General features: G+C 72.3%; 46 protein-coding genes (2 of these 46 cut by a window edge). 23 read left to right on the forward strand and 23 right to left on the reverse strand.

Annotated features, from left to right (window positions below; genetic code table 11):
- The 3 genes from ABZ249_RS17560 to ABZ249_RS17570 all read right to left on the reverse strand — a co-directional run.
- A protein-coding gene (locus ABZ249_RS17560; RefSeq protein WP_355263666.1) for a hypothetical protein crosses the window boundary here: on the reverse strand, positions 1-130 show its 5' portion. The gene continues 44 nt to the left of window position 1, outside the view; the window shows 130 of its 174 coding nt (coding positions 1-130); it begins with the start codon at positions 128-130; the stop codon falls past the left edge of the window.
- A gap of 198 nt (positions 131-328) precedes the next feature.
- Complete coding sequence (locus tag ABZ249_RS17565) at positions 329-2,125, reverse strand: phosphoenolpyruvate carboxykinase (GTP) (RefSeq protein WP_355264095.1); 1,797 nt, start codon at positions 2,123-2,125, stop codon at positions 329-331.
- Between the two features lie 724 nt (positions 2,126-2,849).
- Positions 2,850-3,755 (reverse strand): universal stress protein, encoded by a 906-nt coding sequence (locus ABZ249_RS17570; RefSeq protein ID WP_355263668.1) that lies wholly within the window; start codon positions 3,753-3,755, stop codon positions 2,850-2,852.
- Positions 3,756-4,009: 254 nt separating this feature from the next.
- Here ABZ249_RS17570 and ABZ249_RS17575 point away from each other — a divergent pair, with 254 nt between their 5' ends.
- Positions 4,010-4,720 carry a DUF998 domain-containing protein gene (locus ABZ249_RS17575; protein WP_355263671.1) on the forward strand — a complete coding sequence of 237 codons (711 nt, stop codon included), beginning with the start codon at positions 4,010-4,012 and terminating at the stop codon, positions 4,718-4,720.
- On the opposite strand, the gene ABZ249_RS17580 is transcribed toward ABZ249_RS17575, so the two are convergent.
- Together ABZ249_RS17580 and coaA are read right to left on the reverse strand one after the other, a co-directional pair.
- Positions 4,710-6,857, reverse strand: a complete 2,148-nt coding sequence (locus ABZ249_RS17580) for an ATP-binding domain-containing protein (protein ID WP_355263674.1) — start codon at positions 6,855-6,857, stop codon at positions 4,710-4,712. The genes ABZ249_RS17575 and ABZ249_RS17580 overlap by 11 nt on opposite strands.
- Positions 6,858-7,040: 183 nt before the next feature.
- The gene (gene coaA / locus ABZ249_RS17585; protein WP_220565510.1) at positions 7,041-7,946 is read right to left on the reverse strand and encodes a type I pantothenate kinase; all 906 of its coding nucleotides are present in this window, start codon (positions 7,944-7,946) and stop codon (positions 7,041-7,043) included.
- A 384-nt stretch (positions 7,947-8,330) separates the two neighbouring features.
- Here coaA and glmS point away from each other — a divergent pair, with 384 nt between their 5' ends.
- Complete coding sequence (gene glmS / locus ABZ249_RS17590) at positions 8,331-10,184, forward strand: glutamine--fructose-6-phosphate transaminase (isomerizing) (RefSeq protein ID WP_355263677.1); 1,854 nt, start codon at positions 8,331-8,333, stop codon at positions 10,182-10,184.
- Between the two features lie 98 nt (positions 10,185-10,282).
- Here the strand turns inward: glmS and ABZ249_RS17595 are convergent, their stop codons facing one another.
- Entirely contained in the window at positions 10,283-10,648 is a 366-nt protein-coding gene (locus tag ABZ249_RS17595) for an STAS domain-containing protein (RefSeq protein ID WP_355263680.1), read from the reverse strand.
- Positions 10,649-10,811: 163 nt separating this feature from the next.
- A complete protein-coding gene (locus ABZ249_RS17600; protein ID WP_355263683.1) occupies positions 10,812-11,357 on the reverse strand; it encodes an ATP-binding protein in 546 nt (181 codons plus the stop codon).
- Positions 11,358-11,642: 285 nt separating this feature from the next.
- Between ABZ249_RS17600 and ABZ249_RS17605 the strand changes: the two genes are divergently transcribed.
- Complete coding sequence (locus ABZ249_RS17605) at positions 11,643-12,554, forward strand: helix-turn-helix transcriptional regulator (protein WP_355263686.1); 912 nt, start codon at positions 11,643-11,645, stop codon at positions 12,552-12,554.
- Positions 12,555-13,047: 493 nt separating this feature from the next.
- Positions 13,048-13,302 (forward strand): DUF397 domain-containing protein, encoded by a 255-nt coding sequence (locus ABZ249_RS17610; protein ID WP_220564755.1) that lies wholly within the window; start codon positions 13,048-13,050, stop codon positions 13,300-13,302.
- A gap of 283 nt (positions 13,303-13,585) precedes the next feature.
- Here the strand turns inward: ABZ249_RS17610 and ABZ249_RS17615 are convergent, their stop codons facing one another.
- Positions 13,586-14,947 (reverse strand): lysine 2,3-aminomutase, encoded by a 1,362-nt coding sequence (locus tag ABZ249_RS17615; protein WP_355263689.1) that lies wholly within the window; start codon positions 14,945-14,947, stop codon positions 13,586-13,588.
- 402 nt (positions 14,948-15,349) lie between these two features.
- On the opposite strand from ABZ249_RS17615, the gene plsX reads away from it, so the two are divergent.
- From plsX to ABZ249_RS17635, 4 genes are all read left to right on the forward strand, one after another.
- Positions 15,350-16,456, forward strand: coding sequence for a phosphate acyltransferase PlsX (plsX, locus tag ABZ249_RS17620; protein WP_355263692.1), 1,107 nt, complete (start codon positions 15,350-15,352; stop codon positions 16,454-16,456).
- Positions 16,457-16,518: 62 nt separating this feature from the next.
- Positions 16,519-18,264: an arginine--tRNA ligase gene (gene argS / locus ABZ249_RS17625; protein WP_355263695.1), complete on the forward strand. Its 1,746-nt coding sequence runs from the start codon at positions 16,519-16,521 to the stop codon at positions 18,262-18,264.
- Between the two features lie 298 nt (positions 18,265-18,562).
- On the forward strand, positions 18,563-19,165 hold the full coding sequence (locus tag ABZ249_RS17630; protein ID WP_220564752.1) for a YceI family protein: 603 nt from the start codon (positions 18,563-18,565) through the stop codon (positions 19,163-19,165).
- Positions 19,166-19,247: 82 nt separating this feature from the next.
- Entirely contained in the window at positions 19,248-20,294 is a 1,047-nt protein-coding gene (locus tag ABZ249_RS17635) for a hypothetical protein (RefSeq protein ID WP_355263699.1), read from the forward strand.
- Between the two features lie 52 nt (positions 20,295-20,346).
- Here ABZ249_RS17635 and rbsK read toward each other — a convergent pair whose 3' ends face one another.
- Both rbsK and ABZ249_RS17645 read right to left on the reverse strand, forming a co-directional pair.
- Positions 20,347-21,246: a ribokinase gene (gene rbsK / locus ABZ249_RS17640; RefSeq protein WP_355263702.1), complete on the reverse strand. Its 900-nt coding sequence runs from the start codon at positions 21,244-21,246 to the stop codon at positions 20,347-20,349.
- The gene (locus ABZ249_RS17645) at positions 21,243-22,076 is read right to left on the reverse strand and encodes an exodeoxyribonuclease III (protein WP_220564749.1); all 834 of its coding nucleotides are present in this window, start codon (positions 22,074-22,076) and stop codon (positions 21,243-21,245) included. Before ABZ249_RS17645 ends, rbsK begins: the two co-directional genes overlap by 4 nt.
- A 536-nt stretch (positions 22,077-22,612) precedes the next feature.
- On the opposite strand from ABZ249_RS17645, the gene ABZ249_RS17650 reads away from it, so the two are divergent.
- Both ABZ249_RS17650 and ABZ249_RS17655 read left to right on the forward strand, forming a co-directional pair.
- Complete coding sequence (locus tag ABZ249_RS17650; protein WP_355263705.1) at positions 22,613-24,571, forward strand: acyl-CoA dehydrogenase family protein; 1,959 nt, start codon at positions 22,613-22,615, stop codon at positions 24,569-24,571.
- Positions 24,572-24,609: 38 nt separating this feature from the next.
- Positions 24,610-25,836: a crosslink repair DNA glycosylase YcaQ family protein gene (locus ABZ249_RS17655; protein WP_355263708.1), complete on the forward strand. Its 1,227-nt coding sequence runs from the start codon at positions 24,610-24,612 to the stop codon at positions 25,834-25,836.
- 51 nt (positions 25,837-25,887) lie between these two features.
- Here ABZ249_RS17655 and ABZ249_RS17660 read toward each other — a convergent pair whose 3' ends face one another.
- Positions 25,888-27,030: an acetyl-CoA C-acetyltransferase gene (locus ABZ249_RS17660; protein ID WP_355263711.1), complete on the reverse strand. Its 1,143-nt coding sequence runs from the start codon at positions 27,028-27,030 to the stop codon at positions 25,888-25,890.
- A gap of 149 nt (positions 27,031-27,179) precedes the next feature.
- Between ABZ249_RS17660 and ABZ249_RS17665 the strand changes: the two genes are divergently transcribed.
- Positions 27,180-27,473, forward strand: a complete 294-nt coding sequence (locus tag ABZ249_RS17665) for a hypothetical protein (RefSeq protein ID WP_355263714.1) — start codon at positions 27,180-27,182, stop codon at positions 27,471-27,473.
- A 181-nt stretch (positions 27,474-27,654) separates the two neighbouring features.
- Here ABZ249_RS17665 and ABZ249_RS17670 read toward each other — a convergent pair whose 3' ends face one another.
- Positions 27,655-29,682: an MDR family MFS transporter gene (locus ABZ249_RS17670; RefSeq protein WP_355263717.1), complete on the reverse strand. Its 2,028-nt coding sequence runs from the start codon at positions 29,680-29,682 to the stop codon at positions 27,655-27,657.
- A 178-nt stretch (positions 29,683-29,860) separates the two neighbouring features.
- Between ABZ249_RS17670 and ABZ249_RS17675 the strand changes: the two genes are divergently transcribed.
- Both ABZ249_RS17675 and ABZ249_RS17680 read left to right on the forward strand, forming a co-directional pair.
- Positions 29,861-31,003, forward strand: a complete 1,143-nt coding sequence (locus ABZ249_RS17675) for an acyl-CoA dehydrogenase family protein (protein ID WP_355263720.1) — start codon at positions 29,861-29,863, stop codon at positions 31,001-31,003.
- A 35-nt stretch (positions 31,004-31,038) separates the two neighbouring features.
- Positions 31,039-31,206 (forward strand): hypothetical protein, encoded by a 168-nt coding sequence (locus ABZ249_RS17680; protein WP_220564742.1) that lies wholly within the window; start codon positions 31,039-31,041, stop codon positions 31,204-31,206.
- Positions 31,207-31,258: 52 nt separating this feature from the next.
- Here the strand turns inward: ABZ249_RS17680 and ABZ249_RS17685 are convergent, their stop codons facing one another.
- The 10 genes from ABZ249_RS17685 to ABZ249_RS17730 form a co-directional block, all read right to left on the reverse strand.
- On the reverse strand, positions 31,259-32,500 hold the full coding sequence (locus tag ABZ249_RS17685; protein WP_355263724.1) for a cation:proton antiporter: 1,242 nt from the start codon (positions 32,498-32,500) through the stop codon (positions 31,259-31,261).
- An 82-nt stretch (positions 32,501-32,582) separates the two neighbouring features.
- Positions 32,583-33,347: an NPP1 family protein gene (locus ABZ249_RS17690; protein ID WP_355263727.1), complete on the reverse strand. Its 765-nt coding sequence runs from the start codon at positions 33,345-33,347 to the stop codon at positions 32,583-32,585.
- 222 nt (positions 33,348-33,569) lie between these two features.
- Positions 33,570-34,352 (reverse strand): amino acid ABC transporter ATP-binding protein, encoded by a 783-nt coding sequence (locus ABZ249_RS17695; protein ID WP_355263730.1) that lies wholly within the window; start codon positions 34,350-34,352, stop codon positions 33,570-33,572.
- The gene (locus tag ABZ249_RS17700) at positions 34,349-35,191 is read right to left on the reverse strand and encodes an amino acid ABC transporter permease (protein WP_355263733.1); all 843 of its coding nucleotides are present in this window, start codon (positions 35,189-35,191) and stop codon (positions 34,349-34,351) included. Before ABZ249_RS17700 ends, ABZ249_RS17695 begins: the two co-directional genes overlap by 4 nt.
- Positions 35,192-35,210: 19 nt before the next feature.
- Complete coding sequence (locus ABZ249_RS17705; protein WP_355263736.1) at positions 35,211-36,080, reverse strand: ABC transporter substrate-binding protein; 870 nt, start codon at positions 36,078-36,080, stop codon at positions 35,211-35,213.
- Positions 36,081-36,201: 121 nt separating this feature from the next.
- A complete protein-coding gene (locus tag ABZ249_RS17710) occupies positions 36,202-38,478 on the reverse strand; it encodes a SpoIIE family protein phosphatase (RefSeq protein WP_355263739.1) in 2,277 nt (758 codons plus the stop codon).
- Between the two features lie 143 nt (positions 38,479-38,621).
- The gene (locus ABZ249_RS17715) at positions 38,622-39,323 is read right to left on the reverse strand and encodes a metal-dependent transcriptional regulator (RefSeq protein WP_355263742.1); all 702 of its coding nucleotides are present in this window, start codon (positions 39,321-39,323) and stop codon (positions 38,622-38,624) included.
- Positions 39,324-39,536: 213 nt separating this feature from the next.
- Positions 39,537-40,355, reverse strand: coding sequence for an arylamine N-acetyltransferase (locus tag ABZ249_RS17720; protein ID WP_355263745.1), 819 nt, complete (start codon positions 40,353-40,355; stop codon positions 39,537-39,539).
- 82 nt (positions 40,356-40,437) lie between these two features.
- Positions 40,438-41,091, reverse strand: a complete 654-nt coding sequence (pdxH, locus tag ABZ249_RS17725) for a pyridoxamine 5'-phosphate oxidase (RefSeq protein WP_355263748.1) — start codon at positions 41,089-41,091, stop codon at positions 40,438-40,440.
- 59 nt (positions 41,092-41,150) lie between these two features.
- Positions 41,151-44,606, reverse strand: a complete 3,456-nt coding sequence (locus ABZ249_RS17730; protein ID WP_355263751.1) for a hypothetical protein — start codon at positions 44,604-44,606, stop codon at positions 41,151-41,153.
- A gap of 241 nt (positions 44,607-44,847) precedes the next feature.
- Here ABZ249_RS17730 and serC point away from each other — a divergent pair, with 241 nt between their 5' ends.
- Both serC and ABZ249_RS17740 read left to right on the forward strand, forming a co-directional pair.
- The gene (gene serC / locus ABZ249_RS17735) at positions 44,848-45,969 is read left to right on the forward strand and encodes a phosphoserine transaminase (RefSeq protein WP_355263754.1); all 1,122 of its coding nucleotides are present in this window, start codon (positions 44,848-44,850) and stop codon (positions 45,967-45,969) included.
- Between the two features lie 129 nt (positions 45,970-46,098).
- Positions 46,099-47,136: a glycerophosphodiester phosphodiesterase family protein gene (locus ABZ249_RS17740; RefSeq protein WP_355263757.1), complete on the forward strand. Its 1,038-nt coding sequence runs from the start codon at positions 46,099-46,101 to the stop codon at positions 47,134-47,136.
- 726 nt (positions 47,137-47,862) lie between these two features.
- Here the strand turns inward: ABZ249_RS17740 and ABZ249_RS17745 are convergent.
- Positions 47,863-48,951 carry a lytic transglycosylase domain-containing protein gene (locus ABZ249_RS17745; protein WP_355263760.1) on the reverse strand — a complete coding sequence of 363 codons (1,089 nt, stop codon included), beginning with the start codon at positions 48,949-48,951 and terminating at the stop codon, positions 47,863-47,865.
- 360 nt (positions 48,952-49,311) lie between these two features.
- Between ABZ249_RS17745 and ABZ249_RS17750 the strand changes: the two genes are divergently transcribed.
- The 8 genes in view from ABZ249_RS17750 to ABZ249_RS17785 are tightly spaced (at most 40 nt apart) and all read left to right on the forward strand, a layout consistent with a single transcriptional unit that may run on beyond the window.
- On the forward strand, positions 49,312-49,737 hold the full coding sequence (locus ABZ249_RS17750; protein ID WP_355263763.1) for a DUF6668 family protein: 426 nt from the start codon (positions 49,312-49,314) through the stop codon (positions 49,735-49,737).
- A gap of 19 nt (positions 49,738-49,756) precedes the next feature.
- Positions 49,757-50,062, forward strand: a complete 306-nt coding sequence (locus tag ABZ249_RS17755) for a hypothetical protein (RefSeq protein WP_220564730.1) — start codon at positions 49,757-49,759, stop codon at positions 50,060-50,062.
- A 19-nt stretch (positions 50,063-50,081) separates the two neighbouring features.
- On the forward strand, positions 50,082-50,831 hold the full coding sequence (locus ABZ249_RS17760; protein ID WP_355263767.1) for a hypothetical protein: 750 nt from the start codon (positions 50,082-50,084) through the stop codon (positions 50,829-50,831).
- Positions 50,832-50,871: 40 nt separating this feature from the next.
- The gene (locus ABZ249_RS17765) at positions 50,872-52,302 is read left to right on the forward strand and encodes a hypothetical protein (protein ID WP_355263770.1); all 1,431 of its coding nucleotides are present in this window, start codon (positions 50,872-50,874) and stop codon (positions 52,300-52,302) included.
- Between the two features lie 4 nt (positions 52,303-52,306).
- On the forward strand, positions 52,307-53,794 hold the full coding sequence (locus tag ABZ249_RS17770) for an SCO6880 family protein (RefSeq protein ID WP_355263773.1): 1,488 nt from the start codon (positions 52,307-52,309) through the stop codon (positions 53,792-53,794).
- Positions 53,791-55,380 (forward strand): ATP/GTP-binding protein, encoded by a 1,590-nt coding sequence (locus ABZ249_RS17775; RefSeq protein WP_355263776.1) that lies wholly within the window; start codon positions 53,791-53,793, stop codon positions 55,378-55,380. Before ABZ249_RS17770 ends, ABZ249_RS17775 begins: the two co-directional genes overlap by 4 nt.
- Entirely contained in the window at positions 55,377-57,059 is a 1,683-nt protein-coding gene (locus tag ABZ249_RS17780) for a TraM recognition domain-containing protein (RefSeq protein WP_355263779.1), read from the forward strand. The genes ABZ249_RS17775 and ABZ249_RS17780 overlap by 4 nt, the downstream gene beginning before the upstream one ends.
- A gap of 39 nt (positions 57,060-57,098) precedes the next feature.
- A protein-coding gene (locus ABZ249_RS17785; RefSeq protein ID WP_355263782.1) for a hypothetical protein crosses the window boundary here: on the forward strand, positions 57,099-57,671 show its 5' portion. The gene runs 768 nt beyond the window's last position; 573 of the gene's 1,341 nt are visible here — the first part of the coding sequence; it begins with the start codon at positions 57,099-57,101; its stop codon lies beyond the right edge, outside the window.

The raw sequence follows: 57,671 nt of genomic DNA on the forward strand, positions 1-57,671 counted from the left end.
CGCGCACCGTGGTGTGCGCGATGGTCAGGTACCGCAGCAGTTCCTCGACGGCCCGGAGCCGCCGACGAGCTGCGGCCCCTGCTCGTACCCGGGGCCGCCGGAGCGGCGGAGATCCCGGAGTCCCCGACACCCCCGGAACCCTCGAAGCCCCAGGGCCCCTCAGAGTCCTCGGAGACCTCGAAGTCCGCAGACCCGGCCGAAAGGACGGACCCGGCGAACCCCTGACCCTCCCCCCCGGAAAGCGCCGGGGCGCGGGCACCGTGCGGTGCCCGCGCCCCGTGCCGACACCGGCCCCGCGCGCGGAAGAAGCGGGGCCGGCGGGATGCCGCTACCGGCCGAGCCGGTCCAGCAGGGCGTGGTACTCGTCCCAGAGCTCGCCCGGGAGGTGGTCGCCGAAGGTCTTGAAGAACTCGGGGACCAGGGCGGCCTCCTGCTTCCAGATCTCGGGGTCGACGGAGAGCAGGAACTCCAGGTCCTCGGCGGACAGGTCCAGGCCCTCGGTGTCGATGCCGCCCTTGGCGGGCAGCAGGCCGATCGGGGTCTCGACGGCGTCGGCGGTGCCCTCCAGGCGCTCCACGATCCACTTGATGACGCGGCTGTTCTCACCGAAGCCGGGCCACACGAAGCGGCCCTCGGCGTCCTTGCGGAACCAGTTCACGTAGAAGATCTTGGGCAGCTTCGCCTGGTCGGCGCCGGCGCCCACCTTGATCCAGTGGGCGAAGTAGTCGCCCATGTTGTAGCCGCAGAAGGGCAGCATCGCGAACGGGTCGCGGCGCAGCTCGCCCACGGTGCCCTCGGCGGCGGCGGTCTTCTCGGAGGAGACGTTGGCGCCCAGGTAGACGCCGTGCTGCCAGCTGAGGGACTCGGTGACCAGCGGGACCGCGGTGGCGCGGCGGCCGCCGAAGAGGATGGCGGAGATCGGCACGCCGGCCGGGTCCTCCCACTCGTCGGCGATGGTCGGGGCCTGCCCGGCCGGGGTGGTGAAGCGGGAGTTGGGGTGCGCCGCGGGCTCGGCGGACGCCGGGGTCCAGGGGCGGCCCTTCCAGTCCGTCAGGTTCGCCGGGGGCTCCTCGGTGAGGCCCTCCCACCACACGTCGCCGTCCTCGGTGAGGGCGACGTTGGTGAAGATGCTGTTGCCCCACAGGGTGTCGATGGCGTTGGCGTTGGTCTTCTCGCCGGTGCCGGGGGCGACGCCGAAGAACCCGGCCTCGGGGTTGATGGCGCGCAGACGGCCCTGGGCGTCGAAGCGCATCCAGGCGATGTCGTCGCCGACGGTCTCGACCTTCCAGCCCGGGATGGTCGGCTGGAGCATGGCGAGGTTGGTCTTGCCGCAGGCGCTCGGGAAGGCGGCCGCGATGTAGTGGGTCTTGCCCTCCGGCGAGGTGACCTTGAGGATCAGCATGTGCTCGGCGAGCCAGCCCTCGTCGCGGGCCATCACCGAGGCGATGCGCAGCGCGTAGCACTTCTTGCCCAGCAGGGCGTTGCCGCCGTAGCCGGAGCCGTAGGACCAGATCTCACGGGTCTCGGGGAAGTGCGAGATGTACTTGGTGGGGTTGCAGGGCCAGGGCACGTCCTCCTGGCCGGGCTCCAGCGGGGCGCCGACGGAGTGGACGGCCTTGACGAAGTCGCCGCGCTCCTCGATCAGGCGCAGGGCGGCGTCGCCCATGCGGGCCATGATGCGCATGGAGACGACGACGTAGGGGGAGTCGGTGATCTCGACGCCGAGCTGGGAGATCTCGCCGCCCAGCGGGCCCATGCAGAAGGGCACGACGTACATGGTGCGGCCGCGCATGGAGCCCTGGAAGACCTCGCCGAAGGTGGCGCGCATCTCGTCGGGGGCGATCCAGTTGTTGGTGGGGCCGGCGTCCTCTTCGCGCTCGGAGCAGATGTAGGTGCGGTCCTCGACGCGGGCCACGTCCGTGGGGTCGGAGGTGCAGTAGAAGCTGTTGGGGCGCTTCTCCGGGTTGAGGCGTTTGAAGGTGCCCTGCTCGACGAGCAGGTCGGTGAGACGGGTCCACTCCTCCTCGGAGCCGTCGCACCAGACGACGTTGTCGGGCCGGGTCAGCTCCGCGACCTCGTGAACCCAGGACACCAGTTCTTCGTGGGAGGTCGGGGCCACGCCCAGATCAATACCGACAGTCACAGCGGCTCCTTCGTGAATCGAGATCCCTCGCATCATGAACGACGCCCCCCTGCGGTGACCAATTGGTATAGGCCAATGGTCTAAAGCTATACGGCTCGAAAGCCGGGAATCCCTGTGCTGCAAGGCTTTCCGGAACGGCACTCATGCGCCGGAAGAGGCCGTGGTGGCGGGTGTTCCATTCCCGGTGGAACCCGATTCCCCCGCAGGCAAGGGGGAGGCACGCCCCTGCGACGACACGCCGTGTCGTTCGTCACACAGGTCCGCGGCCCTGCGCCGGTCCAGCCGTGGGACGCCGGGTGGACCGGTCTCCGGGGGTCCCAGCTCCGGCCTGCGGAGATCCCGGAACGCCCGCGCACGGCCGCATCGGCGCCGTCCGTGCCGGTGCCGCCGTCGAAGCGCTCGACCGCCCCGGCCGCCGGGCGTCTCGCGTACGCGGCACGGCCCGGGGCCGTCCCGTCAGGACGCCTCCCCCTGCGGCGGGGATCGCGTCACCGACCGCCGACGGCGCCGCGACGGCCCGCGCCGTCCGCGTGCGCTCCTTGAGGGCGTGTTGATCGTTCCGGGTCGAGGCCGCGAGGCCGCCTCTCGCCGCGCCGCCTGCGCTCGGACAACCGCCCCCGGACCGGCCTGCGAGAGATCACCGCGCGGCCGCTCCCGGCATTCGGCGCGAGCGCCGGAACGCTCGGAGTCATCCGCCGAACCCGCCCTAGCGGAGTATGGCGACCGGGCCGCGGGCGCCGTGCAGGACCGAGTGGCTGACCGAGCCCAGCAGCAGGCCCCGGAAGCCTCCGCGGCCGCGCGAGCCCACCACGATGAGATCGGCGGGGGTGGCCTCCTCCAGCAGGGCGACCACGGGGTGGGCCCGCACCACCCGGGTGCTCACCGGGACCTGCGGGTGGCGCAGCCGCGCCTGGGCCAGCTCCTCGTCCAGCGACTGGCGGGCGGCCTCGGCGGCGGTGGTGTCGTCGAACAGCTCCGGCGGGATCGGCCCGGTGGCGGCGGCGAACGCCACCAGCGGCTGCCAGGCGCTCACCGCGACCAGCTCGGTGTCGGCGAACTCGGCCTGGGTGAAAGCGAAGTCGACGGCCCGGCGGCTGGGCTCGGACCCGTCGATGCCGACGATGACCCGGCCGCGGACGCCGTGCGCGGCGGCGTGCTCGTGCGGGAGCACCACCACCGGCACCGGGGAGCGGGCGGCCAGCTCGATGCCGACGGAGCCCACGAAGGCGGCCACGATCCCCCGCAGCCCGCGCGAGCCCACCACCACTGCGACGGCCCCCTCGGCGGCGGCCTCGGCCAGCAGCGCGTCCACGGGGCGGGCGTAGGACAGGCGGGTCTGCACCCGGAGTTCGGGGAAGAGCCGCGATATCCAGTCGGCGGCGTAGGACAGCAGGCGCTCGGCGTCGCCGGTGTCGGCCTCGTCCGGGGGGACGTCGAGCCGGGTGTGCGCCCCGAACACCCCGACGGAGGTCAGGGCGCCGGCCGCGGCCACGATCCGCACGCCGAGCCCGCGCAGCACCGCCTGCTGCGCCGCCCACTCCAGGGCGTGGCGGCTGGAGTCGGTGCCGTCGACCCCCACGATCACCCACCGTGTCGTGGTCGGATCGTCCATCGTGCGCACTCCCTCTCCGGCCGGGTCCGTCCGTACGTGCCCGTCTGCTCCGTTCTCTGCATGATGCCGCGCCCAGGCGCACCCGTGGATAACGGTGACGCCGCGAGTTGGCCGAGGCGGGGTCACCCGAGGGGTGACGGAGCGGTCCCCGGGGCATAAGTCCCCCTGACCGACCGGTGTGACCGGGAGCACCCGGGGGTCCTCCGTCCGAGAGACGTGGAGAGGGCTTCGGGTGAGAACGGAGGGCACGCGCGATGTCTTACTCGGGACATTGGCACTGGGACTACCGGGACGGCCGGGTCGCGGCCGTGGCCGCCGCCATCGTGTACAGCCTGTGGGCGCTGGAGGTCATGCTGCCCGGCGGGAGTCTCGTCCAGGGCGCGTCGGCCGACCCGGAGTCGGGGTTCGGCAGATTCCTGGACAGCGCCCACCGCGCGGGGTCGATCCTGGTGGTGCTCGCCGCCGCGCTCGGCCTGACGCTGGGCGCCCGCCGGACCGGCTTCTGGTTGACCGCGTCCTGGTGGTCGATGGCCGTGTTCGGCGCGGCCTCCTTCGTCGCCTCGCTGCTGCCGGGCCGCTGTGTGGTCTCCACGGACGTGGCCTGCGCGTCGGAGGCGCTGGCCGAGGGGGTGGGCGGGGCCACCGCCGCGCAGCCCGTCCTGGCGACCGTCGCGATCGTGGCAGCGCTGGCCGGCGCGGTGACCCTCGCCGTGGACCGGCGCCGGGCCGCCGACCCGGCCTGGATCTGGGCCGCGGCGGTGGCCGCGCTCCAGGCGCTGGCCGCGGTCGCCGTCCTGGTCCTGGCCGTCCGGGTCTCCGGCGGCGACGGCGACCCGGGTGTCGCCCTGGGCCTCCTGGAGCGGGCCCACCTGGTCACGGTCGCCCTGTGGCTGCTGACCGCCGGGATCCTCTCCGGCCCCTGGAAGCGCTCCGGTGTCCGCCGCCCCACCCCCGTCAGCCGCTGACCGGGGCCTCGGCGAGGGGGCCGGGGAGCGGGCGGGAGTGGACGACGTGGAGGGTGCTGACGGCGCGGGTGAGGACGACGTAGAGGCGGTTGAGGCCGCGCTCCTCGGCCTCGGCGATGGCGGCCGGCTCGGCGACGACGACCGCGTCGAACTCCAGGCCCTTGGCCAGGCCCGCCGGGACGGCGACCAGGCGGGCGGCGTCCAGGCCGGTGTCGTCGTCCAGGACCGGGACGTCCAGGCCCTCCGCGGCCAGCTCCTCCAGCAGGGCGGGCAGGTGGGCGTCGGCGGCGATGAGGCCCACCGACCCCTCCCCCTCCAGGGCGGCGCGGCAGGCCCGGGCCACCTGGGCGGCCAGGCCGTCGGCGGCCGGGGTGACCCGCAGTGATCCCGGGGCGCGGCGGACCGCGACCGGGGCGCCCAGCCCCTTGGCGATGGTCGGCAGCAGCCGGGCGGCGAAGTCGATGATCTGCGCGGGCACCCGGTAGCCCCGGTCCAGGACGCTCAGGTGCCCGGTGGGCTTGCCCAGGTGCTCCAGCAGCGTGGACCAGGTGCGGACCGCCGACGGGCTGGTCCCCTGGGCGATGTCGCCCAGGACGGTGAGCGACCCCGACTCGCAGCGGCGCCCGATGGCCCGGCACTGCATGGGGCTGAGGTCCTGGGCCTCGTCCACGACGATGTGGCCCAGTCCCACGGGCCGGTCGATGAGCGCGGCGGCCTCGTCGATGAGCGCCAGGTCCTCCGCCGACCAGCGGGCCGACTTGGGTCCGCGCGGCCTCCCCGGCAGCAGGACGGCGGCCTGCTCCCGCTCGTCGAGGATCCCGTCGGCGGCCCGGGCCAGCCGCTCGGGGTCGGTGAGCAGCCCCAGCACCTGGGCCGTCGGCTCCACCTTGGGCCACAGGGCGGTCACCGCGGAGCGCACCGCCGGGTCGCGGCGGACCTGCTCGTGGGTGCGGTCGTCGCAGACCTCCCCCTCGGACTCCATGAGGGTGAGCACGGTGTGCGCGATGCGGTGGGACAGCAGCTCGCGGCCCGAGCCGTAGGCGACGCCGCGGCCCGCCAACTCGTCCAGCAGGGGCCGCAGGTCCTCCGGGTAGAGCCGCCAGCGGCGCGAGCCGCGGCGCACCATCAGCGCCTCCTCGGGTTCGCGCAGGTGCGACCAGAGGTCGCGGCGGATCACCTCGGCCATGCGGGCGTCGCCCTTGACCCGGGCGGCGAAGGGCTCCTCCGTCCGGCGCACCCACCCGGCGGCGGGCCGGAACCGTTCGGGCAGGCCGCGGGTGAGCAGGTCCCCGACGGTGGTCTGGGTGACGTCGACCTCGCCCAGGGCGGGCAGCACGTCGCGGATGTAGGACAGGAACGACCGGTTGGGCCCGATGATCGCCACACCCGCCCGGGACAGGCGTTCGCGCTCGGTGTAGAGCAGGAACGCGATGCGGTGCAGGCCCACCGCGGTCTTGCCGGTGCCCGGTGCCCCCTGCACGCACAGGGTGGTGCCCAGCGGTGCGCGGACCAGGTCGTCCTGCTCGGGCTGGATGGTGGCGACGATGTCGCGCATCGGCCCGGTGCGGGGCCGCTCGATCTCGGCGGCCAGCAGCTCCCCGGGCCGCTCGTCGGGTGCGGGGGCGCCGGTCAGGTGCTCGTCCTCGAACGCGGTGAGCACCACCTCGGGGTCCCGGCGCGGCCCGTGGTCGAGGGTGGTGAACCCGTACCGCCGGCGCACCAGGACGCGCATCCGGTCGGTGGGCGAGGCGCGGTAGTAGGCGACGCTGATCGGCGCGCGCCAGTCCAGGACCATGGGGCGGCCCTGCGGGTCGTGGACGTGCCGGCGTCCGATGTGGACCCGGTCGGGCCCCCGGCCGGCGTCCTCGTCGAGGAACACGGTGCCGGGGTCGAAGTCGAGGCGGCCGAAGAACAGCGGCGCCCCGGGCAGGTCGGCGAGGGCGGCCAGGCGGCGCTGCCGTCCGCGCTGGAGCGCCGCGTTGGTGACCTTGTCGTTGACGACGTCGCCGAGCATCAGTTCGGTGCCCTCGACCTCCTCGCGCATCGCCCGCAGGGCGGCGCGGGCGGCGGCGAGGGAGTCTCGTTCGGCGACCAGTTCGGGGTCGGCGGGCGTGGTCGTGGGATCGGTCGTGGTCATGCGGACCTCGGGAGGGATCGACGGGACACGGCACGGCCTCGCGCGTGCGCGGGTCCCGCCCCGGTCGCCCTCAGGGCCCGGTTCGTTCCGATCCTCGTGAAGCGCACGGCGTCCCATCCGGGGTGGGCCGTGGAGAGAAAGAAGGACCAGCCTACCCCCGCCCGGGCGTGTCCCGGACCGCTCTCAGGTCTTGCGCAGGCGGACCCGGCTGACCCGGTGGTCGTCCCCCTTGAACAGGACGAGGGTGGCCCGCCCCCGGGTGGTGCGGATGTTCTCGACGAGGTTGACCTCGTTGATGGTGCGCCAGGTGTTGGCCGCGAACTCCAGGGCCTCCTCCTCGCGCAGGGTGGTGGCCATGTGGTGGAAGTAGGACCGCGGATCGGAGAAGGCCGTGCGGCGCAGCTCCCGGAACCGGTCCAGGTACCAGTTGCGGATGTTGTCGACCCGGGCGTCGACGTAGATCGAGAAGTCGAAGAAGTCGGACACGGCCAGCCGTCCGGCCGTGGCGGGCTGGAGCACGTTGATGCCCTCGACGATGAGGATGTCGGGGCGGTGCACGGTCTGCCGCTCGCCGGGGACGATGTCGTAGTGCAGGTGCGAGTAGACGGGGATGTCGATGCGGTCGGCCCCCGCCTTCATCTCCGAGACGAACCGGACCAGCGCCCGCCGGTCGTAGCTCTCGGGGAAGCCCTTGCGGCGCATGAGGCCGCGCGCTTCGAGCACCGCGTTGGGGTACAGGAAGTTGTCGGTGCTGACCAGTTCCACGTCGGGGTGGTTGGGCCACTGGGCCAGCAGGGACCGCAGCAGGCGCGCGGTGGTGGACTTGCCGACCGCGACGCTCCCGGCCACACCGATGATGAACGGGGAGGGCCGGTCGGCCTCCCCGAGGAAGCCCCGGACGGCGGCGTGCCGCTGCTGGGTGGCGCCGACGTACAGGTTGAGCAGCCGGGACAGGGGCAGGTAGACGTCCCGCACGTCCTCCAGGGACGTCGGGTCGGTGGTACCGCGCAGCCGTGCGAGCTCGGCCTCGGTCAGGGAGAGCGGAGTGGCGGCCCGCAGAGCCGCCCAGGCCTCCCGGTCCAGCTCCACGTACGGCGTGGAGACGCCGTTCTTCGTCGGGTGGGACACGAGTGACCACCCTAGACGAGGGCCTCGACCGGTCCGGGCGCCCGGGTCCCGGGTAAGCCCGAAGCAGGGACGTAACGTGGTCGAAACCACACGCCCGCCCGTCGCCCTCCGCCACCCTCAACGGACGGCCTGCGGCCGCAGACCCTCCCAGGCAGGTCCACCAAGGTTTTTTTGGCCGGGTACGGCCTGGTGGAACCGGTTCCACTCGGACGCCCCGCACGGCCCCCACCTGCGCGGTCTACCCGTGGTACACCAAATGGTCTATACCGTTACCTGGGAAAACGACCATTGGTATCAACGGGTGGTTGGTCGATTCGGCGTCCTTTTTGGCCTACGCTGGCGGCCATGTGCGGAATCGTTGGCTACGTCGGGCCGCAATCGGCGCTCCAGGTCGTCGTGGACGGCCTCGCGAGGTTGGAGTACCGCGGATATGACTCCGCGGGTGTCGCTGTGCTGGGCGGGGGCGCCCTGCACACGGAGAAGCGGGCCGGCAAGCTCGCGAACCTGCGCGGTGCCCTGGAGGAGCACCCGATCACCGGAGAGGGCGCGGGCATCGGCCACACCCGCTGGGCCACCCACGGCGCCCCCAATGACGTCAACGCCCACCCCCACGTCGACAACGACAACCGGGTGGCGGTCGTCCACAACGGCATCATCGAGAACTTCGCCGCCCTGCGGCTGGAGCTCGAGGACGCGGGCTGCAAGTTCACCTCCGAGACCGACACCGAGGTGGCCGCCCACCTGCTCAGCACCGAGCTGGCGGCGCGCGGCGACGGGGACCTGGCCGCCGCCATGCGCGCGGTGTGCAAGCGCCTGGAGGGCGCCTTCACCCTGGTCGCCGTCTCCGTGGACGACCCCGACCTCGTGGTCGCCGCCCGCCGCAACTCGCCGCTGGTCGTCGGCCGCGGCCAGGGGGAGAACTTCCTGGCCAGCGACGTGGCGGCGTTCATCGCCCACACCCGCGACGCGGTCGAGCTGGGCCAGGACCAGGTCGTGGAGCTGCGCCCGGACTCGGTGCGCGTCACCGACTACGACGGCGCCCCCGTCGAGGTCAACGAGTACCACGTGGACTGGGACGCCTCCGCCGCCGAGAAGGGCGGCTACGACTACTTCATGCTCAAGGAGATCGTCGAGCAGCCGCGTGCGATCGCCGACACCCTCCTGGGCCGCCTGTCCGTGGGCGGCGAGCTGACCCTGGACGAGATGCGGCTGTCCCCGCAGGACCTGCGCTCGGTCGAGAAGATCGTCATCATCGCCTGCGGCACCTCCTACCACGCGGGCCTGATCGCCAAGTACGCCATCGAGCACTGGTGCCGCATCCCGTGCGAGGTCGAGGTGGCCAGCGAGTTCCGCTACCGGGACCCGATCCTGGACCGGCAGACCCTGGTGATCGCGATCTCCCAGTCGGGCGAGAGCATGGACACCCTGATGGCGGTGCGCTACGCCCGCGAGCAGCGCGCCAAGGTGCTGGCGATCTGCAACGTCAACGGCTCCACCATCCCGCGCGAGTCCGACGGCGTGCTGTACACGCACGCGGGCCCGGAGGTCGGGGTGGCCGCCACCAAGACCTTCCTCACCCAGCTGGCCGCCTGCTACCTCATCGGCCTGTACCTGGCGCAGGTGCGCGGGCTGAAGTTCGGCGACGAGATCGACGCGGTGATCGCCCAGCTGGCCACGATGCCCCAGCACGTGGAGAAGGTTCTGGACACCGTCGGCCCGGTGCGCGAGCTGGCCCGGTCGCTGTCGGACGCCGACACCGTCCTGTTCCTGGGCCGCCACGTCGGCTATCCGGTGGCGATGGAGGGCGCGCTCAAGCTCAAGGAGCTCGCCTACATGCACGCCGAGGCGTTCGCGGCGGGCGAGCTCAAGCACGGGCCGATCGCGCTGATCGAGGAGGGGCTGCCGGTCGTCGTGGTGGTGCCCTCGCCGCAGGGCCGCAGTGTGCTGCACGACAAGATCGTGTCGAACATCCAGGAGGTGCGCGCCCGCGGCGCCCGCACCATCGTCATCGCGGAGGAGGGCGACGAGTCGGTGCGCCCGTACTCGGACGTCCTCATCGAGATCCCGGCGGTGCCGACCCTGCTCCAGCCGATCGTGGCGACCGTGCCGATGCAGGTGTTCGCCTGCGAGCTGGCGCTGGCCAAGGGCAACGACGTGGACCAGCCGCGCAACCTGGCCAAGAGCGTGACCGTGGAGTAGTCCCCGCCGGGGGGTGTTCCCAGGGCGCGTCCGACCCCGTCGGGCGCGCCCTCCGCGTTGTCCGGGTCATCCGGGGGCGGCCTGCCGCGCGGGTGCGGTCAGCGGGCGGCGGCGCGGGTCCCGGCGTGCGCGGCGACGGCGGAGGCCAGGTCGCCGTGGGTGGGCAGCAGGGTGCGCAGGTTCAGGACGTCGAGGATGCGCGAGAGCTGGCGGGGCGGGCAGGCCAGGGCCAGGTGGCGGCGCTCGCGGGTGGTGACGCGCATCGCGTTGATGAAGGCGTTGACCCCGGAGGCGTCGATGAACTCCACCGCGGCCAGGTCGACGACCACACAGCCCCGGGCGGAGGCGGCCGCGATGGCGGCGTACGCGGCCTCGGCGGTGGCGATGTCCAGCTCGCCGCCGAGCGCGACGACGGTGGCGCCGTCGCAGATGAACCTGTCCCGTTCCGTGTCCAGCACGTCCACGCCCCGTTCCCCGCGTCGGAAAACTTCCCCTGTCGGACGCGATCGGTCGAATACCGACATGCGCTGACAGCCTACTCTGCTCCGGGACTCGGCAGAGTGGGCCGAAGGCGGGATGTGGACGGCGGGGCGGCCGTGCCGGGCGGGTCCTGCGTTCGGGTGCGGGTCAGTCCCGCCCGCCGCAGACGGCCCAGACGACCTTGCCGCCGCGGATCGGGTTCCAGCCCCACTCGCCGCTGAACGCGGCGACCAGGCTCAGGCCGCGGCCGGACTCGGCGAAGTGGTGGGCGTCGACCTTGTGGGGGGCGCGGTCGCTGGTGTCGGCGACCAGGCAGGCCACCCGTCCGAAGCCGTCGGCCCGGCTCAGCCGGACCACGACCGGGGTGGTCCCGGGGTCGCGGTCGGGGGTCAGCGCGTGGCGGCAGGCGTTGCCGACGAGCTCGGAGAGCACGAGGCGGACGTCGTCGGCGACCTCGGCCAGGTCCCATTCGGCCAGGACGAGGCCGGCGAGCCGGCGGACCGCGCCCACGGAGTCGGGGACCGAGGCGAAGGAGCCCACGACGTGCTCGGAGGTGCGCTCGGTGCGGCCCAGGGGGGTGCCGCCCAGCGGGTCCGCCCACCGTCCTCCCGGGAGCCGGGGGACTTCGGTCAGGGAGGGACGGCGCCAGGATGCCCCGGAGTGCCGCTCCGAGGACATCAGCTCTGCGTTCATCACGATCCTCACGAGTGGTGAAGCGGGTTCGCTCGGCCTTGTCTGCGTGTGGCACCGTGTCTTACCGATGTAAGACACAGATGCACGTGCAGATCAACGCCCGGCAAGCCTATAGGACGAACAACCCTTATTGGTAGATGTCCTTCGAAGAATTCACACACGGACATCCGGGTTTACTGTCGACACAGAAGGCCTCGGAACGCCCACCCCGAACCCCTGTTCCCAGCGGAATGGGCTCGGTATACTGGGCGGTCGCTCGCGCCAAAGCCGCTACAGGGAGGCGATGTGGTCGCCGATCACGCAGAGAACTTCCAGGTCACCCGGGATTTCCTGGCGAATTCCAGCGGTGGTCCGACCGTGCTGCGCATTCTTCTCGGAACGCAGCTCCGCAAGCTGCGCCAGGAGAAGGGGATTTCCCGGGAGGACGCCGGATACGCCATCCGCGCCTCCCACGCCAAGATCAGCCGCATGGAGCTGGGCCAGGTCAGCTTCAAGCACCGCGACGTGGAGGACCTGCTCAAGCTGTACGGCGTGACCCACGCCGGCGAGCGCGAGGCCCTGCTCGGCCTCATCACCAGCGCCAACGCCCAGGGCTGGTGGCACAAGTACAGTGACGTGCTGCCGAACTGGTTCGGCGTCTACGTGGGCCTGGAGGAGGCCGCCTCCGTCATCCGGACCTTCGAGGTGCAGTTCGTCCCCGGTCTGCTCCAGAGCGAGGGCTACGCCCGCTCGGTGATCCGGCTGTCGCGTACCGCCACCTCCGAGGAGGACATCGACAGTCGCGTGCAGATGCGCATGCACAGACAGCGCAGATTCACCGAGGACGAGGGCCCCCGCCTGTGGGCGGTCATCGACGAGGCCGTGCTGCACCGGCCCTTCGGCGACGCCGCCGTGATGCGCGGGCAGATCGAGCACCTCATCGAGATGTCCCGTCGGCCCAACATCACCGTCCAGGTCGCGACCTTCGCCATGGGCGGGCACCCGGCGGCCGGGGGGCCGTTCAGCATCCTGCGCTTCCCCACTCCGCAGCTGCCCGACGTGGTCTACCTGGAGCAGTTGGGCAGCTCCCTGTACTTCGACAAGTTCGAGGACACCAGCCTCTACGCCCAGACGATGGACCACCTGGCCACCCAGGCGCCGCAGCCCTCGGCCACCGAGGGGATCCTGCGCTCGTTCCTGGAACGCTACAGCGACTGAGCCCCCGGGAACCCGCCTCCCGAACCGTCCCCGCGACCGCGCCGCCCCACCCCGCAACAGCCACCCCACAGCCGCCCACGACCCCCGCGGGGCCTCCCGCGACACACATCCCCCGGCCCCTTCCCAACGCCCGGTACCGCTCCGCGTCCGGGCGTTCGCCGTGCGCGCACACCTGTGCGGCCCGGCTGACCGGCTTCGGCCACGACTGGGAAACGATCGGGGGTCCGCGGAACCCCTCCCCGGAGCCCCCACGTTAGCGGTGACATGCGCGTCCTCACCCTGGGATCTTGCATATGTGCTTACCGACGTAATCACGTATGCACGTGCATAAGCTACTCTCTGGGTGCGCACCGGGGACGGAACGGCACATTGGGGAAGATCTCTCCTCAGAAACCCCGACCGGTCCGGTGACTCCGGCACGAGCGCCCCCGACGTGTCGGCGGCAGCGCGTGGACACCCGCTCACACGTCCCCCGAAGTTCCAGGAGGTCGAGATGTCGCCCATCTACAACGGCGTTCCGGCAAGCCGTCTGCCCAAGGTCGAGTGGACCAAGAGCAGCTGGAGCAATCCGGATGGGAACTGCGTCGAGGTGGCGACCCTGCCCGGCGGGGAGTTCGCGGTCCGCAATTCGCGCGACCCCCAGGGGCCGGTGCTGGTCTACACCCACGCCGAGCTGGAGGCCTTCGTCCGCGGCGCCAAGACCGGCGACTTCGACGCCCTGCTGGGCCAGGCGGGCTGCCGGGTCTGACCCCGGCGCGCGCAGGTCCGCGGCACCGACGGGCACCGTCGCCCGCGGACCCCACAGAACCCCCTTGGAGAAGCCGTCCGCGCCGATGGCCACCGCGCCGGACCCCGGCCGCGCGGTGACCGCCTTCCGTCCACGGTGCGGACGCACGAGGAGCCCGGTACCCCTCGACGGGTACCGGGCTCCTCCGTACCTGCACGGCCGCCGGGGCCGGAGGCGGTGGAGGCGCGGGCGGGGCCCCGTGTTCAATGCCCTGCGCGGGCGCGGACGGGCCCCGCCGGGGCCCCTACAGGCGGGTGGGGTCCACGCCGCCGTCGCCCGCGGCCACCGGGGGCGTCTCCCACGGGAAGTGGGTGGCGCCCAGGGCGGGCTTGAGGTCGAACAGCCAGGCGGCCTTCTCGTCGTACTTGGCGAAGAACGGCCTGCCCACCAGCTCGGGGTCGCGCGCCTGGATGAAGTGCAGCGCGAACACCTTCTCGCCGGCGATCTCGGTGACGCCGTCCACGCACACCTTGCCCGGGGTCGCCGACATGGACGGACCGCGGACGGTGCGGGCCAGCCCGGACACGTTCTTGTAGGCGCCGCGGAAGATCTCGTAGGCCTCCGCCAGCGGCACCGCGAAGTAGTCCTGCGGGCCGGTGTCGCGCTCGACGAACATGTAGTAGGGGACCATCCCGTGGCGCAGGTGGGTGCGCCACATGCTCTCCCACACGGCCGGGTCGTCGTTGATCGTGCGGATCAGCGGAGCCTGGGTGCGGATGACCGCCCCGGTGGAGCGGATGCGCCGCACGGCCTCCTGGACGATCTCCGGCCGCATCTCGGCCGGGTGCGAGAAGTGCGCCATGAACGCCAGGTTCTTGCCCGAGGCGACGACCTTCTCGAAGAGCCGGAGCGTGTCGTCGGCGTCCGGGTCGGTGACGAAGCGCTGCGGCCAGTAGGCCAGCGCCTTCGTGCCGATCCGGATGGCCTCCAGGTGCTCGATCTCCAGCAGCGGCTCGATGTACTTGGAGATCACTCCCTCGCCCATGATCATCGGGTCGCCGCCCGTGAACAGGACGCTGGTGACCTCCGGGTGCGAGCGCACGTAGTCGACCAGCTGGTCGATCTCGCTGGAGGCGAACTTCAGGTCGGCGTCGCCGACGAACTGGGCCCAGCGGAAGCAGTACGTGCAGTACGCGTGACAGGTCTGCCCCTGCTTGGGGAAGAAGAGCACGGTCTCCTGGTACTTGTGCTGGATGCCCGGGATGGGCTCTTCGTTCACCTTGGGAACGTTGAGGTCCATCTGCCCGGCCGGGTGCGGGTTGAGCCGCGCGCGGACGGCGTTGGCCGCCTCGTTGAGCTCCTTGCGGGGCGCCCCGGCCTTGATCAGGTCGGCGATCCGCGCCACGTCGCTCTGCGGCAGCATGTCCGCCTGCGGGAACACCAGCCGGTAGATCGGGTCGTTCGGCGCGGCGTCCCAGTCGATCAGCTCGTCCAGGACGTAGCTGTTGACACGGAAGGGCAGGACGGTCGCCACCGCCTGCACCGCGAGCCGCTCATCGGCGGCGAGGCCGGCTCGCGCTGTGAGCTCGTCGATGTGCTTCGTCGTGTAGGCACGAAACCGACGTCCGGTGGACGGGGACAGTGCCGCCTCTGGCGTAACGCTCACGCCTCTCCTCTCCTGGATGCGATTCAGGGCCGCCCGCGCGGGGTCGTGAGGGCAGCCCTGATCCGGGGGTTCCGGTGTGCGGGCACCCGGGGAACCTCCGGAAACGGAATTCGTGTTCGGTTGTCACATGCACCCGGAGCGTCATGAACACCCGGGCCAGCGAGCGGATATACCCCTACTTGGGGCTTTGTACCCAGATGGAGCAAAATACAGCCCTGACCTGGACATACGGGAAGTATCCTCGCATGAGTGGATGAATGTCCCGAACCGCAGGGCTTCCCACTCCACCCGGTACGGTGTTTGCACACCACCCGCGCACCCGTCGGCGTGTGCCCGCATCGGCGCGGGGACCTGCACCGACGGCGTGCCTCCACCGATTCACCTCACCGTGAAGGACGCCACGTGACCGGCACCTCCGACGCGGACGCGCCCGTCGCACTCCGCCGCACCTCGCCGCCGATCATCGCCGTCGACGCGATGGGCGGCGACAACGCCCCCGGGGCGGTCGTCGAGGGCGCCGTCCTGGCCGTACGCGAGCTGGGCCTGCGGGTCGTCCTCGTGGGCCGCCGCACCGAGATCGCCGGCCTCCTCGCCGAGCACGACGCCCTGCGCGACATCCCGGTCGTGCACGCCGAGGACAGCCTCGCCATGCACGAGGGCGCGCTGGCCAGCTGGCGGCGCCCCCGCTCCAGCGCCGCCGTCGCCTGCCGCCTGATCCGGCGCGGGGACGCCGACGCGCTGGTCTCGGCCGGCTCCACCGGCGGCGTCGTGGCCACCTCCACCGTGCGCCTGCGGACCCAGCACGGGGTGCTGCGGCCCGCCCTGGCGGTCACCCTGCCCACCGGCGAGACGCCGACGATCATGGTGGACGCGGGGGCCAACGCCGACGCCAAGCCGGAGATGCTGGTGCAGTTCGCGCACCTGGGGTGCGCCTACGCCCAGACGGCGTTCAGGGTGCAGCGGCCCCGGGTGGGGCTGCTCACCATCGGCTCCGAGCCCGGCAAGGGCAACAGGCTGGTCCGCCGCACCGCCGAGCTGCTGGCGGCCGCCGCCGAGGACTCCACGGTCATGGACTACCGCGGCAACATCGAGGGCCACGACCTGCTCGCCCGCAAGGTCGACGTGATCGTCACCGACGGGCACACCGGGAACGTGGCGCTCAAGGCCGTGGAGGGGACCGCCGCGTTCGCCATGGACGCCGTCCGCACCGCGCTGACCTCGTCGGTGGCGGCCAAGGCCGGGGCCATGCTCCAGCGCAAGGCCCTGCGCGGGCTGCGCGAGCGCCTGGACAGCGAGACCTACGGCGGCGCCGCGCTGCTGGGGCTCAACGGCACCGTGGTGATCGCCCACGGCGACAGCCGGGCCCGGGGCATCGCCCATGCCTGCCGCCTCGCCCACGACCTGGCCGCCGGGGACATCGGCGAGCACGTCCGCCGCCGTCTGCACACCCGCCCGGCCGGGTGGCTGCACCGCCTGGCCCAGTCCGAGGGCCCCGCCGAAGGGCGCTGAGGGGCGGCGGGGCGGGCGGAAAAGCGCCGAGAACACCCCCGCGGGCTCGGTACGCTTGGGGCATGGCCGACCCGCAGGAAGTACTCTCGCGACGGGTCCAGTCCGCCCTCGGGGCCGCCTTCGGCCCCGAGTACGCCGACACCGACCCCGTCATCCGCCCGTCACAGTTCGCCGACTACCAGGCGAACGCCGCGCTCGCACTCGCCAAGCGCCTGGGCCGAAAGCCGCGCGAGGTGTCCGCGGCGATCATGGAACACCTCGACGTCGCCGACGTCTGCTCGGCCGTGGAGGTCAGCGGGCCCGGCTTCATCAACCTGACCCTGCGCGACGACTGGATCTCCGGGCGGACCCGCGAGCTGCTCGACGACGAGCGCCTGGGCGTGCCCGTGCAGGAGCGGCGCAACATCCCGCTCGACTACTCCGCGCCCAACGTGGCCAAGGAGATGCACGTCGGCCACCTGCGCACCACCGTGGTCGGCGACTCGCTGGCGCGGACCCTGGAGCTGCTGGGCCACAACGTCATCCGGCAGAACCACATCGGCGACTGGGGCACCCCCTTCGGCATGCTCATCGAGCACCTGCTGGAGGTCGGCGAGGACTCGCCCGAGGCGGACCTGCTCACCACCGACCCCAACGCCTTCTACCAGGCGGCGCGCACCAAGTTCGACTCCTCGGGCCCCGGGCCGGAGGAGTTCGCGGCCCGCGCCCGGCGCCGGGTGGTCGCCCTCCAGGGCGGCGACGAGGAGACGCTGCGCCTGTGGCGCGAGCTGGTGGGCCTGTCCAAGGTGTACTTCAACAAGGTGTACGCCAAGCTGGGCGTCACCCTCACCGACGACGACCTCGCCGGCGAGAGCACCTACAACGACATGCTCGCCGCCGTGTGCGACGAGCTGGAGGCCAAGGGGATCGCCGAGATCAGCGACGGCGCCCTGTGCGTCTTCCTGGACGGCTTCACCGGCCGCGAGGGCAAGCCGGTCCCGCTGATCGTCCGCAAGAGCGACGGCGGCTACGGCTACGCCACCACCGACCTGGCCACCGTCCGGCACCGGGTGGAGGACCTCAAGGCCGACCGCATCCTGTACGTGGTGGGCGCCCCGCAGGCGATGCACTTCAAGATGGTGTGGGCGGCCGCGCGCGAGGCGGGCTGGCTGCCGGACTCCGTCGAGACCACCCACGTCCAGATCGGCAACGTACTGGGCTCGGACGGGAAGATCCTGCGGACCCGCAGCGGTGCCCCGGTGCGGCTGATGGCCCTGCTGGACGAGGCGATCGACCGGGCCGCCGCGGTGGTCCGGGAGAACCGGCCCGACCTGCCCGCCGAGGAGCAGGCCGAGATCGCCCGCCAGGTGGGCATCGGCGCGGTCAAGTACGCGGACCTGTCGGTGGCGCACGACACCGAGTACACCTTCGACTTCGACCGCATGCTGGCGCTGACCGGCAACACCGGTCCGTACCTGCAGTACGCGCAGGCCCGGATCCGCTCGATCTTCCGCAAGGGCGGGCTGTCGCCGGAGCAGGCGCGGGCGGACATCACCGTCGGCCACGCCGCCGAGCGGGCGCTGGCGCTGAAGCTGCTGGAGTTCGGCCCGGTGGTGGCGCAGGTCGGCGACCTGCTCCAGCCGCACCGGCTGTCGACCTACCTGTTCGAGCTGGCCCAGTCGCTGACGGCGTTCTACGAGCACTGCCCGGTGCTGGCCGCCGGCACCGGGGCCGAGCGCGAGTCGCGGCTGACGCTGATCGCGGTGGCGCTGCGCGTGCTGGTCCAGGGCCTGGACCTGCTCGGCGTGGAGGCGCCCGAGCACATGTAGGGCGCGGCACCCGCAGGTGCCCCGAGGGCACCGGAAAGGGCCGGAACGCGGTGGCGCGTTCCGGCCCTTCGCCGTGTGCCGGGTCCCGGCCGGCAGGGGCCGGGTCCCGGAACGGTCATCGTCCGAGAGAACTCTCATAGCGGACGAATTCCCTTGCATCCCAGGCTTCTCCGCTTCCCGGGACGGAGCGAGTCCCATCTCTCGCCTTTCCCCGCGTCCGAAACCCGGGTCCGGGTGGTACACCGGACCTAGGCTGAACGGACAAAAGACCTTTTACGGACAAAAGGGAGAAGTAGGTATGGAATCCACTCCGGTCGGCCCGGCGCCGGGTCTCTGGCACCTGGACCCCCTGCACTCCAGCCTCATCTTCGTCGCCCACTACCTGCGCTTCGGCCGGGTCCAGGGCACGTTCGGCCGTGCGCGGGGCCGGGTTCTGGTCGCCGAGGACCCCGGCGCCTCGAAGGTCGAAGTGGTCATGGACGCCTCCAGCATCAACACCGGCGTCGGCGCCCGCGACGCGCACCTGCGCTCCGCCGACTTCCTGGACGTGGAGAACCACCCGGAGCTGCGGTTCGCCTCCACCGGCGTGGAGCCCGGCGGCCGCGGCCGCAACGCCTTCCGCCTGCACGGCGACCTCACCGTGCACGGCACGGCCGCCCCCGTCACCCTGGACGCCCAGTGGGTGGGCGAGGCCCCCGACTACGCGTTCCCCGACGACGTGTACGGCCACTTCTTCTCCGCCACCACCCGCATCCGCCTGTCCGACCACGGCGTGGGCGACGGCGGCGAGGTGCCCTGGGGCGGCCGCCTGGTCGGGGACGAGGTCGACATCGTCCTGGAGGTGCGGCTCCAGGACCAGGACCCCGCGCCGTTCCTGGCGCAGATCGGCCACGAGTCCTAGGAGACTCCCGACGAGGGGGCACCGAACCGGCGCCGGGGGCGTCTGAGCGACCGAACGCCCCAACGACCCCTCGAAGGACACGATGACCGACAGGATCGTCACCCTGACCTACGGCGCCGAGGCGTACGCCTACGCCTTCACCGAGCGCGCGGCCGAGAGCGGTGCACCCGTCCGGCACACCGCCCGGTTCTCCACACGGGACGGGGCCACCGGCCACGCCGTCTCCCCGGCGCTGGACCGCGTCGCCTACGCCGCCGGCGGGGAACTGGTGTGCGCCGACCGCGACGGCACCGAGCTCTGGCGGCACCCCCTCAGGACCGGCGACCAGGACGGCACGTACCTGTCCGGCGGGCCCTCGTGCGCCTTCTCGCCCGACGGGCGGACCCTCTGGCTCTACCGGCAGGGCCCGATGGTCCCGGTCCCCCGGGGCGAGTCGCCCGAGATGGACCGCAGGCTCGACCGCAACCCGCACCTCAAGCGCGGCACCGACCGGCTCCTGGCCCTCGACGCGGCCGACGGCACCGTTCTGGCCGAGGCCGTGCTGGGGAGTTCGGGGCACGGGGCCCTCGTCCGGCCCCACCCGGACGGGGAGCACGTCCTGGTGGGCGTGATGGAGGGCCAGGACGGGGGCCGCAACTTCCGCGCCCGCCTGGAGGACGGGGGGCTCGACCTCCACACGTACGGGACGTACGGCTACCTGGACGACCTGTCACCGAGCGGCCGGGTGTTCCTGGTCGGCGACGAATCGGGGATCACCCTCCACTCCTTCCCGGACGGGGAGGAGCTGGGCGGCTTCGGGCTGGACGCCTTCGACCACGACGGGGACGACTTCGAGACGCTCTTCCTCGGCATGCACCTGGCGGCCTTCCTCGACGAGGACCGCGTCGTCGTCTCCGTCCACGGCGAGCGCGCCGTGCCGGAGCCGGAGGAGGACGATGAGGACGAGGACTACGAGGACGACGGCCAGGACCTGGACTTCCGCGAGAACCACGTCGTGGAGGCGGCCACCGGGCGGGTGCTGGGCCCGCTCCCCGGGCAGTCCCGGCACCACGAGCGCCTGGTCGTGATCGGGGACGGCTCCTGGCTGAGCATCGACGGCGCCGAGCGGCCGCGCCGCCACACCCTCTGAGGACGCGCGGCGGGGGCGGCACCGGCCGGTGCCGCCCCCGCCGTCCGCCGGATCAGCCCCTGAGCAGGGCCTCGACCTCCGCGCGGGTCGGCATCGAGGAGCTGGCGCCGTGCCGCTGGACCGACAGCGCGGCCGCGGCGGCGGCGAACCGCATGGCCTCGGCCGGTTCGGCGCCCTCCGCCCGGGCCACCGCGAAGGAGCCGCAGAACGTGTCGCCGGCCGCAGTGGTGTCCACGGCCTCGACCTTCAGGGCCGGGACGTGCACCGGCTCGGCGCCGCGCGCCCCGTACAGGGAGCCCTCGCCGCCCAGCGTGACGAGCACCTCCGGGACCCGCTCCAGCAGCGCCGCGAGCGCCTCGCGGGGGTCGGTGCGCCCGGTGATCGCGGCCGCCTCGTGCTCGTTGGGGACGAGCACGTCCACCGACTCCAGCAGCTCGTCGGGCAGCTCCCGCGCCGGGGCCGGGGTGAGGTGCACCCGAACGCCCTGTTCGCGGCCGGTGCGCGCGGCCGCCACGACCGCCTCCATCGGCAGCTCCAGCTGGAGCAGGAGGGCGTCGGCCCCGCCGATGAGCTCTCGGTCGCCGGGCACGGTGCCGGTGACCTCGCCGTTGGCACCGGGCACGACGATGATCGAGTTCCCGCCGCGGCCGTCCACGACGATGTGGGCGATGCCCGAGGGGCCCGGAACGGTGCGCAGGCCGGTGGTGTCGATGCCGGAGGCGACCAGGTTGCCCCGCAGCTCGGCGCCGAAGGCGTCGTCGCCCACCGCGCCCAGGAACACGGTGTCGGCGCCGGCACGGGCGGCGGAGACCGCCTGGTTGGCGCCCTTGCCGCCGGGCACCTGCCGGAAGGCCGTACCGGTGACGGTCTCACCGGTGGCCGGAGCGGTGTCCACGTAGGCCACCAGGTCCATGTTGACGCTGCCGAAGACGGCGATGCGCGGGCCGCTCACGCCCCGTCCTCCTTCTTCTTGTCGCGGGGCAGGCCCTCTTCCCCGTCCAGGCCGACGATGACGGGCGCGTGGTCGGAGGCGCCCTTGCCCTTGCGCTCCTCACGGTCGACGCTCGCACCGCTCACGCGGGCGCGCAGCGCCGGGGAGGCCAGCACGAAGTCGATGCGCATGCCGCGCCGCTTGGGGAAGGCCAGTCCCTTGTAGTCCCAGTAGGTGTAGACGCCGGGGCCGGGGGTGTACGCGCGGGCGACGTCCTCGAAGCCCGCCTTGCCCAGGGCCCGGAAGGCCTCCCGCTCGGGCTCGGTCACGTGGGTGAGGCCGTCGAAGGCGGCCACGTCCCACACGTCGTCGTCCTGGGGGGCGATGTTGAAGTCGCCGACGTAGGCGATCTGCGCGTCGGGGTCGGCGGCCAGGGCGGCCGTGCCCGCCTCGCGCAGGGCCTCCAGCCAGCGCAGCTTGTAGGCGTAGTGGGGGTGGTCGATCTCGCGGCCGTTGGGCACGTACAGGCTCCACACCCGGACGCCGCCGCAGGTGGCGCCGATGGCGCGGGCCTCGGCCTCCTCGGGGTCGCCGTAGCCGGGCTGGCCGGGGAAGCCGACCTGCACCTCCTCCAGGCCGACCCGGGAGGCGATCGCGACGCCGTTCCACTGGGAGATCCCGTGGTGGGCGACCTCGTAGCCGCGGTCGGTGAAGACGGCGGCGGGGAACTGGTCGTCCCTGGCCTTGGTCTCCTGGATGGCGAGGACGTCGACGTCGCTCCGGTCGAGCCAGGCCCCGATCCGTTCGACCCGGGCCCGGGCACTGTTCACATTCCAAGTCGCGATACGCACAGCGCCAGCCTAGGGCTTCGCGGCGACAGCGGAGAAGGAAGCGGGTGCGGCGGGCCCGAAAGGCGGGCCGGCCGGAGGCCGGGAGGGCCCGGGCGGCCGTTGACCGGGGGCGGTGGGAGCGGACGGGCGGGAAGGGAAACCCGGCCGCAGGCCGTCGATTGAGGGTGGTGGAGGGTGACGGGCAGGGAGAAAAGCCCGGCCGGAGGCCGTCCTTTGAGGGTGGTGGAGGGCGACGGGCAAGGAGGGGAAGTCGGCCGCAGGCCGTCGATTGAGGGTGGTGGAGGGTGACGGGCGGGCCCGGTGCGGCCGTCCTCCGCACCGGGCCCAGGACGGGACTCCCAGCACATGCCCGGTTGTTTCCGTCGCGCCCCGTAGGACGGCCGAGCGGGCTCCGAGGTTCGCATTTCGCCCAAGGTTTTTGCCCGGCCGCCGCGCCCCGGCACCGGGTCCGGTCCGCCGTGCGTCGGCGCGCCCGCCTCCGGGTAGTGCTGTGATACAGGCCACACCCAGACCCCTTCCAGGACGAGGTGACGACCATGTCCGCGGCCGATCCCGAAGCCCGAGCGCAGACCCCCGACCCCACCGCACCCGAGATCGACGAGCGCCGCGCCAGAGCGGTGGCCGAGCAGGCCCGCGAGGGCGCCTCGGACCTGCCCGGCTTCGCCAAGGAGCTGTACCTGGGCCGCCTGCGCCTGGACCTGATCCACCCGATGCCCGTCCCCGACCGGGAGGACGACGAGCGCGGCGACGCCTTCCTGGCCCGGCTGCGCGACTTCTGCGAGGGGATCGACGCCCAGCGCATCGAACGCGAGGAGCGCATCCCCGACGAGGTCGTGGCCGGACTGCGCGAGCTGGGCGCGCTGGGCATGAAGATCCCCGTCGAGTACGGCGGCCTGGGGCTGAGCCAGGTGCACTACAACCGCGCCCTCACCCTGGTCGGCTCGGTGTCCCCGGCGATCGGCGCCCTGCTGTCCGCCCACCAGTCGATCGGCGTGCCCCAGCCGGTGTCCATGTTCGGCACCCCGGCCCAGAAGCGGGAGTTCCTGCCGCGCTGCGCCCGCGACGCCATCAGCGCTTTCCTGCTCACCGAGCCCGACGTGGGCAGCGACCCCGCCCGGCTGCGGACCACCGCCGTGCCCACCGAGGACGGGACCGGCTACCGGATCGACGGGGTGAAGCTGTGGACCACCAACGGCGTCGTCGCCGACCTGCTGGTGGTCATGGCGCGGGTGCCGGAGGGGCCCGGGCACCGGGGCGGCATCACCGCGTTCGTGGTCGAGGGGGACTCCCCCGGGATCACCGTGGAGCGGCGCAACCGGTTCATGGGCCTGCGCGGGCTGGAGAACGGCGTCACCCGGCTGCACGACGTGCGGGTGCCGGCCGCCAACCGGATCGGCGAGAAGGGGCAGGGGCTGCGCATCGCCCTGTCCACACTCAACACGGGCCGGCTGTCCCTGCCCGCCCTGTGCGTGGGGGCCGGCAAGTGGGCGGTCGGGATCGCGCGCGAGTGGTCGCGCGAACGGGTCCAGTGGGGGCGGCCGGTCGGCCGGCACGAGGAGATCGCCAAGAAGATCTCCTACATCGCCGCCACCACCTACGCCATGGAGGCCATGCTCGACCTGGCGAGCAGGATGGCCGACGAGAAGCGCAAGGACATCCGCATCGAGGCGGCCATCGCCAAGCTGTGGGCGTCCGAGCACGCCTACCGGATCGCCGACGAACTGGTCCAGATCCGCGGCGGGCGCGGGTTCGAGACCGCCGAGTCGCTGGCCGCCCGCGGCGAGCGGGGGATCCCGGCCGAGCAGCTGCTGCGGGACCTGCGCATCAACCGGATCTTCGAGGGCAGCACGGAGATCATGCACCTGCTCATCGCCCGCGAGGCGGTGGACGCCCACCTGGCGGTGGCCGGGGACATCATCGACCCGGACGCGGACCGCGCGGCCAAGGCGCGGGCGCTGACCAGGGCGACCGGGTTCTACGCGGCCTGGCTGCCGACGCTGGCCGTGGGCCGGGGCCAGCTGCCGTCGGCGTACGTGGAGTTCGGGCCGCTGGCCGGGCACCTGCGGTACGTGGAGCGCGCCGCCCGCAGGCTGGCGCGGTCGACGTTCTACGGGATGACGCGCTGGCAGGGGAGGATGGAGGTCAAGCAGGGGTTCCTGGGCCGGGTGGTGGACATCGGCGCGGAACTGTTCGCGATGAGCGCGGCGGTGGTGCGGGCCCGGCACGACGCCGACACCCGGCCCGAGCGCGGCACGACGCCGCTGGAGCTCGCCGACGCCTTCTGCCGCCAGTCGCGGCTGCGGGTCGAGGCGCTGTTCGAGGGGCTGTGGTCCAACACCGACGACATCGACGGCAAGGTGGCCCGCCGGGTCATGGACGACTCCTACACCTGGCTGGAGGAGGGCGTGCTCGACCCGTCGCTGCCCGGACCGCTGATCGCCCCGGCCGGGCCGGGACCCTCCCGGGAGAAGGACCTGCACCGGCGGATGGGCTGAGGCGCGGATTGTCGGCGGCGGGGGCTACCGTGTTCGGCATGCCCGAACCGCACCCCCGCCGCGACGCGGAACTGTCCCTGTCCCAGGCCCGCCGGATCGCGATCGCCGCCCAGGGGCTGGCAGGCCCCCGGCCCGCGGGCACCCCGAACCTGGGCCACCTGGGCCGGGTGGTGGGCCGCCTGGGGATCATCCAGATCGACAGCGTGAACGTGCTGGCCCGCAGCCAGTACCTGCCGGTGTTCGCCCGGCTGGGCGGCTACGACACCGCGCTGCTGGACCGGGCGGCCACCACCGCGGCCAAGGCGAGCCCGGCCCGCCTGGTCGAGTGCTGGGCGCACGAGGCGAGCCTGGTCCCCCCGGCCACCCGGCAGCTCATGCGGTACCGCATGGAGCGCAACCGGGCCCGGGCCGACGTGGGGTGGATGAACAACGTCCATGTGGAGAAGCCGCAGCTCATCAAGGCGGTGCACGAGGAGGTCGCGCGGATCGGCCCGGCCACCGCCCGCGAGGTGGAGGCCGCCCTCGCCCACGACGTGCCGCGCGCCAAGGACCACTGGGGCTGGAACTGGTCGGAGGTGAAGAAGTGCCTGGAGTACCTGTTCTGGGTCGGTGACCTCACCTCCAACGGCCGCAACTCCCAGTTCGAGCGCCGCTACGACCTGCCCGAGCGGGTGCTGCCGCCCGAGGTGCACGCCGCGCCCCTGGCGGACGACGCGGACGCCCACCGGCAGCTGGTGGCCATCGCCGCCCGCGCGCACGGGATCGCCACCGAGCCCTGCCTGCGCGACTACTTCCGGCTCAAGAGCGCGGAGTCGCGCCCGGCCGTCGCCGACCTGGTGGAGTCCGGCGAGCTGGTCCCGGTCCGGGTCCGGGGCTGGGACCGCACCGCCTACCTGCACCGGGACGCCCGGGTGCCGCGCAGGGTGGAGGCGCGGGCGCTGCTGAGCCCGTTCGACTCCCTGGTGTGGACCCGCGACCGGGCCGAGGAGCTGTTCGGCTTCCGGTACCGCATCGAGATCTACACCCCGGCCGCCAAGCGGGTGCACGGCTACTACGTGCTGCCGTTCCTGCTCGGCGAGGACCTGGTGGCCCGCGTCGACCTCAAGGCCGACCGCGCCTCGGGCACCCTGCTCGCCCAGCGGATCACGCTGGAGGACGGCGCCCCGGACGACACCCTGCCGCAGCTGGTGGAGCACCTGGCCGAGATGGCCGCCTGGCTCGGCCTCCCCAACGGCCCCGGCGGCCCGGCCCTGGCCCGCCGCTGAAACGGGAGGGCCGCGCGGCCCCGGAGGGGCGGCGCGGCCCGGGGGCGCGGGTCAGACGCGTTCGATGATGGTGACGTTGGCCTGGCCGCCGCCCTCGCACATGGTCTGGAGGCCGTAGCGGCCGCCGGTGCGGTGCAGCTCGTTGACGAGCTTGGTCATGAGGACGGCGCCGGTGGCGCCCAGCGGGTGGCCCAGGGCGATGGCACCGCCGTTGGGGTTGACCTTGGCCGGGTCGGCGCCCAGCTCCTCGATCCAGGACAGCGGGACCGGGGCGAAGGCCTCGTTGATCTCGGTGACGTCGATGTCGTCGATGCCCAGGCCCGCCTTCTCCAGGGCGATCCGCGTGGCCGGGATCGGGGCGGTGAGCATGTAGACCGGGTCGTCGCCGACCAGGGAGAGCTGGACGATGCGGGCCAGCGGGGTGAGCCCGTGCTGCGCCACGGCGCGCTCGGAGGCGATGAGCACGGCGCCGGCGCCCACGGAGATCTGGCTGGCCACGGCGGCGGTGAGCTCCCAGCCCTCGCGCAGCGGCTTCAGGCCGGCCATCTTCTCCAGGGTGGTGTCGGGGCGCACGCCCTCGTCCCGGGTGACGCCCGCCAGCGGGGCGGTCTGGGCGTCGAAGTAGCCCTCGTCCAGGGCCTTGGCGGCGCGCCGGTGGCTCTCCAGGGCGTACTCCTCCAGCTGCTCGCGCTTGAAGCCCCACTTCTCGCACATGAGCTGGGCGCCGCGGAACTGCGAGATCTCCTGGAGGCCGTAGCGCTCGACCCAGCCGTCGCCGTACAGGCCCAGGCCGTTGTCGATGGCGTACTGGACGTTGGAGCCCATGGGGACCATGCCCATGTTCTCGACGCCGGAGGCCACGACCAGGTCCTGGGTGCCGGACATGACGCCCTGGGCGGCGAAGTGGACGGCCTGCTGGGAGGAGCCGCACTGGCGGTCGATGGTGACGCCGGGGACGCTCTCGGGCAGCCCGGCGGACAGCCAGGAGGTGCGGGCCAGGTCCAGGGCCTGCGGGCCGACCTGGCTCACACAGCCCATGATGACGTCCTCGACCGCGGACGGGTCGACGCCCGTGCGCTCGACGAGCTCCTTGAGCACGTGAGCGCCGAGGTCGGCGGGGTGGACGGCGGCCAGCGCGCCCTTCCTCGTACCGACGGGGGTGCGGACGGCGCCGACGATGTATGCCTCGGCCACGGGTCCTCCAAGGGCCTGGGTGACGTTTCCTGTGAACCGAACTGTATTCGGTTTTGTGGATCCGGCAAGACCCCGGCCCCCCTTCACCGCCCGTTTCCCCTTCTGTTCACCCCGGTGTGCTGCCCTGGGACGGACGAGAGGAGACGCCGATGAGCGGGGTCGCCATGGCCCTCGGCGCGGTCGCGGGCACGGTGCTGTTCTTCCTCACCTTCGCCTCCGGGCGCCGCGCCCTGGCCTGGGCCGCGGGCGGCGGCGCGCTCGCCGCAGGGGTCTGGGCCGCCCGCCTTCTGGGGCAGGCGCCGCTGTGGGCCCTGCTGCTCACGGCGGCCGTCCCCGTGCTCCTGTGGAGCTGGCTCCACCTGGCCTCCCGCTGGGCGGACGCCGACGAGGAGGCCGCCCGCTACTACCCCGAGCTCACCGCCCCCGGCACCGACGGCGACTAGGGCGTGTTCGGAGGATCATTCCGGGTCGCGGCCGCGGGGCCGCCTCTCGCCGCGCCGCCTGCGCTCGGACGGCCGAACCCGGACTGACCCGCGCCGGCCGTCCTGCGAGAGATCGCCACGCGGCCGCTCCCGGCATTCGACGCGAGCGCCGAAACGCTCGAAGGCATCCACCGGACACGCCCTAGGACAGGCGGTCCTCGCGGACCACGCGGCCCGCGTCACCCTCGTCGCCGAGCGTCTCGGCGGTCATCCGCTCCAGCGCGGCCACCACCTCCGGGTGCCGCTCCGCGTCGTAGTCGTCGAGCAGGGAGCGCAGCGCCTCCCGCTGGGCCTCGAAGACGCGGCGGGCGGCCGCCTCCCCCTCGGGGCTCAGCTCCCAGGGCTCGCCCTCCCCGGCGAGGTGGCCCGCCTCCAGCAGCTCCCGGTGGACCGCCTCCCAGCGGTCGTCGGGCAGGTGGGACATCTCCACCAGCTCGGACACCCGCAGCGGCCCGGTGACCGCCAGGTGGCTCAGCGTCCAGCAGGCGCGGGGCGAGATCTCCAGCCCCGCGGCGCCGCGCAGCCGGGTGTACATCTCCCGCGCCCCCTCGTGGCCGCAGGCCCGGTAGATCTCCCGCTCGACGGCCTCCAGGGCGGTGCGCCCGCCCGAGGCCACCGGCGGGATGGACTCCCCCAGGTCGGCGGACTGCGACCCGACCGTGGTGCGCAGCGGCACCTCGGGCAGGAACACGGCGAGCACCAGCCCGACCAGCGCCACCGGCACCGCCCACAGGAACACGACGTCGATGGCGTCGGCGTAGGCCTGGAGGAACATGGCCTGCGTCTGCGCGGGCAGCGCGTCCAGGGCCCGCGGGTCGCTCTCCAGGGCGGCCGGGTCCACGCCCGCGGGCAGCGTCATCTCCCCGGCGCGGGCCGCCAGGTTCGCGGCCAGCTGCCCGGAGAAGACCGCGCCGAACACCGCCGTGCCGAACGATCCGCCGATGGACCGGAAGAACGTGGCGGCCGAGGTGGCCGCGCCCAGGTCGGCGTAGTCGGCGCCGTTCTGCACGACCACCACCACGACCTGCATGACCAGTCCCAGGCCCACCCCCAGGACGAAGAACGAGCCCCACATCTGCCACTCGGACGTGTCCGGCCCCAGCCGCGACAGCAGGAACAGCCCCACCGAGGTCACCGCCATCCCGGCGATGGGGTAGGGCTTGTACCGGCCGGTGCGGGTGACCAGCCGCCCGGAGGTGATCGAGGTCAGGAACAGCCCGACCACCATCGGCAGCAGGAACAGCCCCGAGGCGGTGGGCGACTGGCCGTGCACGACCTGGAGGAACAGCGGCAGGAACGCCATCGAGCCCATCATCGCGAACCCGACGCACAGGCCGATGCCCATGGCGATCACCACGACGGGGTTGCGGAACAGCCCCAGCGGCATCACCGGCTCGGCCGCGCGGCGGGCCGACAGCCACCAGCCGAACCCGAGCGCGACGCCGGCCAAGGCCAGCACGACGATCTGCGGCGACGCCCAGTCGTAGACGGCGCCGCCCCAGGAGGCGACCAGGGTGAGGCACACGGCGGTGGCGGCCAGCAGCACGATCCCGGCGTAGTCGATGGTCCGCCTGCCGGCGGGCCGGGTGGCGGGGAGCACCGCCAGGACGGCGGCGAACGCCAGCACGCCCAGCGGCAGGTTGACGTAGAACACCCACCGCCAGGACAGGTGGTCGACGAACAGCCCGCCCAGCAGCGGCCCGGCCACGCTGGAGACGCCGAAGACCGCCCCGAACCACCCCTGGTAGCGGCCGCGCTCGCGCGGGGAGACGACGTCGCCCACGATCGCCATGGACAGCACCATCAGCCCGCCGCCGCCGATGCCCTGGAGGCCGCGGAAGAGGATCAGCTGGAGCATGTCCTGGGCCAGGCCGCACAGCGCCGACCCGGCCAGGAACACGGCGATGCACACCAGGAACAGCGTCTTGCGGCCGAACTGGTCGCCGAGCTTGCCCCACAGCGGGGTGCTGGCGGTGACCGCGAGCAGGTAGGAGGTGATCACCCAGGACAGGTGGTTGAGGCCGCCCAGGTCGGAGACGATGGTCGGCAGCGCCGTGGACACGATCGTCTGGTCGAGCGCGGACAGCAGCACCGTGAGCATGAGCGCGGCCATGATCACCGCGATCCGTCCGCCCCGGTGCTCGCGCCGTTCCCTGCGGGTCTGGGCCATCGGCTCCGCCTTCCGTGTGCCGGTGCGGCCACCCTAGGAAGGGACGCAGGGCGCGAAAGGCGCGAAACACCCGGGAGGACGGGAACTTTGCCGCCGCTTGGACCCCCCTCTTCTAAACCGAATTCGATTCGGTTACTGTGGCGGCAACCGTGATCCACGACACCCTCGGAGCTGAAGCATGAAGCGGGAACTCTTCGACGCCGACCACGACCTCTTCCGCGAGGCCGTGGCCGAGTTCCTCAAGCGGGAGGTCGCGCCCTTCCACGACCAGTGGGAGAAGGACGGCATCGTCCCCCGCGAGGTCTGGCTCAGGGCGGGCGAGGTCGGCCTGCTCGGGCACGGCGTCCCCGAGGAGTACGGCGGCACCGGCCTGAAGGACTACCGCTACAACGTCGTCGTCAACGAGGAGGTGTGCCGGGCCCACGCCAGCGGCCTGGGCGTCACCCTCCAGAACGACGTCATCGCCCCCTACCTCGTCGACCTCACCGACGACGAGCAGAAGCGGCGCTGGCTGCCCGGCTTCGCCAGCGGCGAGATCATCACGGCCATCGCCATGACCGAGCCCGGCACCGGCAGCGACCTCCAGGGCATCCGCACCTCCGCGGTCCGCGACGGCGACGAGTGGGTCATCAACGGTTCCAAGACCTTCATCACCAACGGCATCAACGCCGACCTGGTCATCGTGGTCTGCCAGACCGACCCCGGGGCCGGGGCGCAGGGCTTCTCCCTCATCGTGGTCGAGCGCGGCACCCCGGGCTTCGAGCGGGGCCGCAACCTCGACAAGATCGGCATGAAGGCGCAGGACACCGCCGAGCTGTCCTTCCAGGACGTGCGGGTCCCGGCGGCCAACCTCATCGGCCAGGAGGGCCAGGGGTTCATCCACCTGCTCCAGAACCTGCCCCAGGAGCGGCTGTCCATCGCCGTCTGCGCGACGGCCTCCGCCGAGTACATGCTCCGGCACACCATCGAGTACTGCCGGGAGCGCACCGCCTTCGGCCGCCCTATCGGGCGGTTCCAGAACACCCGTTTCGTCCTGGCCGAGTTGGCGACCGAGGTCGACATCGCCCGCACCTACGTGGACCGGGCGGTGACCCTGCTCGACCGGGGCGAACTCACCGTCGAGGACGCCGCCATGGCCAAGTGGTGGACCACGGAGCTGTGCAACAAGGTGATGGACCGTTGCCTGCAGCTTCACGGCGGGTACGGGTACATGATGGAATACCCGGTGGCACGGGCCTGGCAGGACACCCGCGTGCAGACGATCTACGGTGGCACCACCGAGATCATGAAGGAGATCGTGGGGCGCGGCCTGGGCCTGTGACCGGACCACCCCCGTCCAGAAGGGTCGAGTAGGTCATGAGCGGTGCGTGGGACGGCCTCATCGTCATGGGCCTGCTGGTCGTGCTGCTCGTCATCGGCGTGCGCAAGCTGCGGCCCAGGGTCCACATCCCCTGGAAGACCAGCGCGATCGTGGTCTTCTTCGTCTTCATGTGCCTGATGCTGTGGGCCTGGTCCTGGCGCTGAGCGCTCCGGCGGGGTTCCCGGGCCCCGGAAGGGGTGTCTGGCCCGGGCCGGGTCAGTAGTCCTCCTCCTCTTCCTCCTCGCGGCGCCGGGTCGCGGGGTCCGCGGGCCCCGCGCCCGTGGCCCGGCGCAGCAGGGCACCGCCCGCCTGGGGCAGGATCAGGACGCTGAGCATCCCGGCCGCCACGATGGCCGCGGCGTGGGCGCCGTCCAGCGCGCCGTCGCGGGTGCCGATGGTGGTCAGGACCGTGAGCAGCGGCAGGGCGGTGGCCGAGAACAGCACCAGCGCGGGGCGCTGGTCGTCGGGGACGTCCCCGCGCGAGAACACGTATTCGGGCCCGCCCCGGACCAGCAGGAACGCCGCCAGCAGCACCGGCAGGAGCAGCAGCAGGAGCGGCTGGGCCAGCAGCGAGGCCAGGTCGAAGCGCACCCCGGTGATCACGAAGAAGACGGGGATGAGGAACCCGAAGCCGATGGCGTCCATCTTGGCCTCCACCTGCTCCGCCTCCTCCCCGTGGTTGATGGTGATCATGAGCTTGATGACGACCCCCGCCGCGAACGACCCGAGCAGGGCGTCCAGTTGCAGGGCGGACGCCACCCAGACCAGCGCCACGATCACCACCATGCACAGGCGGACCGCCACCTGGGCGCTGGAGCCCAGGGTCGCCCGGATCAGGCGCGCCCACCGCTCCGAACGCGGCCGGGTGGCCGCCCAGGCGCACGCCCCGGCCAGGGCGAAGAAGACGGCCAGCAGCAGGGTGCCCTGCCAGGGCCGGTAACCGCTGAGCAGCAGGGCGATCAGCACGATCGGCCCGAACTCGCCCACCGAGCCCGAGGCCAGGAACCGGGTGCCGAACGCCCCGCCCAGCGCCCCGGAGTCGCGCAGGATCGGCAGGACCGTGCCCAGGGCGGTCGTGGTCAGCGCCAGGCCCACGATCAGCGCGGTCCGGGACGCCCCGAACACCGCCCAGCCCAGGCCCAGCCCCAGGGCGACCGAGCAGGCCCAGGCCAGCAGGGCCCGGTTCAGCGGCCTGCCCTTGATCCGCCGGAAGTCGATCTCGTACCCGGCCATGAACATCAGCAGGGCCAGGCCGAGGTCGGCCAGCAGGGTGATCGTCTCGTTCTCCTCGACCAGGCCCAGCACCGAGGGCCCGAGCACGATCCCGAAGCCGATCTCCAGCACCACCGAGGGCACGATCACCCACCGCGCCAGCCGGTCGCCGAGCAGCGGGGCCAGCAGGGCCGCCACCAGCAGGGCCAGGAGCATGCCCATCGTGCCGAGTTCCACGCCGTCCATGTCCCCCCGATCCCCGGGCCCCCGTGCCCCGGACGTGGGAACACTACGTCCGGGGCGGCCCGGGACGGCGGGGACACGCCCGCTACCCCCAGGGGTCGAAGTCGATGCCCGCGGGTTCGGCCCTGGCCAGCGCGCCCGGGAACGAGCCGTCCCTCAGGTCGAGCTGGGCGCTGCCGAAGTCGGCGGAGGCCAGGATGTCGCGGATGCCGGGCGGGAAGTGGTCCCAGCCGACCAGGTCCGGGTACTGCCAGACGCCGTAGTGGTTCTCCGGCGGGTCGTCGTGCCCGGCGGCGAACCGGAAGGCGTGGGTGGACGCGCCGTCCTTGTGGTAGACGATCTTGGGGTGGGTGCCCTCCCAGAGCACGCGGTCGGCCGGGCGGGTGTCGTAGTCGCCGTGGGCCGACGCGGACACGTAGCGGGCCTGGCCGCCGAACACCCACACCACGACGTGCTCCAGGTCGTGCCGGTGGCCGCAGCAGCCCGGCAGCACCTGGTCCTTCTCGAAGTACAGCGCGTACATGTACGCGCACCAGCCGCTGGGATCGCACTTGGACCGGGAGTAGGAGTTGGTGTTGTCCAGGTCGGACCGGTCGCGGCAGTTCCCGTTGAGGGCGCCGGTGGTGTTCAGGCCGCCGTTGAGGGTGCCGTCCGGGCCGATGGCGGGGGTCGGGTAGCAGCCGTCGGTGTCGTAGTCGAAGGCCGGCTGCCACCGGCCCTCCTCCGCGGTGTGGGCGGCGGGCAGCGCCGCCGGGGGCGCGGCCAGGGCGATACCGGGGGTGACGAGGACGAGTGCGGCGGCCAGGGCCAGGGCCCGGCGCGCCATGCGGGAGGGTGCGCGTTGCGGCAAGGGGGTCTCCTCTCGGTGTCCGGCACAGGGGGCGTGCCGACGACCGGAACGCCGCACGGGGGTCACGCGGTCACCCTGGGTGAGCACGCGGGGCGCGGGCCGTGCCGGTCGGAGTCGATGACACCAGGGCCGGCGCTCCCCGCGCAACGGGGGCAACGCGGAGTTCTCCGGGTGTTCGGAACCGGGGCGGAGTGTTCCCCGCGCGTTCGGCGCGGGGAACGTTCACAGGCGGCCGGAGTCGATGATCCGCTGGAGGAACCGCCGCGTGCGCGGCTCGCGCGGGTCGCCCAGCACCTGCTCGGGCGGCCCCTGCTCCAGGACGCGCCCGCCCTCCAGGAAGCACACCGTGTCGGCGACCTGGCGGGCGAACCCCATCTCGTGGGTGGCCAGCAGCATGGTCATGCCGTCCTCGCGCAGCCCCCGCACCAGGTCCAGCACCTCCCCCACCAGCTCGGGGTCCAGGGCGCTGGTGATCTCGTCCAGCAGGAGCAGCCGCGGCCCGTTGACCAGTGCCCGCACGATCGCCGCCCGCTGCTGCTGGCCGCCGGAGAGCCGGTCGGGGTACTCCCCCGCCTTGTCGGCCAGGCCCACCCGGTCCAGCAGCTCCCGCGCCTTCTCCTCGGCCTCCCGGCGCTCGCGCCGGTGCACCCGGCGCGGGGCCAGGGTGACGTTGTCCAGCACGGTCATGTGCGGGAACAGGTTGAACGACTGGAACACCATGCCGATCCGGCGGCGCACCCGGTCCGCGTCCACCCGCGGGTCGGTGATGTGCTCGCCGTCCAGGTGGATGGTCCCGTCGGTGACGGGCTCCAGCAGGTTGGCGCAGCGCAGCAGGGTGGACTTGCCCGAGCCGGAGGCGCCGATGAGCACCACCACGGCGTGTTCGGGCACGTCCAGGTCCAGCCCGTCCAGCACGGTGTCGCCGCGGAACTCCTTGCGCACCCCGCGCATGCGCAGCACCGGGGCGGGTCCCTCGATCCTGGCCGTCCGGTCCAGTTCGCTCACCGGGCCCCCTCCGCGGACTGGCGCCGCGCCGCCCGCAGCGTCACCTGGTCGGTGACCGCCACCAGCGGGACCGCCATGAGCACGAACAGCACCCCGGCGACGATGTACGGCGTGAAGTTGTAGGTCTGCGCGGTGGCGATCTGCGCGGCGCGGATCGCGTCGATGGGCCCGGCCAGCGAGATCAGGCCCACGTCCTTCTGGAGCGCCACCATGTCGTTGAGCAGCGGCGGCGACACCCGCCGCACCGCCTGGGGCAGCACCACCCAGCGCATCGCCTGCGTGTAGGTCAGGCCCAGGGACCGGGCCGCCGCGATCTGGCTGGGGTGCACCGACTCGATCCCGGCGCGGAACACCTCGGCGATGTAGGCGCCGTAGGTGACCACCAGCGCGATCCCGCCGAGCACCAGCACGCTCGGGGTGTTCTCCAGCCGCAGCCCGGGCACCCCGAACGCCATCAGGTACAGCACGATGATCAGCGGGGCGCCGCGGAAGCCGTAGGTGTAGGCGGTCGCCAGGGCCCGCAGCGGGAAGAACACCGGCCCCCGCAGGGTGCGCAGCACCGCGGCCAGCAGGCCGACGGCCAGCGCGCCCAGGGCGCAGAACACCAGCAGCCGCACGTTGAGCCACAGCCCGGTGAGCACCGCGGGCAGGGCCTCCGCCGCCACCTCGGGGTCGAAGAACGTGTCGCGCACCCTCTCCCAGCCGGGAGAGCCGACCACGACGGTCACCAGGACGGCGCCCAGCACTGCGGTGGAGACCGCGCCGACCAGCACCGAGCGAACGCTCTGGCGGCGGCGCAGCGCGGCCCTCTCCGCTTCCAGGGCACTGGGAACGTGCACGGGGACGTGTGCCGCCACGTCAGGCCAGCTCGGGGGCGTCCGCGGCCTCGGCCAGCCACTCCTGCTCCAGCTCGGCCAGGACCCCGCGCTCGCGCAGGGAGTCCAGGGCCCCGCTGACGCAGTCGGTCAGCGGCGAGTCCAGGTCCAGCACCAGGCCGAACTGCTCGGCGGCCTCCTCGGTGCGGGGCAGCTGCCCGACGATGACGGCGTCCTCCAGTTCGGCGGAGGTGATGTAGAACGCCGTGGGCAGGTCGAAGACGACCGCGTCCACCTGGCCGTTCTCCAGCGCCTGTTTGGCGTCGTCGTTGTTGTTGTAGACCAGCGGCTCGGTCCGCGGGTCCACGGTCTCCACCAGGGTGTCGTAGCTGGTGGTGCCGACCTGAGCGCCGATGGCCAGGCCGGCCAGGTCGTCGGTGGACTCCGCCTCGGCGGCCTCGGAGTCGGCCAGCGCCACGACGACCTGGCGGACGTCGTAGTAGGGGCTGGAGAAGTCGACGGCCCGCGCCCGCTCCTCGGTGATCGAGAACTGGTTGATGTCGAAGTCGAATTCCTTGGGGCCGGGCTGGATGGCGCTGTTGAACGCCACCGTCGTCCAGGCGACGTCCTCGGCGCTGTAGCCCAGTTCCAGGGCGACCGCGTAGGCGACGGCCGACTCGAAGCCCTCCCCGTTGGAGGGGTCGTCGTCCACGAACCACGGCGGGTAGGCGGGGCTGTCGGTGCCGATGGTGAGCACTCCCTCGGTGAGGGTGGGCAGGCCGTCGGGGGTGCACTCGACGGCGGCCCCACCGCCGGATCCGGGGTCGGCCTCGTCGGCCGGGGTGCAGGCGGTGGCCAGCAGGACGGCACCGGCGGCGACGGCGCCGAGCGCGGGCAGGTGGCGGGAGGTCATCGGCTCACTCCGCGGGGAGGGGGACGGGGAATGCCGTACAAATTACCTACCTCACCGGGGGTGAATCCAGGTCTTTTGCGTCACGGAACGCAGAGCGTCCGACCGGTCACCCGTCCGGGGGTCAGGCGAGGGGTTCGGCGTCCCCGTCCTCCACCGGCGCGTGCATGGGCATCTCGAACCAGACCGCCTTGCCGTCCGGGGTCGGCCGCGATCCCCAGCGGGTCGCCAGCTGCTCCACCAGGTACAGGCCCCGGCCGCCCTCGTCGTCCGCGGCGGCGCTGCGGATGCGCGGCAGGCGCAGGTCGTGGTCGAAGACCTCCACCCACACCCGGGAGGCGCCCTTGCGCAGGCGGAGCAGGAACTCCTTGTCGTCGTCCTGGGCGTCCGCCTCGTCGGCCTCGGCGACCTCGTCCAGCAGGTCGCTCCAGTCCTCGTCGAACTCGTCGAAGGCGGGAGTGCCGTCGAACGGCGTCTCGGAGTCGCGCACCCCGGTGTCGGTGAACTCGCGGTGCACCGGGTGCGGGGTGGCGTGGATGACGACGTTGGTGACGATCTCCGAGACCAGCAGGCAGGCCAGCTCCGACTGGTCCCGGTCCATCCCCCACTCCTTGAAGGTGTTGGCCGCCAGGTGGCGGGCCTCGCCCACGGTGGAGGCCTCGGAGGGGAACCAGCCCTCGCGCAGCGCCAGTTCGTCGGAGTCGGTGCGCACGACCAGCAGCGCGGTGTCGTCGTCCAGCTCGCCCGGAACGCTGTGCACCGCGGCCTCGGCGATCTGCTCCACGTCCTTGTCCGCGACCTCGGAGACCCGATCGGTGAGCCTGCGGAACGCCCGCTCGGGGTCCCGGGCGCCGCCGACGGGGGTCCGGTCGACCAGGCCGTCGGTGTACAGCAGCAGCGTGGCGCCGGTGGGCAGCCGCAGCTCCGCCTGGTGGTAGACGACGTCCTCGCCCGCGCCGGCCTTGGCCCGGGTGCCGAGCATGCGGTCGTTGACCTCCAGCTCCAGGGCCTCGACGGACTCGGAGGTGATCAGCAGCGGGGGCGCGTGCCCGGCGTTGGCGTAGGAGAGCTCGCGCGACCAGGCGTCGTAGACCATGTACAGGCAGCTGACGCTGGGGATCCAGGTGCCGCCGTCGACCGGGCGGCCCAGGCGGCGCACCCACTCGTCGAGCTCGCGCAGGATGTCGGCGGGTTCGCGGTCGGCCTGGGCGAAGGCCCGCAGGGCGGCGCGCAGCTGCCCCATGACGGCGGCGGCGTGCGGGCCGCGGCCCTCGACGTCGCCGATGACCAGGCCCACCCGGCCGGCCGAGAGCGGGATGACGTCGTAGAAGTCGCCGCCCACCTGTGTCTGGATGCCGTGGCCGTACGCCTGTGTGGGCCCGGCGGGCAGGTAGCGGGAGGCGATGGTGAGCCCGTCCTGGGGCGGGAAGTCGCTGGGCAGCAGGCTGTTCTGGAAGGCCAGGGCGGTGGTGCGCTCCTCCTCGAAGAGGCGGGCGTTGTCGATGGCCAGCGCGACGCGGGAGGCGATGGCGCCCACGAGGTCGCGGTCGAAGCCGCCGTAGGTGTTCTTCTGGCGCGGGGACAGTCCGGACAGGGCCAGGGTGAGCACTCCCAGGACCTCGCCGCGGGCGCGCAGCGGGGCGGCGATCGCGGAGGTGACGCCGACCTGCCGGGAGACCATGTCGGAGCGGCTGCTGGGGGAGTTCTCGAAGAGGTAGTCGCTGCTGACGACCGTCTCCAGCCGGCGCAGCGCCTGGGTCACGAAGTGGCGTTCGGGGTAGCGGACCTCGTCCCCGACGTCGAACCAGGTGTGGGGCGGCGGCGTCCACCCCTCGGCGTGCACCGAGACCCGTCTGACCAGCCGGTCCTGCTCGTAGAGGTCGATGAAGCAGTGGTCGGCGAACTGGGGCACCAGGATGCCCGCGACCCCGCGCACGGTGGAGTCGAACTCCAGGGAGCCGGCCAGCCGGCTGCCGATCCGCTCCAGCAGGCCGTACTGCTCCTCGACCCGGCCGCTGCGCAGCGCCTCGCGGGCGATGAGCGTGATGCCGTCGATCTCGCCGTCCTCGTTGCGCATCGGCACGGCCTGGGCGCGGACGTGGATCCAGGTGGAGTCGCCCTTGAGGACCGCGAACGTGCCCTCCCAGGGCTCGCCGCGCAGGACGCGGCGGGCCAGCTGGGAGGCGTGCTCGCGGTCGGACTCGTGGATGCCGATGTCCAGCAGGGAGAGCCCGACGTAGTCGCGGCCGCCGACGAAGCCGAAGAGCTCGCGTGCGAAGGGGTTCCAGTAGCGCAGCAGGCTGAACCGGTCGATGACGACGATGGCGATCTGCGCGCGGTCCACGACGGCGGCCGTGGCGAGCGCGTCGCCTTCGCGGAAGGGCTCACCCCACCGTGTCATCTAGCCGCCACCTCGCCGTCATGAACTGCAAGCATGCCCGCCCCGGATCACCCGAACGACCGCACCTTGCAGCGAGCGTAGCAACACCGTCAACGTTCTCGCAGCGCAATGTGACAATCCTGATGAGCAACGGGTCCCCGTCGTCACGGCTTGGCGACGAAGATGTGCCCGGCGATCGCCGACGTGAGGTCGGTGCCCCCGCCGTCCTCGGCGAGCACCCGTACCCCGTCGTCGGTGGCGCGCAGCACGACCTCGCGCTCGGGCTGCACCCCCGCCTCGCGCAGGGTGCGCATGACGTCGGCGTCGGACTGGATCTGCTCGCTGATCCGGCGGACGGTGACGGTGGTCTCGGGCCCCGAGGCGACGTCGACCATCGGCACGATGGACTCGTCGGTGAAGGGCTCGGGCGAGTAGTCGTCCAGGCCCAGCTCGTCCAGCGCCGGGATCGGGTTGCCGTGGGGGCACACCGAGGGCGCGTTGAGCAGCGTCACCAGGCGCTCCTCCACGGCCTCGGAGATGACGTGCTCCCAGCGGCAGGCCTCGATGTGGACGTCCTCCCAGGGCAGTCCGATGACGTCGACCAGCAGCCGCTCGGCGAGCCGGTGCTTGCGCATGACGTGGGTGGCCAGCCTGCGGCCCTCGGCGGTCATGACCAGGTGCCGGTCGTTCTCGACCCGCAGCAGGCCGTCGCGCTCCATGCGGGCCACGGTCTGGCTGACGGTGGGGCCGCTCTGGTGCAGGCGCTCGGCGATCCGTGCCCGGAGGGGGACGATGCCCTCCTCCTCGAGCTCGAATACCGTCCGGAGGTACATCTCCGTGGTGTCGATCAGCCCGTGTGCGGTCAAGACTCCCCTCCCATGACTCTGCGCCCGGCGCACGGTCACGGCGGGCACGGCGGGTCTCTCACAACACAGGTCGGGGCGATGCGATTCCCGGGAGCCGAGTGGGGACCGGGGTGTCCGCGCGACCGCGGGAGCGACCACCGAATACCGCAAGCATATCGTGACGGCAAGGACCCGAAATTCCGTACGGACCCGGCCGTAGGGCCCGGTTCCGCGTCAGCCCCGGGCCAGGTGCTCCGCGGTCTGCGCGCTCGCCTTCGCGAACAGCGCCGCGGTGTCGGTCCCGTCCAGGGCCAGGCCGAACCGCTCGGACAGGACCTCGGCGAGCGCCGCGGCGTCGGGGAGCAGGACCGTGTTCTTCCCCACCGGCGCCAGTTCGGTCAGGGCGTTGCCGCGCAGGGTGAGGGAGCCGTCCGGGAACGGGCGCTGGGCGACGAGGGTGCGCACGAACACGGACTCGGGCGAGGTCGCCTTGGCCCGGTGGTACGGCTCGAAGTAGGCGGCCGGCCGCGGCTCGGTGTCCAGCAGGTAGCCGGGCACCGCGGCCCTCCCGTGGTGGCCGATCCACCAGGTGGTCCCGTCGCCCCCGGGTTCGACGGTGTACGTGAACGGCCCCTGCCGGTACCGGCCCGGCTCCAGCGGCAGCGGTTCGAGGAAGCCGTCGCCGAGCCCCGCGTCCACCACCCACAGGCGCCCGTCCGCGCGCACGAGCAGGGCCAGGTGGTTGGCCCACTCGGGCGGCTCGGCGTCGCGCGGGCCGACGGCGCCGCGCACCCGGGTCACCTCGAGGCCGATGTCCTCCAACACCAGGGCCAGCAGGGAGTTGAGCTCGTAGCAGTAGCCGCCGCGCCGGCGGCGGACGATCTTGTCGAACAGGTCGTCCGGGTGCAGCGAGGGGACCAGCCCCGCCTGGATGTCGAGGTTCTCGTAGGGCACGGCGCCCAGCTGCGCCCGGTGCACCGCGGCCAGGGTGGCCGCGTCCGCCCGGACCGGCCCGGTGTGGCCGATCCGCTCCAGGTAGGCCCCGATGTCCATGTGCTCCCCCGCTCCGTGCCGGTGCCGACGCGGCAGGCTATCCGGGGGCGGCGACGTCCCGGAAGCGCTTTTCCGGTCCGGGTCAGGGGGCGAGGCGGTCGATGTCCCAGGTGTCGTCGCCGGTGCGCAGGTAGCGGAAGCGGTCGTGCATGCGGTCGGCGCCGCCCTGCCAGAACTCGACCTCCCGCGGGACCAGGCGGAAGCCGCCCCAGTAGGCGGGGCGGGGGATCTCGGTGTCGCCCGGCCAGACCGTCTCGAACTCGCGGTAGAGGCGGTCCAGCTCCTCGCGGTCGGCGACCGGCTGGGACTGGCGCTCGCTGGCCCAGGCGCCCAGGCGGGAGCCGCGCGGGCGGGACGCGAAGTAGCGGTCGTTCTCGGCGTCGCCCAGGCGCTCCACCCGGCCCGCGACGAGGACTTGGCGGCGGATGGGGTGCCAGGGGAAGACGACGCTCGCCCGGGGGTCGGCCTCCAGGGCGACGCCCTTGCGCGAGGTGTAGTTGGTGAAGAAGCGCAGGCCCCTGCGGTCGTAGCCCTTCATCAGCACCGTACGGGCCCGGGGCATGCCGTCGGGCTCCACGGAGGCCAACACCATCGCGTTGGGCTCGGCCAGGCCCGACTCGTGGGCCTCCTCGAACCACAGGTGGAACTGGGTCATGGGGTGCTCGGCGAGGTCGGCGCGGCGCAGGGGCGCCCCCAGGTAGGGTTTGCGCAGCTCGGCGGGGTCTGTGCGGTCCACAGGGGGCATCTTCTCTCGCCGGGGCCCGCCCGCGCCACCCGGCCGCGGCGACGTGCGCGTCACACGCAGTGGGGGCCGGGGTCGACCGTGGACGGGCTGATCCGCCCGCAGGCCGCCACCACGTGCTGGCGGGAGTCGTCCGTGCCGCGCGGACCCACGACCACGAGCTGCACCATCCGCGCGTCGTACCAGTTGCCCCGGGCGGGCTCGCCGAACGCGATGTGCCCCGAGACGGCGGACAGCCCCGCCGTGTTCTGGATGCGCTCCACGAGGGCGTCGCGCTCGGCGTCGTAGGCCGCGTCGTCGCCCAGGAACGGCGGCCCGTCGCCGCCGGGCACCGGGTGGTCGACGCCGCGCAGCGCCCGGGAGAACACGGTGACGGCGTCGGCCGCGACGGCGGCGTGGGCCATCGAGGGCAGACCCCCGTCCGCGGCGTCGGCGCCGGCCTCGGCCTCCTCCTCGTCCCGGTCGTCGTAGACCTCCTCCGCCAGGGCCTCGGCCTCGGCGTAGAACGAGCGCTCGCTGCCCTCGGTGTAGCGCCCCCAGGCGCCGCTGGCGGCCAGCGGCGTGTAGAAGACGGGGTACCCGTCGGCCCGGCCGATGGTCTCGGCGTGGTCGGTGACGAACTTGGCGATGTCGTCGCCGCCCAGCACGTCGATCCCGGCCTCCACGCACATCCCCTCCTCCTGGAGGAGGCGGTGGAAGTCGGCGAAGTCGGTGGAGCGACCCGCGAAGTAGATGAGGTCGGGCGGGTCCTGGGCGCACACCCGTGCCAGGTGGTCGGCCTGCGACACCTCCCCCTGCCGGTAGGGCAGCACGCCGGGGACGACCGCGCTGGAGCCGTCGGCCAGGCCCACCGCGGGCGGGAGGCCGCCCTCGGGGTCCTGCCAGGGCCGCCCGCCCAGGGCGCGGAAGGCGGACATGAACCGCACCGCCAGGTGGGGCCCGTAGCTCTCCCCGCTCTGGTTGTCGGCGATCGCCACGGCGGTGCGCGCCGGCCCCAGGGCCGGGGGGTCCTCCCCCTCGGCCAGGCCCGCCCCGTCCCATGCGACCCCCTCGTAGGCCCAGGAGGCGGCCTGCTCGGCGATACGGGAGTTGGCCGGGGCCAGCGGGAAGAAGTACTGGCCGTACTTGCCCGACGCCTCCAGGGCGATGTCGTCGAAGGTCGCGGTGGTGCCGATCATCGGGATGCGCGCGGCGCCCAGCACCCGGATCGCCTCGGTGGTCCCCTGGAGGCTCTGTCCGAACCCGAGGGCGGCGATCGGCCGGTCCATCCGGTCGCGGGTGCGCTCGGACCGCTCGACGACCATGCGCGCGGCGTCGGCGGCGTGCGACCAGCCCTGGCCGGTGCTGACCAGCAGGATCTTGATGCGGGGCAGGGAGGCGTCGGCGGACTCGTTGTGCTCGGCCTGCCGGTGGGCGATCCCGAGCAGCTCCCCCTGGACCCCGGCCAGGGTGAGGTCGGAGGCGGAGGTGGTGCTGAGCGCGCCGAAGTAGGCGACGGTGACGTGGGGGGTGCCGCGCCCGGCGGCGTCCACGGCCGCGTTCTGGTCGCGGATGAGCTCGGTGACCTCCTTCAGCCGCTCGTGGAAGACGAAGCCGCCGAAGGTGACGCCGTAGCAGTCCTTGCCGTCCTGCTCGATGCCGACCGGCTCCCACAGCCAGTTCTGGACGCACGGGTTGAAGGGGGCCATGGCGGTGGGTCCGAGCCCCCAGGCCAGGGAGAGGGCGAGTACCAGGGACAGGGAGGTCCCCCCGGTCCAGCGCCGGGCGAGGGCCGCGGCCGTGGGCACCGTCCGGTCGGCGGGGGTGCCGGCGGTGGGGTCGGCGGGCACCCCGGGGACGGCGAGCCGCAGGGTGCGGGTGACGCCCAGGACACCGGCGGCGTGGCGGGCGCGCCGCCACAGGGACACCTCCTCCTGGCGGACGGTGGTCTCGGTGCCCGGCAGCGAGGGGTAGCGGGCCGCGTCGACCGCCGGGGAGACCAGGGAGGCGGTGCCGGGACCGCGGACCTGGACGATGAGCAGGGGGTCGGGCAGGGTGCGGCGCACCCGCTCGTCCTCGATGAGGCGGACGAGGTAGCGGCCGACCCGGTCGAGGCGGTCCTGGTCGATCAGGAGGACGGGGCGCAACACCCGGCCGCGCCGCGGCCGCAGCGGCCGGTGGACGCCGCCGTGGGTCTCGGCGAGGTCGTCCAGCAGGGCGTTGACGGCCAGCCGGTGGACGGCGGGCAGCGGCTCGTACTCGCGCGGCGCCTCGGGGGACACCGGGTGCGGAGCGGTGGCGGCGGCCGGGGGCTGCTGCGGCTCCCGCGCGGGCAGCCGCAGCAGCAGCTCCCACCACAGGCGTGTCTCCGCGGGCGCGGGGGCGGGGGCCGCCTCCGGGTCGGCGGCCTCGGTCTGGTGCAGGCGGCCCTCCCGGTCGGCCTCGCCCTTGAGGAGGTTGAGGACGTGGATGCCGCGGTCGCGGTGCCCGCGCAGGCCCGTCTTCTCCTCGTAGTCGGCGTGCTCGTCGAGCCACCGGTAGGCGCGCCAGGGCAGGACGAGGAAGGGCGCCAGGGAGCCGTAGACGATGAGCAGCAGGACCGCGGCGGATCCGGCGATCCAGTTGTTCACACCCTGGAGGGTCTGGCCGAACAGGGTGTCCGGCCCCAGCCCGCCCAGGGCGGTGGCCAGGCCGAAGGCGCCCAGCAGGGGCGGGGCGAAGGCGCCGAGCACGCCCATGATGAAGGAGACCGGGGTGAGCAGCACGGCGTCGAGGCGGCCGAAGGTGATGCGGGTGCTCAGCCCGGCGAGCCGGATGGCGCTCTCCCGGGCTATGCGCAGGTAGGCGGCGAGCCAGCGCGGGACGGACCGCCTGCGGCCCTCGCGGCGGGAGGCCGAGCGCAGCCGGCCCAGGGCGGCCACCACGTGGATCTGGGTGCGGCGGTCGGTGTCCAGTTCGAGATCGCCGCGCCCGGTGATGCTGCCGCTCATGCCCTCGTGGATGGAGGCGCGGTCGCAGGCGCGCAGCCGGAGCAGGGAGCGCAGGCGGGCGAACCGGGGCGGCGGCGGCGCTGTGCGGGACCCCTCCGGTTCGGGGAACCCCTGGTCCGCGGCGTCGAGGAGCCGCTCCACGAGGTCGTAGAGCTCGTCGGTGGTGGCCCAGGGCTCGGGGTCCCCCGCATCCGGAGGAGCGGGCGCGCCCGGGACGGGCAGCCGCAGCGGCGGCTGGTTGCCGCAGCGTTCGACGAGGGCGTCCAGCAGGGCGCCGCGGTCGGCGGCGTCGTCCAGGACGAGGTCGAGGGCGGGCGGGGGTTCGGCGAGGTCGCCGCGCTGCACGTCGCTATGCGCGCGGACCCTGCGGCGGCGGGCGGCCCGCCGCTCCATCCGGGCCAGCCGCCCGGCGTACCCCCGGTCGGGGCGCTCGCGCAGGGCGTCGAAGACGGCGAGCAGGCGGCGCGCCCCGTCCCCGTCCGCGGCCGCGGTGTGTTCGGGGGCCGCGGGGGAAGCCGGGGATCCGGTCGTCTCGGACACGCGCGGGCACCTCGTCATGGTCGTGGTCTCTGGCGGCTGCTCCCCCCGAAGCGCCCTCATTAGACAACAAAGGGTGCCCGTATTCCACGCTTTCAGACCCGATTGCCACTGGCCCATACCGGCCGCGCCGACGGGAACCGCCAGGGATTGTGACGCGCCGATCCCTTCTCACGTATTTTCACGTGCGCGAATAACACCCCTGACCGGCCGCGTCACCGCCCCCGCCACTACTCTGGGGACCGTGACCGAGATTCAGATTCCCGCGAACCTCCTGCCCTCCGACGGCCGATTCGGCAGCGGCCCCTCCAAAGTCCGCCCGGCCCAGCTGGAGGCGCTGGCCTCCTCCGGCTCCCGCTACCTGGGGACCTCGCACCGGCAGAAGCCCGTGAAGTCCCTGGTCTCTCGGGTGCGCGCCGGGATCTCCGACCTGTTCTCCCTGCCCGAGGGGTACGAGGTCGTCCTCGGCAACGGCGGCACCACCGCCTTCTGGGACATCGCCGCCCACGGCCTGCTGCGCGAGAAGTCCCAGCACCTGTCGTTCGGCGAGTTCTCGAGCAAGTTCGCGAAGGTCGCCAAGGGCGCCCCGTGGCTGGCCGAGCCGACCGTGATCGCCACCGACCCCGGGACCCACGGCGAGGCCGTCGCCGAGGCCGGGGTGGACGTCTACGCCCTCACCCACAACGAGACCTCCACCGGTGTGGCCGCGCCCATCGCGCGGGTGGCCGGGGCCGACGAGGACGCCCTGGTGCTGGTCGACGCCACCAGCGGCGCCGGCGGCCTGCCGGTCGACATCTCCCAGACGGACGTCTACTACTTCGCCCCGCAGAAGAGCTTCGCGGCCGACGGCGGCCTGTGGCTGGCCGTCATGTCGCCCAGGGCGCTGGCCCGGGTCGAGGAGATCGCGGCGAGCGGCCGGTACATCCCCGAGTTCTTCTCGCTCACCACCGCCGTCGACAACTCCCGCAAGGACCAGACCTACAACACCCCGGCCGTGGCCACCCTGCTGCTCCTGGCCGAGCAGCTGGAGTGGATCAACGGGCAGGGCGGCCTGGACTGGTCGGTGGCGCGCACCGCCGAGTCCTCCTCGATCCTGTACACCTGGGCCGAGAAGTCCGCGGTCGCGACGCCGTTCGTCACCGACCCGGCCAAGCGCTCCCAGGTCGTGGCGACGATCGACTTCAGCGACGACGTGGACGCCGCCGCCGTCGCCAAGGTGCTGCGCGCCAACGGCGTCGTGGACACCGAGCCGTACCGCAAGCTGGGCCGCAACCAGCTGCGCGTCGCGACGTTCCCCGCGGTCGAGCCCGCCGATGTGCAGGCCCTGACCGAGTGCATCGACCACGTGCTCACGCGGCTCTCCTGAGGCCCCCGGGCACCGTCCCGCGCCCGGCCGCGCCCCGGTCGCGCGAAGGGGCAGAATGGAGGTCGGTCCGTTTCCCGCGGGCCGACCTCCTCTTTTTCTCCTTTTCCGGACTTCCAGGACGGGTCGACTGTGCGCAGGAACAAGTTGGATTCCCCCATCAAGATCATCTCCCACCGGGGTGCGTCGGGGCACCGGCCCGAGCACACGCTGGCCTCCTACGAGCTGGGCGCCCGGCACGGCGGCGACTTCATCGAGATGGACCTGGTCGCGACCCGGGACGGCCGGCTGATCTGCCGGCACGAGGCCGAGATCGGCGAGACCACCGACGTCGCCGACCGCCCGGAGTTCGCCGACCGGCGCACCACCCGGACCATCGACGGCCGGGAGGTCACCGGGTTCTTCGCCCAGGACTTCACCCTGGAGGAGATCAAGACGCTGCGCGCCAGGGAGCGCCTCCAGGACGTGCGCACGATGAACGCGCTGATGGACGGGACCTACGGGATCCCGACCCTGGAGGAGGTCATCGACCTGGCCCTCTCCCTCACCGCGGAGCTGAAGCGGCCGATCGGGATCTACCCCGAGACCAAGCACCCCTCCTACCACGTGTCCCAGGGCCTGGACCTGGAGCCGCCGCTGATCGCGGCGCTCAAGGAGGCCGGGCTGACCGGGCCGGAGCCGCGGGTGCCGGTGTTCCTCCAGTCGTTCGAGGCCGAGAGCCTGCGCAAGCTCGCCGAGACGGAGCTGCCGCTGGTGTTCCTGATGGGCACCGAGGAGCACTGGCGGCACTACACCACTCCGGACGGGCTGGCCGAGGTGGCGGCGTTCGCGCACGCGATCGGACCGGCCAAGGCGCTGATCGCGCCGGTCGGCGAGGACGGGGACTTCACCGAGCCGACCTCGCTGGTGGACGACGCGCACGAGGCGGGGCTGCTGGTGCACCCGTACACGTTCCGCAGCGAGAACCACTTCCTGCCCCCGGCGCTGCGCTCGGACGGCGACGCGGGCGACTACGGCTCGTTCGCCGCGGAGTACGAGCTGTTCTTCGAGCTGGGCGTGGACGGGGTGTTCACGGACTTCTCCCGGCACGCGTTCCTGGTGCGCGAGCACTTCCTGGAGGCCGGGCAGGCCGCCCAGAACGGCCAGGGCGGCCAGAAGAAGGGCGGCTGACCCGCCGAGGCACCGCCCGAGGGGCCCGGACGCGAAGCCGTCCGGGCCCCTCGCGGCGTTCCCCGGCGACATCCGGCCTGCGGCCCCACCCTTTCGCGGCCCCTCCCGGGTGGCTCCCGTTCTCCGCGGCGCCACCACACCCACCGCCACCACCGGGGAGTGCGGGCACGCCGGGGCCCGCGGCGGCGCCGGCACCAACGCCCCGGCCGGGCGGGCTGCGCCAGGGCCGACCGATCCCGTGGAGTCATCGACCGACCACGGCCCTCCCCGTGCCCACCGGGCCGTATCGCCGGGGGAACGCCTCCGGCCGGTCCACCGACGCCCGTGAAGCGGGCCGTGCGGGCGACAGCGCGTGAGGCGGCCCGGAAACCGCACGACCGGGAGGTCCATGGGGGGCGTCGGGGGAAGAGCGCGCCACGAGGCGGACGGTCCCGCAGGGCCCCGGGAGGATGTCCGCGCCGTGGCGGATCCGGAAGAGGGCCCCTCCGCTCCGGCGCTCGGGACGTTCGCCGGCACCGGAAGACCGCCCCGGATCACGGCCCGCGTCCGCAGCGCGAACGCACGCCCCCTGCCGGGACATCGGCCGCACGGCTCGAAAAGCACACCGGGTTTTCCCGTACCCCCTTCACCGGGGATGACTGGTCGCACGAGTCCGACCAGAACAACCGGGGGAACGGGAGTGGAATACCCGACAAGATCCCGATGCCTTTTTCGAGTTCTTCCGATTCACCTCATGCGGCCGGGGCCGGCCGCGAGGTGGATGTGGTCGACATGGTCCTGGGTGAGATCCCCGGTGTTCTGATGGAAACGCCGGACAGCGTTCCAGTCCCCCACACTGTCCCTCTGCGCGTTCCAAATGTGCCGATCGTAGATCAAACCCTTGACCCCGAGAATTTCATGGTTCTTGATGACATAGTTGATCACCTGGATGGCCATGGCGTGGTTCTCCATCGAGGGGATACCGCCGTACGGTCCCATCATGTAGTCGATGGCCATCCCGTAACCATGGTCGCTGGTGCTCTCATTCCGGTACCCGCCGGCGGAGAGGTAGAAGGCGCCGAACTTCTCGTTCAGGTGTTCGTGGACCGAGCACATGGTCGGGTGCAGTTGACCGAGGTTGGCACAGGAGACCATCTCACCTCCGCCGACCTGGCCGCCGTCCGGCCTGACGTGCAGGGAGTCGTAGTGCGCCTTGCGTTCCATGACGTCGTTAACGTATTCGCCGGAATTGTTGTACCCCCGAATCGCCTGGCGCATCTTCTCGTCGGTCGTGAGGTCGTTCCCACCACTCCTGCACAGGTGTGCCACGGTCGCCGCAGCGGCATCGAAGATATTGTTCGGATCCTTCTCGCCGTTGCCGTCTCCGTCCTGCCCGTATATATTCCACGAGCCGGGAATGAACTGCATGGGCCCGACGGCTCGATCGAATTCCTCGTCCCCGTCCATCTCCCCGTCGTCCGTGTCCTCGATTCGGGCCGTATCGTTGGTGCCGTCGAGCGGGATGCCTATGATCGGGGGGCGGACATTCCCTTCTTCGTCGGCTTCGGCTCCGTCATGCGTTCCGTGCTTGCTCTCCTCATAACCGATACCCGCGACCAGGGACCAGCTCATCCCCTCGCACCCTGGAGCGTACTCGTCGACACCGGAAGCAGCCGCGACGTAGGCGAACAGGACGACGTCCGGGATGCCCGGCACGGAATCCGGGAACTCCTGGAATGAACCATCGGCCTCTTCGGCGATCACGCCGACCAAAAGCAGAACGAAGACCAGGATGAAGGCGATCAGCGCCAGGGGGAGATAGAGAAGCTGCTTCACCTGGGCAGACCCTCCACGAGATCGCTCGTAACCGACTTTCCGTGTTTCTCTTCACGGCGCACGGGCGATCCTTTCGTGATTGCATAGGAGCCCTGAATGTAGTATCTGTAGGCGCCGTAACCCAGGATCACGCCCGTCGAGGAAAGCGGTCCCGCCTTGTCCGAACCCTATAACCCCTGGACAACGCCTGATCAGGACGATGCGGAAGCAGCACGGAAAGCCGCTGCCCACGAATCCGACCAGGCGGATGATACTCATACCACGACCACCGGACCATCTTTCCCCCACCCCGGCATCCGCGCCCCGGAAGGAGTGGGCCTCCCGCTCCGCGTGTTTCCGCAAAGCGCCAGCGTGTGGTGGGTGGGAGCGCATGGAGGGTCGGGCGAGAGCACCTTCGCCAAACTTCTCCCGGGGTCGGTCGAGAGCCAGCACACATGGCCACAATCGGCCACACCCCTCCCCGGTGGAATTCCGGTGGTGCTAATGGCCAGAACCAACCTCTCAGGTTTGGAGTCCGCCCGGAACGCCCTTACACAATGGGCCTCCGGCACCGTTCCCGGAATCCAGCTGCTGGGACTTGCCCTGGTGTCCGACGCGCCCGGTAAGCTTCCGAAACCCCTGAAGGACTTCGCGCATCTAGTAGGAGGGGGAGCTCCCCGAGTCTGGCGAGTCCCCTGGATGGAACAATGGCGGACCGACCCGCCCACCGCCCCGGATCCACGTGGCATGCCCGCTGAGCTGCGGAAACTCATAAAAAGCGTGCAAGTCCTGATCCAGAAAAGCTAGAGAAAAGATCCGAGACCCGATGAACGAAGCAGTTGTCCTCGCAGCTGACGCAACGTCCCTTCTCCACCCCCTCGCGCTCGGCATCGATGAGGTCACCAGCCAGGCCCCTCCCGGCCTGGACGGCGGCTTCCTCACCATCCTGGGATGGGCCAAGTGGGTCGCCCTGGCGGTCTGCGTCCTCGGCCTCATCGTCGCCGGCGCCGTCATGGCCATCCAGTCCCGCCGGGGCGAGGGCGGCGAGCACATGAGCAAGATCGGCATGGTCCTCGCCGGTGTCATCGTCATCTCGGGCGCGACGAGCCTCGTCTCGTTCCTGGTGAGCTGATCACGGAGAAAAACCGACGATGAGCGACGAGAACCCTTTCAGCCGCCCCTCCTTCATCTTCTCAGCAGGTTTTCTCGCCGCCCTCGTGGTGTCCGGTGTCCTGGTCGCCGTGTGGCCCGACGACGAAGACGAGGCGGGGGCGGACCCGGGAAGCGCGTCCGCCCCCGCCGGTCCCGAGGCGACCTCCTCCCCGGAGGAGGCTCCGGCCACCCCGGACGGGCAGGACAGCGTGTGCGGGCTGGAGGCGCACACGGTCGAGTTCGACATGCTCCTCCCCCTCCTCGACACCACCTGGACCTCGATCGGCGGCATGCGTGCCCCGCAGACGGCCGAGCACGGCCCGGGGGTCGTCGAGGACGGCGGGGCCCGTTACTGCTACGCCCGCACACCGGAGGGGGCGGTGCTCGCCACCGGGAACTTCCTCGCCCTGGCCAACGCCGGGGGCGACCGGATGGACTCCCAGTGGGAGCGGATCGTGGCACCGGGGCCGGGACGGCAGGTGTTCATCGCGGAGATGGAGTCGTCGCAGGCGCCGGAGGGAGGCGTCGGCGGACAAATCGTCGCCGCCAAGGTCGTCTCCTACACCGAGGACGAGGCCCGTATCAGCCTCGCCCTGATGGCTCCCGACGCCGTGTACGCGAGCATGACCTTCGACCTCATCTGGGTGGAGGGGGACTGGAAGATCGTGGTCGACGAGAGCGGGGAGAGCGATCCCCTCTTCACCGTCCTCGAGGATCTGAGCGGTTACACACCCTGGGCGGCGATCTGACGTGTGCGGAATCGATATCGGGTGTCACTTCGACAGGGCAGTGACCAGCATCATGGACGAGATCAAGCAGCAGTTCGCCGACGAGGTCGGAAGCGTCGTCGAGACGATGCTGACCTTCTGGATCGACAGTCCGACCAGGGAACTGGACGCCGGTGACGGCTCCGCCGCCGGCGGGATCACCTCCCCCAGCGGAACCCCGGGGCAGGTGAGCGACATCCTCGGCTACGTCACCTGGATCGGGTTGGGCGTCGCCGTCCTGTCCCTGATCATCCTCGGGGCGACACTGGCCCTGGCCAGGTCGAGGGGCGAAGGCGGCCAGTACCTCAACAAGATGACCCTGGTCATCGGGGCCGTCGCCCTCATCGGCGGTGCGTCCTCGGCCGTCTCGGCACTGATCGGGGCCATGGGCGGCACCTCGGCCGGCGGCGCCGCCGGATTCCTCCAGAGCCGCCTGATGTTCTACGTCGGGGTCGCGGCGATCCTCTCGGTGATCGTGGGCGGCGTGAAGATGGCCTGGGAGCAGCGCGCCCAGCCCGGCAAGGAGCTGCTCAAGTCCCTGCTGACCCTGGTCGTGGTCTCGGCGACCTGCGTGACCTTCGTCAACATCCTCATCGGCCTCGGGGACGAGTTCTCGACGTGGATCCTGAAGGAGGGCTACGGCCAGTCCGACCTCGGCGGGCTCGCCACGGAGTTCCTCGTCATCATGGGCGTCAATTCCTACTTCGGCGGCGGCGGACTCATCATGGTCCTCGTCCTCGGCCTGGTCATCATCGTCATCGGCCTGATCCAGATGGTGCTGATGATGATCCGCGACGGCATGCTCATCCTGCTCACCGGCGTGCTCCCCCTCACTGCCGCGTTCACCAACACGGAGATGGGCCGGTCCTGGTTCCAGAAGGCCATCTCCTGGCTCGTCGCCTTCCTGCTCTACAAGCCCGTGGCGGCGATCATCTACGCCCTCGCCTTCGTCCTGCTACAGGAGCCCGAGGGAGAGGCGGGCCTGGAGGACCTGATGCTGGGCGTCACCATGCTCGCCCTGGCCCTGTTCGCCCTTCCCGCCCTGATGAAGTTCGTGACCCCCATGGTCGGCGCGACCGCGGGCAGCGGCGGCGGGGCAGCCGACGCCGCGACCTCGGCGCTCCCCACCGGCTCCGCGAGCGGCGGAGGCGGCGGGGGCGGATCCGGCGGCGGAGGAGGCGGAGGCCCTTCCGGCGGCAGGTCCGGCGGAGGCGCGACGGGCGCCTCCAACACCAGCGGCGCCAAGCCCGGAGGTATCACGGGCGGCGGCGGAGGCGGCCCGACCACGGGTGGAGGCGGAGGCGGCGCGGGCGCCGCCGCGATGAAGAGCAACCCCAAGACCGCCGCCATCTACGCGGCCGCCAAGGCCGTCAAGGCCGTCGGCGAGGCCAGCAAGAAGGCGGTCGACGAAACCGCTTCCGGAGGCGATGGGCCCAGTGGCAGCCGTAAATGACGACATGACCCGTACCGTGCGCACGTACGGGAACTGGCGGGTCCCCGCGTCGGCGGGCCTCATGGGGCTGGGAACGCTCGGCACGGTCTTCCTCCTCGGGAGCCTGGTGATCATCGTCTTCGTGGTGATGGTCGCCGGGCTCCTCCGGGGCGCCATCGCCGGCGCGGTCCTGGGCATCGTCCTCCTCGCCGTGCTCACCAAGGACAAGCACGGCAAAAGCACCATGTCGAAGATGGGAGTACGGATGCTCTGGTGGAAGGCGCGCTCCCTTGGCGCCCACCTCTACCGTTCCGGTCCGCTGGGCCGTGTGCCCTGGGGCCGCTACCAGCTTCCGGGAATCGCCGCCCCACTGCGGCTGAGCGAGCACCAGGACTCCTACGGCCGCCCGTTCGCCCTGCTGCACCTGCCCTCCAACGGCAACCACTTCTCCGTCGTCGTCGCGACCGAGCCGGACGGCGCCGCCCTGGTGGACGTCGAGCAGGTCGACTCCTGGGTGGCGGAGTGGGGCCACTGGCTGGCCAACCTGGGGGACGAGCCGGACCTGGTCGCCGCCTCGGTGACCGTCGAGACCTCCCCGGACACCGGGACCCGGCTGCACCGCGAGGTCGTCGGGCAGATCGACGAGCAGTCCCCCCTGTTCGCCCGGCAGGTCCTCCTGGAGACCGTGGACGCCTACCCGCACGGCTCCTCCCTGGTCCGGGCGTACGTGGCACTGACCTTCTCACCCGGACGCGACAAGAAGATCACCCCCGAGGAGATGGGCCGGGACCTCGCCGCCCGGCTCCCCGGCCTCACCCAGGCCCTGACCTCGACGGGGGCCGGCGCCGCCCGGCCGCTGCCCGCACAGGAACTGTGCGAGGTGATCCGCGTCGCCTACGACCCGGCCGCCGCCGTCCTCATCGACGAGGCGCACTCGGCGGGCGAGGTGCCCGAGATCGAGTGGACGGACGTGGGTCCCACCGCCCACCAGGCCGGCTGGGACAAGATCAGGCACGACAGCGCGCTGTCCATCTCATGGACCATGACCGCCGCACCGCGGGGCAACGTGCAGTCGAGCATCCTGACCCGGCTGCTCGCCCCACACCCCGACATCGCGCGCAAGCGCGTCACCCTGCTGTACCGGCCGCTGGACCCGGCGAAGGCGGCAGGTGTGGTGGAGGCGGACCTGCGGGCCGCCGAGTTCCGGGCCACATCGAGTGCCAAGCCGACGGCGCGCGACATGCTCGCGACCCGCTCGGCCCGGGCGACGGCAGCGGAGGAGGCCGCGGGGGCGGGCCTGGTGAACTTCGGGATGGTCGTCACCGCCACCGTCGAGGACCTGGACAAGGAGGCGGACGCCCGGGCCGCGATCGCCAACCTGTCGGCGGCGTCGCGGCTGCGGCTGCGTCCCGCCTACGGAGCGCAGGACTCCACCTTCGCCGCAGGCCTTCCCCTGGGCATCGTCCTGCCCATGCACCTGAGGATTCCCGTGGAGATCAGGGAGCAGATGTGAGCCGGAAACGACGCAAGGGGGGCACGGACCGCTTCCGCAGCCGCCCTGAGGCCGTCGAAGCGCCCAAGGTACAGCCCAAGCGACCCGGACCGCGCGGCTGGACCTCCTACGGCGCGGGCGAGTCCACCATCGTGGAGATGGCCCCGGAGTGGCGCGGGACGACCGTGCAGGTGTGCGGGCTGTGGCCGTTCGCGGTCGGCAGCGGCACACCGATGGTCGGTGTGCCGATCGGGCGCAACATCATGACGGGGGCGACGCTGTGCTGCGACCCCATCTCGTGGTTCCAGCGGGCCAACCTGATCTCGAACCCGTCGATGTTCGTGCTGGGCAAGCCCGGTCTGGGCAAGTCGACCATCACCCGGCGCATGGCGACCGGCCTGTCCGGCTACGGCGTGCAGCCGTTCATCCTGGGCGACCTCAAGCCCGACTACGTCGACCTGGTGGAGGCCCTGGGCGGCCAGGTCATCAGCCTGGGCCGCGGACAGGGCCACCTCAACGTGCTCGACCCGGGCCAGGCGAGCGAGGAGCTCCACCGGCTGCCCGCCGATGCCCGGACCAAGCTCATGGCGGACGTGCACGGCCGTCGGCTGACGATGGTCACCGCCCTGCTCACCATCATGCGGTCGGCCCCCGTGAGCGACCGCGAGGAGACGATCCTCGACCGCGCGCTGAAGGTGCTGGACGAGCGCCACCAGGGCACCCCGGTGCTGAACGACCTCCTCAAATGCATCCAGGACGCGCCCGACGCCGTCCGACAGGTCGCCCTGGACCGCGGGAGCCTGACCCGTTACCAGGAGGTCACCGACCACCTGGAGGCATCGCTGATCGGGCTGGTGGGCGGCGGGCGGCTGGGAGAGACCTTCTCCCGGCCGACCACCACCCCGATGAAGCGCGACCGGCCCGTCGTCTTCGACGTGTCCGGCATCGACGACACCGAGATGGACCTGCAGGCGGCCGTGCTACTGGCCTGCTGGTCCACCGGGTTCGCGACCATCAACCTCTCCCACGCCCTGGCGGACGCGGGCCTGGAACCGCGGCGGCACTACTTCGTCATCCTGGACGAGCTCTGGCGGGCCCTGCGCGCCGGCCACGGGATGGTCGACCGGGTCGACGCCCTGACCCGCCTCAACCGCCAGCGGGGTGTGGGCATGGCGATGATCTCGCACACCATGAGCGACCTCATGTCACTGCCGAGCGAAGAGGACCGCAACAAGGCCAAGGGGTTCGTGGAGCGCTCGGGCATGGTGGTGTGCGGCGGCCTGCCCCGCGCCGAGATGCCGATGCTGTCCTCCGTCGTCCCCTTCTCCCTGGCGGAGCAGGAGATGCTCGGCTCCTGGCAGGACCCCCCGGCCTGGGACTCCCACGCGGGAGCCGAGAGCGCGCCCCCCGGACGCGGCAAGTTCCTCGTCAAGGTCGGCGGCCGTCCCGGTATCCCCGTGCAGGTGCAGCTGACCGAGGCGGAGAAGTCCATCAACGACACCAACAAGCTCTGGCACACCGTCTCCCGGACCGGCGCGGTCACGGAGGACGGGGAGGCCGGTGAGCGCTCCGGGGCCGAGGACCCGGTCGAGGAGAGCACAGGATGAGCAGAGCCCGTAAGACCCCGACCGGGATGAACACCGAAGCGGTGCTCATCTGGGTCCTCATCGCCACCGTGGTGCTGGTGCTGGGCACCGTCTGGGTGGCGGTGCGCGTCGGCGGAGGCGAGGCCCCCGCCAATCCGTTCGACGTCCTGTTCGGCGTACTGGGCGGCAGGATCGCCTGGGGGATGCCCCAGACGGTGGTCCTGGGCGGGCAGTGGATCCTGATCGTCCTGGTCTTCACCCTCGTCCTGCTCATGCGCCGCGGCTCGCGGGCGCGGGTGGACTCCTCCGCCGCCCACATGGGCCGCGGGGACGACCTGGAGCGATTGTCGGAGAAGGGCGCCCGCGCCAAGGCCGAGCGGCTCGGCGTGCGGGGCTCCCCCGGGGTGCCCATCGGGCGCTCCGTACGGGACGGCCGCATGCTGTACGGCTCCTGGGAGGACATGCACGTCGACATCTGGGGCCCCCGCACGGGCAAGACGACCTCGCGGGCGATCCCGGCCATCCTGGAGGCGCCCGGCGCCGTCCTCGTCACCAGCAACAAGCGGGACGTGGTCGACGCCACCCGCGGAGTGCGCCAGGGCTCGGGCCCCGTGTGGGTCTTCGACCCCCAGGGCATCGCCCTGGAGAGGCCCGAGTGGTGGTGGAACCCCCTGTCCTACGTCACCGACGAGGTGAAGGCCGCCCGGCTCGCGGGCCACTTCGTGGCGGGGTCACGGGACGCCGACGCCAAGACCGACGCCTTCTTCGACGGGGCGGCCCAGGACCTGCTCGCGGGTCTGCTGCTCGCCGCAGCCCTGGACGGCCGGTCGATCCTCCAGGTGTACACGTGGCTCACCCGCCCGCACGACGACGAGGCCGTGGGCATCCTCTCGGCTCACGGGTACAACCTGGTGGCGGACAACGTCTCCGGAGTGGTCAACTCCCCCGAGAAGCAGCGCGGGGGCGTGTACGGGACCGCCATGCAGATGGTCTCGTGCCTGACGAGCCGACAGATCGCACCGTGGATCTCCGCGCAGGAGGGCGAGGGCGGAGAGACCCGGCCGCCCTTCGACCCGCACGAGTTCGTGGCCGGGGGCGGCACGCTGTACTCCCTGTCCAAGGAGGGCAAGGGGAGTGCGGGGCCGCTGGTGACGGCCCTGACGGTCGCGGTGGTGGAGGCGGCGGAGGAACTGGCCACCACCCAGCGGGGCGGACGCCTGAGCACACCCCTGCTGGGGGTGCTCGACGAGGCGGCGAACGTGTGCCGCTGGAACGACCTCCCGTCCCTGTACTCCCACTACGGCTCCCGCGGGATCATCCTGATGACGATCCTCCAGTCCTGGTCCCAGGGCGTGGACGTGTGGGGGCAGAGCGGCATGCGCAAGCTCTGGTCGGCCTCCAACATCAAGATGTACGGCGGCGGTGTCTCCGAGGTGGAGTTCCTCAACGAGCTCTCCCAGCTCATCGGCGACCACGAGGTCGACAGGGCCTCGGTCTCCGGTGGCAGGCAGGGGCGGTCCGTCTCCTGGCAGGTGGACAGGCAGCGGACCATGGAGGTCTCCGACCTCGGCTCGATGCCGCCGGGCAGGGCCGTGGTGATCGCCTCCGGCACCCCGCCGACGCTGGTGGAGACGGTGCCGTGGATGTCCGGCAAGCACAAGGAGAAAGTGCTCTCCTCCCTGAAGACCTACGAGCCCTGATCTCCCCCATCCCGACCTTCAGAAGAACGAGGACCGGTCATGCCCGAAGAACGCTCACACCCCTCCCTCTGGAAACACGGGGCCGCTCTGGCCGCCGTGATCATGTTCGCCACCGGCTGCGGCGGTGGCGGCGAGGGCGGGGACGGCGGAGGCGGTGAGGCCCCCGGGGAGGCCGCGGCCCAGGAGCCCCTCGCCGGAGAGGGCTTCCTCGCCATGGACTGCGCAGACGGGGCAATCAACGCCTACCGCTTCTCCGATCAGGACGGAAGCCTCCTGGCACAGCACTCCTACAACCCCCTCGGTGCCACCGCCGCCGCAGAGCCCCGGCAGGGCAGCGGGCGGACGCCCGAAGGTGAGTTCACCACCGCCCTCCCCGACTGCGACATCAACTACGAGGACGGCCAGGACGGGTCCGATTCGTGGTGGCCGCTGAGCCGCAATCAGGCTCACGAGCTGGCCGGGCTGTTCATCCCCGAGACCTCACAGTTGCTCGTCACCCTCGACGAGCAGGTCGACAGCGCCCTGATCACCACCATCGGCGCCATGTCCTCCGACGGCACGGTGGAAGCCCTCCTGCCAGGCAACGAGGGTTCCGGATTCAGCGACACCGTC

Origin of the sequence: Nocardiopsis sp. NPDC006139 (assembly GCF_040614155.1) — a bacterium.
GTDB classification, from domain to species: domain Bacteria; phylum Actinomycetota; class Actinomycetes; order Streptosporangiales; family Streptosporangiaceae; genus Nocardiopsis; species Nocardiopsis changdeensis.

Bases quoted from the DNA above. Each gene is read 5' to 3' on its own strand.
- ABZ249_RS17570 (WP_355263668.1), bottom strand. From the start codon at position 3,755: ATGGACGATCCGACCACGACACGGTGGGTGATCGTGGGGGTCGACGGC.
- ABZ249_RS17575 (WP_355263671.1), top strand. From the start codon at position 4,010: ATGTCTTACTCGGGACATTGGCACTGGGACTACCGGGACGGCCGGGTC.
- ABZ249_RS17580 (WP_355263674.1), bottom strand. From the start codon at position 6,857: ATGACCACGACCGATCCCACGACCACGCCCGCCGACCCCGAACTGGTC.
- glmS (WP_355263677.1), top strand. From the start codon at position 8,331: ATGTGCGGAATCGTTGGCTACGTCGGGCCGCAATCGGCGCTCCAGGTC.
- ABZ249_RS17600 (WP_355263683.1), bottom strand. From the start codon at position 11,357: ATGAACGCAGAGCTGATGTCCTCGGAGCGGCACTCCGGGGCATCCTGG.
- ABZ249_RS17610 (WP_220564755.1), top strand. From the start codon at position 13,048: ATGTCGCCCATCTACAACGGCGTTCCGGCAAGCCGTCTGCCCAAGGTC.
- argS (WP_355263695.1), top strand. From the start codon at position 16,519: ATGGCCGACCCGCAGGAAGTACTCTCGCGACGGGTCCAGTCCGCCCTC.
- ABZ249_RS17630 (WP_220564752.1), top strand. From the start codon at position 18,563: ATGGAATCCACTCCGGTCGGCCCGGCGCCGGGTCTCTGGCACCTGGAC.
- ABZ249_RS17635 (WP_355263699.1), top strand. From the start codon at position 19,248: ATGACCGACAGGATCGTCACCCTGACCTACGGCGCCGAGGCGTACGCC.
- ABZ249_RS17650 (WP_355263705.1), top strand. From the start codon at position 22,613: ATGTCCGCGGCCGATCCCGAAGCCCGAGCGCAGACCCCCGACCCCACC.
- ABZ249_RS17655 (WP_355263708.1), top strand. From the start codon at position 24,610: ATGCCCGAACCGCACCCCCGCCGCGACGCGGAACTGTCCCTGTCCCAG.
- ABZ249_RS17665 (WP_355263714.1), top strand. From the start codon at position 27,180: ATGAGCGGGGTCGCCATGGCCCTCGGCGCGGTCGCGGGCACGGTGCTG.
- ABZ249_RS17670 (WP_355263717.1), bottom strand. From the start codon at position 29,682: ATGGCCCAGACCCGCAGGGAACGGCGCGAGCACCGGGGCGGACGGATC.
- ABZ249_RS17675 (WP_355263720.1), top strand. From the start codon at position 29,861: ATGAAGCGGGAACTCTTCGACGCCGACCACGACCTCTTCCGCGAGGCC.
- ABZ249_RS17680 (WP_220564742.1), top strand. From the start codon at position 31,039: ATGAGCGGTGCGTGGGACGGCCTCATCGTCATGGGCCTGCTGGTCGTG.
- ABZ249_RS17685 (WP_355263724.1), bottom strand. From the start codon at position 32,500: ATGGACGGCGTGGAACTCGGCACGATGGGCATGCTCCTGGCCCTGCTG.
- ABZ249_RS17705 (WP_355263736.1), bottom strand. From the start codon at position 36,080: ATGACCTCCCGCCACCTGCCCGCGCTCGGCGCCGTCGCCGCCGGTGCC.
- ABZ249_RS17710 (WP_355263739.1), bottom strand. From the start codon at position 38,478: ATGACACGGTGGGGTGAGCCCTTCCGCGAAGGCGACGCGCTCGCCACG.
- ABZ249_RS17720 (WP_355263745.1), bottom strand. From the start codon at position 40,355: ATGGACATCGGGGCCTACCTGGAGCGGATCGGCCACACCGGGCCGGTC.
- ABZ249_RS17755 (WP_220564730.1), top strand. From the start codon at position 49,757: ATGAACGAAGCAGTTGTCCTCGCAGCTGACGCAACGTCCCTTCTCCAC.
- ABZ249_RS17760 (WP_355263767.1), top strand. From the start codon at position 50,082: ATGAGCGACGAGAACCCTTTCAGCCGCCCCTCCTTCATCTTCTCAGCA.
- ABZ249_RS17770 (WP_355263773.1), top strand. From the start codon at position 52,307: ATGACCCGTACCGTGCGCACGTACGGGAACTGGCGGGTCCCCGCGTCG.
- ABZ249_RS17780 (WP_355263779.1), top strand. From the start codon at position 55,377: ATGAGCAGAGCCCGTAAGACCCCGACCGGGATGAACACCGAAGCGGTG.